The following is a 57,671-nucleotide window of genomic DNA, read 5'->3' as shown; positions in this document are numbered from 1 at the left end:
GCCATCACAAGTTCAACAGTGTCCAAGCTGTCTGCACCTAGATCGTCAATGAAGCTAGCTTCTTCCGTTACTTTACCTTCGTCAACACCAAGATGTTCGATAACGATTTTTATTACGCGCTCGGCGGTAGTAGTCATAGCTGTTTCCTTAGATAATCCGACAGTTTAAGTAATAGTCTCTTCAATCCTTACCCCCACCAAGCTTAAATTTCAAGCAGAACAGAGGTCAATTTCGTGCGGTTTCCTAGCATACTTTGTCAATCTTGCAAAGGAAACCTGTCACAGGTAGTATTTTTCCGATTTCAGACAAGAGCATACGCACTTAGATCATGGCCATTCCACCATTCACATGCAGTGTCTGGCCCGTGACGTAGCCAGCCTCATCGGAAGCAAGATATAAAACAGCAGCAGAGATATCTCGTGGGTCCCCCAATTTACCCGCAGGTACGCCAATGAGTAGAGCTTCTTTCTGTGCGTCGGGAAGAGCATCGGTCATGGCTGTTTCAATAAATCCAGGCGCAACACAATTTACTGTAATTCCCCGACTGGCGACTTCCTGCGCCAAGGATTTCGACATACCAATCATGCCCGCTTTCGAAGCAGCGTAATTCATTTGCCCCGGATTGCCCGTGACGCCAACAATCGATGTAATTCCGATAATGCGGCCGGTGCGCCGTTTCATCATGCCCCGAAGGCTAGTTTTAGAGAGCAAAAACGCGGCTTTAAGATTAACATCCATCACCAGATCCCAATCTTCCTCTTTCATCCGCATGGCAAGGCCATCACGGGTCAGACCAGCATTATTTACAAGGATATCTACCTGGCCCATGGCCGCATCCGCGTCCTTGATCAAGTTGCCAACAGCCTCCATATCAGAAAGATTGCACGGCAACACATGGACCCGGTCCCCAAGCTCTGTGGCAACCGCCTTCAAGGCGTCTTCTCGTGTGCCTGATAAAGCGACTGTTGCTCCGGCAGCATGAAGATCTTTGGCGATTATAGCACCTAGTCCACCAGATGCCCCTGTTACAAGCGCGCATTTGCCTGTTAGATCAAACATATTTTACTCCAATTTCACAACTATCAAATCTTCAAAGGGTTGCCAAAAATGCTTCTATATCCGCAGGAGATTGAACGGCTGTTCCCGTCAACTCGCGGTTAATTCTACGTACCATGCCTGTCAGAATCTTGCCAGCGCCCAACTCAACAAGCTCTTCCACACCCTGCTCGCCCATGTACAGAACACTCTCGCGCCAGCGAACACGACCTGTAACCTGATCGACCAGCAATTGGCGGATCGTGTCCGGATCACTTACTTCTGCAGCCGTAACGTTAGCAACCAACGGCACACGAGGTGGCGCAATGGTGACTTCTGCCAGCTTTTCAGCCATCACATCTGCTGCCGGCTGCATCAATGGGCAATGAAATGGGGCGCTTACAGGTAAGAGCATCCCTCGCTTCGCGCCTTTTTCCTTGGCAATCTCAATGGCTTTTTCCACGGCACCTTTGTGGCCGCTCAGGACAACCTGTCCATCTGCGTTATCATTTGCGGTAACGCAAATCTCTCCATCAACTGCAGATTTTTCTGCCTCCGCAACGACTTCCTCAACCGGCCCGATGTTCAAGCCAAGCAAGGCGGCCATCGCCCCCACTCCAACCGGCACAGCTTGCTGCATGGCCACCCCTCTGGCTTTCAATAATATCGCCGCGTCGGAAATGGTCAGGGCGCCGGCCGCTGTCAACGCAGAATATTCTCCCAAAGAATGCCCGCCTACAAATTTTGCGGTTGTCCCTAGATCCATATTTCCTTCTTTTTCAAGGACCCGAACAACAGCGAGGCTGACAGCCATTAGTGCGGGCTGAGCATTTTCGGTTAATGTCAGCTCCTCAATCGGCCCTTCAAACATTAGCTGTGTCAGGTTTTGTCCAAGGGAATCATTGACTTCCTCGAAAACTTCGCGAGCAGCAGGGAAACTTTCCGCCAGCTCTTTTCCCATGCCAACAGATTGACTGCCTTGGCCTGGAAATACAAATGCACGTATCATATATAAGGTCCGATCTTGTTAGTTACTGAGGCACATTCATATTGCGGAAAAAATTCCTGTCAAGCCTACTTGCATATGACCGCAATGTCTGTATAGTCCGCGGCCTCAATACTCCTTGCCGACGGAGGTCGGCTAAGTTTGGTAGGTTATGGGCAACCGTAACTCCAGACATCTAGAAGCCGTAAGGAGCTTATATTAATGCCTCTATATGAGACAGTTATAATTGCGCGTCAGGATATCTCCACGCAACAAGTGGAAACTCTGACGGAACAAATGTCCGAATTCGTCACTGAAGGCGGCGGAACCGTTGCTAAAGTTGAGCATTGGGGACTTCGTAATCTTGCCTACAAAATCAAGAAAAACCGTAAAGGGCATTATGTTCTGTTGAACATTGATTCACCTGTTGCCGCAGTTAAGGAAATGGAGCGCAATCTTCTTCTCCATGAAGATATTTTGCGCCATATGACGTTGCGGGTTGAAGAATTAAACGAAAATGATTCTGTTATGCTGCAATCACGTAGTGCCCGTCCAGGTGGTCGCCGTGATCGTGAGGAACAGAATAACGACGCACCAAAAGCAGCTGCTACTGAAGAAAAAGTTGTCGCTGCAGCCGAAGAAAAAGTTGTCGCTGCAGCCGAAGAAACAGTGACTGAAGAAGTCGCAACCGTTGAAGGAGACGCATAATGGCTGACGAACAACGCCGCCCGTTTTTCCGTCGCCGGAAGACCTGTCCGTTTTCAGGCGATGGCGCACCGAAAATCGATTACAAAGACGTAAAGCTTCTGCAACGTTTCGTATCCGAACGTGGTAAAATTATGCCAAGTCGCATTACCGCTGTTTCCGCTAAGAAACAACGCGAACTTGCGAAAGCAATTAAACGTGCAAGAAACCTCGCGCTCCTGCCGTTTATTGTAGTATAGAAAGCTAAAAGCAGCGGCGACGCTACTTTTAGAATACAGCTTATGGTCAAGGAACTGGTCGTAGCCATCTCGTTGGGTATTTTAAGTACCCTGCTTCTGTCAATTTCCATCATTGGAAATGATGGTGGCGCAAACTACGGATCGGCCTTTCAATCATTGGCTTTATGGACCCTGTCTCTAGTCCCTTTGTTTATTTCGGGATTAGGGTTTGGAATTATGAGTGCAACGGCTTCGGTCATCACCGGTGCCATCGTTGCCTCTCTTGTTCTGAGTCCTGTATTTGGTTTGACATATGCCATCCTATGCGGCGCGCCGGTGCTTGTCATTGTTCGGCAAGCGTTACTGTGGCGGGGAACGGAAGAAGAGAAATTCTGGTACCCGACAGAGTATTTGTTAATCTCGTGGGTGGGTATATGTGTCGGTCTAACAATCGCGGCGATGGTCGTGGTGAATATGAACGACGAGTTGCAACAAGGCCTGATCACAGGATTTGATCAGATGTTGGTGCAACTAAAGGAATTGAAGGGTGTCAGCCCTACGTTGACCGCTGAAGAATTTGTTGCAATGATGCCGCAATTTCTGGGCCCAATGTGGGGATTGTTTGTTTTGTTAAGCGGATCTCTGGCCCAAGGGCTACTGGTTCGATTTGGAAAGAACAAACGCCCGACACCTAAACTGACGAAAATGGAGTTGCCGGTATGGTCAGCTCTGGTGTTCATCGCGGCCGTTGTGTTAAGTATCTTTCTTGACGGTATCTGGCCGATTTTGAGCGCCATTGTAATCGCATTGGAGATTGCTTTTTTCCTACAGGGAATGGCCGTTATTCATGTGGTTTCGAAAAGATGGAACGGTCGGCCCATCCTACTTGGGGCGATTTATATGGTGTTGATTATTATGTTGTGGCCATTTCTTTTGGTTACAATATTAGGATTGATGGAAAATTGGATCGGGTTCAGGCGCCGTTTTGCCGTCACCACCCACCAGGAGGAAGACTGATGGAAGTAGTATTATTAGAACGAGTTGAAAGACTTGGACAAATGGGTGACGTTGTCACCGTAAAGAACGGCTACGCTCGGAATTTTCTGTTGCCGCAGAACAAAGCTCTGCGTGCCAACAAAGATAACTTGGCGATTTTCGAAACGCAACGGGCCCAGCTCGAGGCGGACAATCTCCAGCAGAGTCAAGAAGCCAGCAAAGTTGGTGAAAAACTCGATGGTGAAACTGTCATTCTGATCCGTGCTGCCAGTGAATCTCAGCAGCTTTATGGTTCAGTTAGCACACAAGATATTGCCAAGGCTGTAACATCTGCTGGCTTTACGGTCGATCGCAAACAGATTGTCATGAACAAGGTTCTTAAAACTCTTGGCCTGCATGATATCAAAGTGCGTTTGCATCCAGAAGTAAATGTTACAGTTGTCGTAAACATCGCCCGCTCTGCCGAAGAAGCGAAAATTCAGGCCCGTGGCGAGTCTGTCGAAGATGCAGCTGAAGCCGCCCTTGATGGTCGCGATGAAGCAATCGCTGATGTCTTTGAATCAACAGCAGAAGTTGATCTGGATGATCTTCAGATAACTAATGCGGATGCAGAGACCGAAACAGACACAAGCGAAGGCGAAGAAAAAGCCTAATCATCCTCTTGGTGATAGCAACGGAACAGTAGGCGGGGTCCAATCGGGCGCCGCCTATTTCTTTTTTTGTGTTTCAGAAATATGCTCGATATTAACAGGCTGTGGATAAAAATTTTCCACAGCTAATCAAGTCAATAAAATCAGATTATGAATGAACATAATACCGCCTTGTGATAGGATCCCGCTATGGAAACGGTATTAGTCAGTGAAGAGCGATCAGAAGACGGATCAGATGGGTCCCTCGCCTATCGTTCCGCCCCTCATAACATTGAAGCAGAACAGGATCTTATTGGCGCTATCCTTGTCAATAACGAGGCGGCGGCCAAAGTTACTGGCTTCTTGACGCCCGAACATTTCTCCGAAGATGTGCACAGACGTATTTATGATGCCGCGACAATTTTGATCGAACGGGGTGAAATTGCTGACCCCGTCACTTTAAAATCCTATTTCGATAACGATTCTGCTTTGGCAGATATTGGAGGCTCGCAATATCTGGCGCGCCTTGCCGCCTCCGCAACAACGATAATCAATGCCGAAAATTACGGCCGGTTGATTTATGATCTGGCCATGCGCCGGGAACTCATCCTGTTGGGCGAAGATATCGTCAATACGGCATATGATTCCGATCTTGAAGAAACGTCACAGTCGCAAATCGAAGAAGCCGAGAAAAAACTCTTTTCCTTGGCAGAGAATGGCGCGCATGAAGGCTCTTTATTGCCGGTGAAGATTGCCGTTGGAGAAGCTTTAAAATCGATTGAGGAAGCTTTCCACCGGGATGGTAATCTTGTCGGCGTGACCACCGGTTTGAAAGATATGGATGGTAAACTCGGCGGCCTGCATAGTTCCGACCTTCTCATTCTGGCGGGTCGGCCCTCAATGGGCAAAACATCACTGGCAACAAATATTGCCTACAACGCAGCAAAAGCACATCACCGGACAGGCGGCAAGGAAGGCGCCGCTGTCGGTTTCTTCTCGCTTGAGATGGCGGCGGAACAACTTGTCGGTCGTATTCTTGCAGAAGCCACGGAAATAAGTTCAGAAAAACTCCGTCGCGGCGATTTAAGCGATGACGAATTTGCGAATAAACTGGTTCCACAAAGTGCATTATTGTCCGAACTACCGCTTTACATAGATGATACGCCTGCCCTGTCCATCGCCGCCATGCGAACGCGCGCGCGGCGACTGAAACGAAGCCATGGATTGGGATTAATTGTTGTCGATTACCTTCAGTTGATGAAGGGTTCAGGACGGCGCAGTGAAAACCGGGTCCAGGAAATCTCGGAAGTTACACAGGGCTTGAAAGCCATCGCCAAGGAGTTGAATATACCTGTTATTGCTTTGTCACAGCTTAGCCGGCAAGTAGAAAATCGGGACGATAAAAGGCCTCAGCTCTCAGATTTACGTGAATCTGGCTCTATCGAGCAGGATTCAGATGTGGTGATGTTCGTCTACCGGGAATCATATTACGAAGAGCGCAAAGAGCCCTCTGAGGGCACGCCGGAGCATGCCGAGTGGCAGGAAAAAATGGGCCGTCTGCATAACATGGCAGAAGTGATCATTGGCAAGCAGCGGCACGGTCCGATCGGAATTATCAAATTGCACTTCAAACCGGAATTCACCCGGTTTGGCGATTATATCTCCGATGATTATTTACCTGAGCACCATTAGGAAGCGGCCGCGTTTATGGATCCTAGACTTGCCGGCGCCCATTTGACTATAGATCTGGGTGCTCTTCAGGAAAATTACCGCATACTGCAAAATGAGACAGCGCCGGCGCGATGCGGTGCGTCTGTGAAAGCCAATGCGTATGGCCTGGGTATCGAGAAAGTCGCCCCTGCCCTGGCGGAAGTAGGATGTACTGAATTTTTTGTTGCCTTGCCGGGAGAAGGCCTCACGCTACGCAATTGTTTGCCAGAGGCGACAATCTACGTTCTCTCCGGATTGATGGTGAACGCGGAACCAGCTTACCTGGAACATCATCTATTTCCGGTTCTCAATACGCTGGATGAACTGCGAAGTTGGTCAGATTATGCCCGTGATCACGGGCCTTTAAGGGCGGCAATTCATCTCGATACAGGAATAACAAGGCTGGGATTCTTGGAACAAGAGATCCATGATCTTGCGGCGGAGCCATCGCTACTCGATAATCTGAAAATTGATTATGTCATGAGTCATCTGGCCTGCGCCGATGATCCGGATCATCCCCTTAACAAACAACAGCTGGATTGCCTGCATTACTTTAAAACATTGTTGCCGGCAGCTTTGCAAGATACGCCTGTTTCCTTCGCCAATTCCGCCGGCATTTTTCTGGGCCCCGACTTTCATTTCGATCTGGCGCGGCCCGGCATTGCCTTATTTGGCGGCAATCCAACAGGCCGCGCGCCAAACCCGATGCGGGAAGTCGTTCAATTACAGGGGAAAATCCTGCAAGTTCAGGACGTTGACAGTCAATTTCACGTTGGCTATGGTGCGACATACCGGACAGAAGATGTGAGCCGGATTGCCACGGTTTCAGTAGGCTATGCGGATGGTTATATACGAGCACTTGGCAATAAAGCAGAATGTGCGATAAAGAACAATAAAGTACCGGTCATAGGGCGCGTCTCGATGGACATAATTACAATCGACGTCAGTAACATCCCACAACATGAATGTGTCGCTGGAAGTTTTGTTGATCTGATTGGTGGCGCGGTGCCATTGGATGAAGTAGCGGCACATGCCAATACAATTCCATATGAAATACTTACCTCTCTCGGGAATAGATACTCTCGGGAATATTTGGAACCGGCGGACAAGTAATATGGAATGGAATTTTTTTGCGGCGATCGGCCGTGTCTTCATCTCCTTTATGGCAGCCGTTGGCCGGATTACGAAATTTACAGCCATTAGCCTGCGGCATTGTATCGTCCCACCTTTTTATCTGTCGCTGTTTTTGCGGCAGCTTATGAACATCGGTTATTATTCCCTGCCGGTCGTCGGGATGACAGCCCTGTTCACAGGTATGGTTCTGGCGTTGCAAATTTACGATGGCTCTTCGCGTTTTAATGCGGAAAGCGCCGTCCCGACGATTGTTGTTATTGGGTTGACCCGGGAACTGTCGCCGGTCCTCAGCGGTCTAATGGTCGCCGGGCGCGTTGGCGCCGCGATTGCCGCGGAAATCGGCACCATGCGTGTGACAGAGCAAATTGATGCCTTGTCTACCTTATCGACAAACCCGTTTAAATACCTTGTGACCCCGCGCATTCTGGCTGCGGTGATTACGTTGCCCTTCCTGGTTTTGCTGGGCGATATCATTGGCGTTGCCGGTGGCTTCCTGGTCGCAACAGAGTCTCTGGGCTTCAATCCCGGTAACTATCTGACAAACACCTTCGAATTCCTGCAGGTTCGCGACGTTGTTTCCGGTTTGATCAAAGCGGCTGTCTTTGGATTTATTGTCGCATTGATGGGGTGCTATCACGGATTTAATTCGGTTGGTGGCGCACAAGGCGTTGGTAAGGCGACAACCAATGCCGTGGTCTCTTCTTTCGTTCTGATCCTGATAAGTGATTACTTCCTCACCGTAATGCTCACCATTCAACCATGACTGCAACGCCAAAAATCGAGTTAAGAAAAGTATGCAAGGCCTTCGGCAGTAAAGTTATTCTGGCGGACCTCGACCTGAGCATCAAGGAAGGCGAATCCCTGGTGGTCATCGGCGGTTCGGGAACGGGCAAATCAGTGATGCTGAAATGCATTCTCGGGCTGCTGGAGCCGGATAGCGGCGATATTCTCATTGATGGAAAATCGGTAATCGGCTTGTCGTCCAAGGCGCGAGAAAAAGTGCTTTTGAAAACAGGCATGCTCTTTCAATATGCCGCTTTGTTTGACAGCCTGCCGGTCTGGGAAAATGTAGCCTTTGGACTGCTTCAAGCCCACGGTATGCCGCGGAAAGAAGCCAAAAAAATAGCCATAGAGAAACTCAGCCTTGTGGGTCTGGGCCCGGATATGGCGGATCGAAATCCCTCGGAAATGTCCGTTGGTATGCAAAAGCGCGTTGGCCTCGCCCGGGCCATTGCCGCGGATCCAGAAATCATTTTTTTCGATGAACCTACCACAGGCCTCGACCCTATTATGGGCGATGTCATTGACAGCCTGATCCGTGACTGTACCCGACGTCTCGGCGCAACAACGCTGACCATATCCCACGATATGGATAGTGCGCAGGTTATTGGCGACACAATCGCGTTGCTCTATAAAGGAAACGTCGTCTGGTCCGGACCCGCAGATACCATCAATACTTGCGGCAACCCCTATGTTGAACAGTTTGTTCGGGGTGACATTGACGGACCCATAAAACTGGAAATCTTGAAACCATAACCTGCGACGGACATATTTTTGGTTTCGGCCAAAACCACGATTAACTGGAATGAACCATGGCGCGAACTGCCGAACAATTCACCTGCCAATCCTGCGGCGAAGTACATCGCAAATGGCAAGGCCGTTGTGATGCCTGCGGGGAGTGGAATTCGCTATTAGAAGGCTTGACCGAGGCAGCCGTACCCAGCGGCCTGTCGACGGGAAAAGGCCAGAAAATCGAATTTACCGCCCTCGATACCGACACCAGCGACCATACCCGGACATTCAGTGAACTTAGTGAACTCGACCGGGTTCTGGGCGGCGGATTTGTCTCCGGTTCGTCCATCTTGATTGGTGGTGATCCGGGTATTGGTAAATCAACACTGCTGTTGCAAGCAGTTGGGCACATGGCTCTAAAGGGCCAACCCTGCACCTATATTTCCGGCGAAGAAGCCACCCAACAGATATCCATGCGAGCAAGACGGCTAGGGCTTTCAGATGCGCCGGTGCAGCTGGCATCGGCCAACTCGCTCCGGGATATCATTACCAGCCTTGAAAAATCACCGACGCCGAAATTGCTGGTCATTGATTCTATCCAAACCGTGTTCGCGGACAATTTGTCCAGTGCCCCGGGTACGGTCGCGCAAGTCCGGGCCTGCGCCCAGGAACTGATCCGCTACGCCCGCAAATCCGGTTGCAGTGTCATCCTAGTCGGGCATGTCACCAAAGACGGCCAGATCGCTGGCCCTCGGGTTCTGGAGCATATGGTGGATACGGTCCTGTATTTTGAAGGGGATCGTGGCCATCAGTTCAGGATCTTGCGCGCTGTTAAGAATCGCTTTGGGGCCACTGACGAAATTGGTGTGTTCGAAATGACAGATGCAGGCCTGCAAGAAGTTGCCAATCCCTCTTCGCTTTTCTTGAGCAATCCAGACAAGGCCATTAGCGGTGCGTCGGTCTTCGCGGGTATGGAAGGCACGCGCCCCCTGCTTGTGGAAATTCAGGGGCTGGTGGCAACCACCCCACAAGCAACCCCGCGCCGGGCCGTTGTTGGCTGGGATTCCAATCGGTTAGCAATGATTCTTGCGGTGCTGGATGCGCGGTGTGGACTGTCTTTTACCGGAAGTGAAGTCTATCTCAATGTGGCGGGCGGGCTGCGAGTGAACGAACCCGCGGCTGATCTGGCCGTTGTTGCGGCCTTGGTTTCCTCGATTTCTGATATCCCTGTTCCCGAAAGCAGCTTGTTTTTTGGTGAAATCGGACTCTCCGGTGAAATTAGGGCTGTCGGTCAGGCCGATGCTCGGTTAAAAGAGGCGGCGAAACTCGGATTTACAACAGCCATTATTCCTGCTGGCAGCAAGATCAAAGATACGTCCATGAAAATTATTGAAGTGGAACATCTGCGGGAAATTGTTAGTCTGTTTACACAATCGCAACCCGTGACCCAAGTTGTTTAAAGGGGTATAGAGAGCTTTATGGAAGACTTCCCCATACAAAGTGCCGATGCGATTATCCTCGTGATACTCCTGATTTCGGCAATTTTTGGCTTTGTGCGCGGCTTTGTGAAAGAAACCCTGGCCATCGCAGGCTGGGTTGGCGCCACTTTTATCACGCTTTATGCTTTCCCGCTGCTCCAACCCATTGCCCGTGAATTTATCGTCAATCTGTTGATCGCGGATATCCTCACCGGTGCCGTTGTGTTTGTCCTGTCTCTGGTGATCTTGTCCTATTTCAGCCACGCCATATCGGAAAAGGTGAAAGCCTCCAGTCTCGGCGCTCTCGATCGCTCGCTTGGAATATTTTTTGGCATCGCCCGCGGCTTCCTGTTGCTGGGCATCGCCTGGCTGATCTTTGTTCAGTTTATCCCCGAAGATGACCGGCCCGAATGGGTGTTGAATGCCAAGATGCTGCCTATTGTGTCAGCCAGCGGTTCGTTTGTTGCCAGATTGTTGCCCCCGGACATGCAGGAAAATCTGAATATCACGCGGGCTTCAGATCAGGACACTCTTAAAAACCTCAAAGAAAAATATGATGAATTGCCTGATGCGGTAAAAGACGGCATAAAGACCAACGTCGATGATGCGACAAAAATCATCGACAAAGGCTATGATGATCGATCGCGACAACAGATGGAAAATCTTACCAAAAGTACGCAGGAAAATCCCAAATGACGGACAGCCATATAGTTGACGATCTGTGCAATCCCTTCGACGATGACAAACTTCATGAAGAATGTGGTGTTTTTGGGATTTATGGCCACGGAGAGGCAGCCGCCCTCGCCGCACTTGGTTTGCATGCACTTCAACACCGCGGACAAGAAGCCGCCGGCATCGTCAGCCTTGACGGGCGACATTTCCATAGCCACAAAGCCATGGGCAAGGTCGGTGACAATTTCTCATCCGAAGAGGTGATCGGCGGCCTGAAAGGCGAAGCAGCCCTTGGCCATAACCGATACGCCACGACCGGCGGCTCTGTCCTACGGAATATCCAGCCAATTTTTGCCGATCTGGCCAATGGCGGACTTGCCGTCGCCCATAACGGCAACCTGACCAACGCATCAACGCTTCGTAAGCAACTGGTGACAGAAGGCAGCATTTTCCAGTCAACCACCGATACGGAAGTCATTATCCATCTGGTTGCTAACAGTAAGAAAATAAAGATCGTCGATTGCATGATCGATGCCATGTCCAAGATTATCGGAGCCTATTCTCTGGTCTCCCTGACCAGCAAGAAGATGGTCGGCATTCGTGACCCCTTTGGTGTCCGCCCACTGGTTTTGGGTAAATTGGATAATGCCTATATCCTGACATCGGAAAGCTGTGCGCTCGATATCATTGGTGCGGATTTTATCCGGGATGTGGAGCCCGGCGAGGTGATTGTTGTCGATAAAAACGGATTAACCTCCCTCTTCCCCTTTTCGACACCGCCAAAACGCTTCTGTATTTTCGAACATATCTATTTTGCCCGCCCGGACAGCGTCGTCGAGAAACGATCTGTCTATGATGTCCGTAAAGATATCGGCCAGCAGCTAGCTGTCGAGTATCCGGTGGATGCGGATCTGGTTATCCCGGTTCCTGATTCTGGAACGCCGGCGGCCATCGGCTATGCCGAACAAAGCGGCATCCAGTTCGATTTGGGAATTATTCGAAACCATTATGTCGGTCGAACTTTTATCGAACCAACAGATCAGATTCGTCATTTGGGCGTTAAGCTCAAGCTCAACGCAAACCGGGCCCTGATCAAAGGCAAGCGAGTTATTCTGGTCGATGATTCCATTGTTCGCGGCACCACTTCAACCAAGATAGTGCAAATGATGCGCGAAGCCGGCGCGACCGAAGTGCATATGCGCATCGCCAGCCCGCCAACAACCAATTCCTGCTTCTATGGCGTGGATACACCCAGCCGTAATAAGTTGCTGGCCGCCCAATATGACATTGAAGAAATGTGCAAGTTTATTGGCGCCGACAGCCTCAACTTTGTCTCCATAAATGGCCTGTATGTAGCGATGGGTGAGCTTGAACGCAATTCCGAACAGCCGCAATATTGCGACGCTTGCTTTACCGGCGACTATCCAATAGAGCTGGTCGACCAGGAAAGTGGGATGGCGGCAGAGCTTACGCTTCTGTCCGAGCATTCTTGAAATCGGCACCATTTAACCAGTTAATCCTCGTAGATAACGGAATAGAGTATGTCCGCTAAATTAAAAGATAAAGTTGCACTGATTACCGGTGCATCCCGCGGTATTGGAGCCGCCGTCGCCACGCGCTTCGCCGCAGAAGGTGCGCATGTCATTCTCGTCGCTCGTTCCGTCGGCGGATTGGAAGAAGTGGACGATGCTATTCAGGCCGTTGGCGGTAGCGCCACTCTTGTGCCATTGGATTTGCTCGACACCGCGGCCATCGATGGTCTTGCCGCCCCGCTGCTTGAGCGTTGGGGCAAGCTGGACATTCTGATTGGCAATGCGGGCATGCTCGGAAAGCTTATGCCCATACAACAATATGTCCCGGCCCTGTGGGAGGATGTTTTTAAATTAAATGTTCATGCCAATTGGCGATTAATCCGCGCACTTGATCCGCTGTTGCGGCAAAGTGATGCAGGTCGCGCCCTGTTTGTCACCGCCAGCGCGGCAAAAGAGCATAAACAATTCTGGAGTGCTTATTCTGCCAGCAAAGCGGCCCTAGAAGCTCTGGTCGAAACCTACGCCGCTGAAACTGCGAAAACAAAATTGCGGGTTAATCTCATTGACCCTGGACCGACCCGCAGCAAGTTACGATTGATGGCCTATCCCGGTGAAGACGACAGCGTCTTACCGGCAGCGGAAGATCATGCGGATCTCTTTTTGCAGACGATCTTGCAAGGACAGGATGTCCATGGAACGCGCATAGAAGCCTAGCCTCAGGTCTCATTGATTGGCCCGGAGTTATGAAGTGTAGTCGCTCAGGTCTTCTGGTGCATGAAGCAGTGTGCCGTCATACTTCGGAAGATCGTCCTCGATGTGAAGCCAGGGTAGTTTGTTCTCATAATTTACGTGGAATTCAGGCTTGAATTCCAATGGGTTTTCCATAGAGGCTGCATAAAGATGCATTCCTCCTGCATAGTGATCTGCTTCGAATCCAATGGGAGACCCACAATCCTTGCAGAAATGCCGAAAGACGCCTTGTGAACTTTCCAACGTTCTCGGCGCATTTCCTAACCACTTGAAATTTTTGATCGGCACGCCAAGCCATGCGACCACCGGTGAGGCGCAATTACGGCGACAGTCGTCGCAATGACAGTAGCAGGCCCAAGTTACCTCGCCTGCATACTCCCACTTCGTTTTTTTGCATAGACAATGGCCGCGTGTTGTCATTTGTTCTTCCAGTTTTCTTAGCGAGTGAGCAACACGTCGGATTGAGGTTTCGAATTCCCTGTATCTGAGTTAATTACATTTTAAGTTCACAGACTGGCGTGAATTGGACTGATTACCTCTCGAATGCGACACAGCCGGAACATGAATATTGGGTTTGGATACGTCGCTCGCTACAGCATCAGAAATTGATCGCTTTGCGCACAGAGCAGTCGTTAAATCCTACTGAATGAATGGTGGCTGAGCCTAGTCTTTATCCACATAAGGATTTTTACCGGTTCGGGTATAGAGCCGGATCGGAACTGCAGGCCACTCGAAATCTTGCCGCATGCCATTAACCAGATAGCGGATATAAGATTCCGGCAGCTCACCGCGTGACGACATAAAGAGCGAGAAGGTCGGCGGTCGTGCTTTAACTTGCGTTATATACCGAACTTTCAGTCGGCGGCCTTTGGCCATTGGCGGTGGATGCTGTTCCAGCATAATCTCAAGCCAACGGTTCAACCGTGAGGTTGGTACCCGCTTGTTCCAGAGCCCATAAACTTCGAGTACCGTCGGCAACAGTTTCTCCACACCGCGCCCGGTCAGGGCCGAAAGGGTCACGACGGGGATTCCCTTGACTTGTGGCAGGGATATAGACAGACGGTCGCGGATCAGCTTCATGGTACCCGGACGGTCCTTGACTGTGTCCCACTTATTGACTGCCAGAACCAGAGCCCGGCCCTCCTCGATCACGTGGGAGGCAATGGTCAGATCCTGTTTCTCAAAGGTCTCTTCCGCATCGATCAGCAGGACCACAATCTCCGCCATCTTGATCACCCGCAAGCTGTCGGCAACTGAAAGTTTTTCCAGTTTCTTCTGAACCCGGGCGCGCCGTCGCAGCCCCGCAGTATCGACAAGCTTGATAGGCTGGCCTTCAAATTCCCATTCGACGGCAATCGCATCCCGCGTCACACCTGCTTCCGGGCCGGTCAACATGCGATCTTCGCCAATCAGATGATTGACCAAGGTGGATTTACCGGCGTTTGGACGGCCAACAATCGCCAGCTGCAAGGGACGCGTTTCTTCACCGTCCGGATTGTCGTCATCGGTTTTTTCAAAAGGCAGCAGGGCATCAAACAGCTCACCCATGCCTTCGCCATGTTCTGCCGACAGAGAAATTGGCTCACCAAGACCCAGACCAAAACTTTCGTACAGGCCCGTCGCACCGCTTTTGCCTTCGCATTTATTGGCCAGCAGAATGACCGGTATTTTTATCTTGCGCAACCAATTGGCGAAATGCTTATCGAGCGGCGTGACACCAGCCCGGGCGTCGATCAACATCAACGCAACATCCGCTTCGTCCAGAGCAATTTCTGTCTGCCGGCGCATCCGCCCTTCCAGACTGTCATCGAAGCTTTCCTCGAGGCCAGCCGTATCAACGATTTTGAATTTAAGCGAGCCGATACGCGCATCGCCTTCACGGCGGTCGCGGGTGACCCCCGGCGTGTCATCGACAAGCGCCAGCTTCTTGCCCACCAATCGGTTGAACAGGGTCGATTTTCCGACATTCGGGCGGCCAATTATTGCTACAGTAAACGACATTTTTTTTAGCGTAGTGCCACGAGTTCGGCATCATCCGTTAATACATAAATAGTGCCCCCGGCAACAACCGGCGGGATGCTTGCTTTATCAGAAAGCTCGATCTGCCCCAGGATTTTTCCATCATACGGCGAGACCGCCACGGCTATACCGTAGTTGGACACTAAAATCAAACGATCACTGGCAAGAATGGGTCCAGACCAGATAATCAGGTCCTTTTTATCTTCCGGGTCATCATATTTGCCCAACGGGCTCACCCAGCGGATCAATCCATTGCGGCGCGACAAACAAACAAGCTCACCATCCGTGGACACTACGAACAAAAAGTCACCGGCAATCCAGGGTGTTTGCAGCGTCGAAATCTCCTGATCCCACAACCGATTCCCGGTGCGCAAATCCACGGCAATCATTCGGCCTGAATAACTGGCTGCATAGACGACGCCGCGATCAATGACAGGAAACGCATTGATATCCGTCAGCGACGTCAGCGAACTGTATGTCTGTCGCCGCACCAACCGTTCATTCCATGCCTGCTGGCCATTGCCAGCCCGCAAGGCAAAAACCTCGCCACTGGCAAAGGGTACCACAACCGTACCATTGCTATAGGCAGGACTAGCCGCCCCGAGCAGACCGGTGGTTTCGACACCACCTTCAAAATCCCAGTTAATTTCGCCTGTCTCCGCATCCAGCGCATACATGCGACTATCAAAAGTCAGGACAAAAACTTGCCCTTCAGCAATGGTTGGCGCCGCCCGGAGGGGCACGCCCAGATTAGTGTCCCAAATTCTTTCACCGGTTTCCGGATCAAGCGCGACCACATCCCCAAAGGACGTCGTCGCGAAAACTCGGCCATATTCAAAGGAAACACCCCCGCCGATATTGCCTTCGTCTTCGTCTTCCGGGGTCAGGTCAGTCGTCCAGATCTCATCGCCATTTTCTACTTCAAAGGCACGAACACTGGCTTCTGAATCCATGGTGAAAACCCGACCATTGGCGATCACCGGAGAAGAAAACATTCGGTTTTCGTCATCCGAGCCCTCACCGATCGACACCCGCCAGGCCTCTTCCAAATCCTCTCCCAACGCGAGATGATGCATCGCATGAGACGGAATGCCGCCAGCTTGTGGCCAGTTCACATTCTCAAAGGGTGCTGGCAATCGGACTTCCAAATCTGCAAGCCCGGCATCCGCTTCCAACTTTTGTTCCAGCGCCAATATGGAAATGCGATCTCCCGGTAACGGCGGCGGTCCATCGTTTTCAAAAATCGAGCACCCAGCCAGACTTATGGCCAAAATCCCGAGAGACAGCTTATTTATCACAGACGTCTTGATCATATGTTTATTGAAACTCATCTGTAACCAGTACTCAGACCAATTATAAAACTGTTATTCGCCGCTAAGGGCCGCTAGAAGCTGCTCTACACGTGTCTTAACATCCGGGGGTGCGGACGCGTCATTTTTGAGCTGTGTCAGCATCTCCACCGCTTTCGTTTTCTCCCCATCCTGAAGAAAGGACAGAGCAATAAGTTCGTTGGCGGACGCACTCCAGATAGAACCGGCCTCTGCAATCGTCGCGACTTTCGTGCGGACTTCTTCCGTTGTGCCGTTATCCAGCAGGTAATATCCGGCCAGCAAATCCGCCAACGAGGAAAATTCCTTATCAACAGAACTATCCGCGGCCAGCTGATTGTATATCTCCAGCGCTTCACTGCCGTTGCCGGATTCAACCAGAGCACTTGCTTCACGCAATTGGGCCAGTGCCCGATATCCAGCATTCCCTTCCTCTGCCAAGGTAGCGAAAGAGGCGGCCCCTTCGTCCAGTTTGTTTTCGGCGACCAACGCAGCGGCAGCTTGGAAGGCCGCACCCTGACTCGCTGACTGGCTGAGAGTATAGTTTTGCCATCCCACATAGGAGGCTGTCCCGACCACGATCAGGACCGCCGCTCCAATAACGTAATTGCCGTACCTTTTCCACAGCGCCAGCGATTTATCTTTGCGGACGTCTTCATCCACTTCACTAAAAATATCGGCCACACAAAACTCCAATGCATCTCAGATTTCGATGCCAAATTAAACTGCTCCGTCTGCTTAAGCAAATGATGTCTTATCATTTTGGCTAAAAACAGGCAGAGATTTCACATATTTCGCCTCTTTTAACTTACCCGGACACTGATTACATCTTAAAATGCAAAATAACGGTAATTCCCGGAAAGGAAAAAAATGTCCGAAGGACAGATTTTACAACTCGTCGCCCTCGTGATGGTGCTCGGCCTGGTCCTCCCGGGCTTTATATATTACTCAAAACGCCTGACAAAAGGGGCGGTTTTACGAAATATTGCCATTTGGCTGGCCTTGATCTTCGCTGCCGCCGTTTTATACCGGGTATTCGGTTAGGGTTTCCACCCCAGCTCCTTGCTTTGGGGACTTTATGCGTGTTCTTTCGAACGTCGCGACCAGCTCGTTACGACCATTGATCCATTGCGGCTGCTGGCAGACATAGTTCGGGCAAGATCAACGGCGTTGATCCCGCAATTTAGTACCTAAAAATTTCGCGACAAATTTCGTCCTAGGCATCCCGCCTGGGCGTCACCAAGATTTTATACGGATTATCGACTATTTATATTTGCCGGATTATCGGCTTGTCGATCCATGTCAATCTTTACGATGGTACTTAATAAAAATTAGCCGGGCCAGGATACCCTAATTATTCGCAAGGCGCTTATTATAGATGAGCGTCCTTTAAAATTCGTCCTCATTACCGGCGGCGCGTTCCGTGAAATCCCTTCACATGGAGGCGCCAATAACATCGTTATGCATCCGGGGAAATCATTCTTTTCTGAATCCCTTTTGACCTCTCTTATATAGCACATCTGAATTGAATATGCAAGACCTCTAATGTCTAAAAGCATCTTTTTCGTGCCTTGATGTCGCCCAAAACCTTTACCATTATTTCACGATTAGACGCTAAGATGTTCCAATATAAAGCGTTCTGTGTTTTTGGACCGGAGTTAGAGTACATGGCCAATACGTCATTAGATAAAGAAAAGCAGGCTATCGTGAAAAATCTCATCGATACTTGTGGTCTTCAGCGGGCCCTTCACGCGGCCACGCAATTCGGATGGCACGACATTGCCTCAGAAATCAGTGAGGAAATCGATCGCAAGAAACATGACAGGCGCCAGACACCTACTCACCACTGAACCCCGTCCTACGGTGTGGCGTAATTCAGCAACTCGCTAATGAAACGCCCGGGTAATATTGCGAACAACCCAGCCATGGCCACCCCGATCAAGGTTCCCATCATAAAGGCTGCATGCCGCCGAACATTCCCTTTGCGAATATTCCAGATTGCCATGAACAGACAGAATAGAACCCAGACGCTCAGTCCGTGAATCCAACTGAAGCTTCCTTCTTCCAGACTACGCATCCAGAAACTGGGGATGGTCACGATCAACATGAGAACAACCCAGCCACGTCCCAGGGACTTATGAGTGGCATCCCCTTTGGGATTTCGCAGCAACTGCAAGATACCAAGTCCCAAGGCCAGCAGCGCGGCAATCAAATGAGCCCAAGTGAGATAAAGGGCGGCGTAATCTGTCATCGTGTTTCCGACGTCTCGTTAAGTGGACCTTCACCTTACCTTTGAATAGTAAACGACTAGTCTACCTGCAGCGGTAAGTTTGGATCTTCCGACCATTCCATCAAGGATCCATCGTAGAGAGACAGATTTTCATATCCCAGAAGGCGCAGGGCAACAAAAGTGGTGCTGGCGGCAATGCCACCGCCGCAATAAGTAATCACCTGATCGGTTTTTGAGATCCCGCGATCCTCCAGGATCTGCGTGATCTCGTCCAGTGACCTGAAAGCGCCACTCTCCGGCTGCATCATGGCGGCTGCTGGTAAGCTGAGGCTTCCCGGAATACGGCCTGGCCGCCCGAAAGGTTGTCCCCGGCCCGCATGCTGCCCCGCTGACAGAGCATTAAGAGCGATGACATCATCGCTGTCCATACTGGCAATGACATCCGCTTTGCTCGCGACCCAATCAAGATGAGGCGTTGCCGTAAAGGTCGTTGGCTTAAAACTCTCTTCGCCAGATGCGACCGGTCGGTCAGCGGCCAACCATTTATCGAAGGTGCTGTTCAACAACCGGACATTGGCGCCAGCGACCGCCAACACCCACCAGCAGCGATGCACGGCGAAGGAGATGTGGTTGCCATAGAGGACAATGGTATCGTTATCGCGAATTCCCAGCGCCTCCAATCGCCGCCAGATAACTTCCGGGTTTGGCAAAGCAAACGGAAAAGGGCCCTCCGGATCCGAGAGGTCCTCGACCATATGCAAATAAGCGGCACCAGGGATATGGGACATAAGATACTCGGGATACAGGGAAACGTAATCTGAGGGCCCTGGAGGCTGCGGGACAATAGTCACGCGCGTATCAATGATGCGAACCGTAGGGTCCCCCATATGGGCTTCGAGCCAATCTGGTTCAACAAGAATACTGGCCATGCCCTTCGCGCCGTTCACAGGTAGGTATACAGAAGTCCGAGACTGCCGAGGATCAAAGTGGCAAAAGTCATATACATTCCGGCTTGCCGAAACACGAATTTTTCTTTTGGATTACTGATACCGAAGGCATGAAGACAGCGTCCAACAAGTAACAAGCCACCAAGCCCCATAATCACATATATGCCGACTGCGCGCATTTCCAGAAACGTCAGAAGCAGTAATGTTAAAGGCACATATTCGATGAAATTGGCATGGGCCCGTTGAGCCCGCTGTAACTCGACATTGCCGCCATCCCCGACAGCAACCTTCGCTTTGCGTCGTTTCAAGATTGTTCGAACGCTCAAATAAACAAAGATCAACGCGAGAAGCGCGGCGAATATGGGCGTTACAATGACATGCATGTTCTTATTCCTCTAATTTCTGATGAAGCCCTAAACACATAAAATCGACAAGGTCTCTTGGCCTTGCTCTTTTAGAAAAGCAGAAATCTCCGGTTCATAATTTGGGTTCATAATCAACACAAGCTCGTCTCCTTGCGCCGTAGATACAAAATATTCAGCGCTAACAATTGGGAGATGTGATGAGGGTAAAAATTTCCCTTGTTTCCTTGGATTAATGTCCACAACAAAGGGAATTTGGGATATTAAATCTGGCATAAACCGCAGAAGGTGATGACAGAAGAGAACACCCTTAGTCGCACCTCCCCAGATGATCACCTTCCGATTTCTAGCGCGATCCCTAATTTCCTCAATAAGAGGCAAAAATCTGTCAAACAGAAAACCAAAATCAACGTCTTCCCATTTGTCACCCATGTAGTTCTCAGTCGACAGATTATTTAAGTTAGAGAGTACATATTGGTATTGATTATTAAACAAACGGCCAGAAGAGGAGGCTTTGGTAAAGAGATTACTCAAAGATTGCTGGTCAAAATAATTTACGTGTTCATAGGTAATATCGAAAAACGCTTGGTTGGCAACGATCCAATCAAAATCTGGTACTTCAATATAGATATCAGTGTCGCCAAAAATTTCGGATAGCGTCGAGACAAATGACTGTGGTTTCTGAATATGCTCAAGAACGTGCCGGAGAACAACTATATCAGCCTCAATATTATCTTCCGCATTTAAGAAACGTTTTTCTATTTTTGGATGTTGTCCTTCGTATGCGGCATCATATCCGCGAAGATCAAACCAATTTCCTTTTTCCGCGAGTTCGATAAAACTTCCTTTGCCGCATCCCACTTCAACAAGTTTTGCACCTTTTGAGTAAGTATTTTTTAGAATTTCAAAAACACTCTGCATATGATCCGAAAACGCGGCCGAGACGGCTTGATCATTTTGGTAATTGTCGTCATATGAAATCAAATTTTCATCAAACAGCGCATTAACGATAAGGCGCGACGTCATGTTTCTCTTCAAACCCATCAGTCCAAATGCTTCTTTGCCATCGGCCGTATCAAGCGGCGAATTTGGAATAATCGGAATTTCAAAGCTATGAGCCATTCTCTTTTTTCTCTATGCCTTCAGTTAGAACAAGCAGTTTTTTAACAAAACGTTAATGACGGTTATTCCCATTCAATGGTTCCGGGTGGTTTCGAGGTAGTGTCATAGACGACACGATTGATGCCGATCACTTCGTTAATAATACGCGTCGAGACACGACCCAGAAATTCATGAGTGAACGGATAATAATCTGCGGTCATGCCATCGGTGGACGTCACCGCCCTGAGCGCGCAGACGAAATCATAAGTCCGGTTATCCCCCATGACACCCACCGTGCGCACGGGCAGCAAAACAGCAAAGGCCTGCCAGATTTCATCATAGAGACCGGCTTTACGAATTTCGTCGAGATATATCACATCCGCTTTGCGCAGAATTTCCAGTCGTTCCCGGCTGATGGCCCCGGGCACCCGGATCGCTAGACCCGGCCCAGGAAACGGATGACGGTCCACCAATTCAGACGCCATGCCTAATTCGCGGCCGAGGTCCCTCACCTCATCTTTAAACAACTCACGGAGCGGCTCCACCAATTCCAGGTTCATGTGATCGGGCAAGCCCCCCACATTATGATGAGATTTGATGGTCACGCTGGGTCCACCGGCAAAAGAGACACTTTCAATCACGTCCGGGTACAAGGTGCCTTGCGCCAGAAACTCGGCGCCACCGACCTTACTCGCTTCGGCATCGAAGACTTCGATAAAGATCCGGCCAATAATCTTGCGCTTGGTTTCCGGATCGTCGACGCCGTCCAGCTCACCGAGGAACTGCTCCGATGCATCCGCATGTATAAGCGGTATATTGTATTTATCGCGGAAGACACGAACGACCTGCTCAGATTCGCCGGTCCGCATGAGGCCGTTGTCCACATACACGCAGGTGAGCTGATCTCCAATGGCTTCATGGATCAGGACAGCAACAACAGAGCTATCGACGCCGCCGGAAAGGCCGCAAATTACTTTACCATCGCCAACCTGCTTGCGAATCGCCGCAATGGCTTGATCCTTAAATGCCGCCATGGTCCAGTCACCCTTGAGGCCGCAGACCTTATGCACAAAATTTGACAACAGCGCCGCCCCGCGCGGCGTATGTACGACTTCGGGATGAAACTGAACCCCATAAAAATGCCGGCTTTCATCCGCAATCCCTGCGAACGGCGCCCCGTCGGAGGTAATAACGACAGAGAACCCGTCCGGGATATCAACGACGCGGTCGCCATGGCTCATCCAGACTTCGTCGCGGGCGCCCTTTTCCCAGACACCGTCAAATAGATCACATTCATCGACGATATCAATGGGCGCACGGCCGAATTCCCGGTGATCGGGGGCCTCCACTTTGCCGCCCAGCTGCTCGCACATGGTTTGTTGCCCATAACAGATTCCCAAAACCGGGACACCCATGGTAAAAACCTCATCCGGTGCCCGCGGCGTTTCATCACCGATAACGGATGCTGGCCCTCCGGATAAGATAATCCCGCTCGGATCAAATTCCTTGAGCTTTTCTGCTGCTGAATTGAAAGGAATGATTTCGCTATAAACCCCAGCTTCTCGGACGCGACGCGCGATCAGCTGAGTGACCTGACTGCCAAAGTCAATGATCAGAATACTGTTTTTCATCGACGGGTTTTAGACATTCTGAAACGGTCTGTCTAGCCTGTTTGTGGTGCCAACGGGCATAAACTACAACGGGCGCCCTGAAGCGCCCGCATGTTCGTCCTCCTGAGGCCCTTGAAGGAGATCAGGATCTGGCTTTATATTCTTCTACAGCGCGCTTCAGCATCGTGTATTCCGCACATCCAAAAAAGCAGATGCTATCTAGCTTGGCGAGATGCTTTTCCGCCATATCCAGATTATTTGTCTGCAAATAGGCTTCACCGATATACTCGTTGGCACCGAGATGCTCTGGATTGATGTCGAGGGCCATATTGTAATTTTTAAACGCCTCGTCGTAATTCTTCATTTTCCGATTGGCATAACCCAAATAGTTGTAGGCATCAGCATTTTTCGGATCAGCGGCCGTCACTTTCGTAAAGGAGGCGATGGCAACCGCCCATTGCTGCTGATCGATAGCAGCCTTGCCAGCTATAAATTCAGGGCTATCGGGAACGGCGGCTTCCGTGGGGCTACTACTCCCTGCCGCATACACTATTTGAGCGGTGAGGACATGAGCCGCAACCAATGTAAAAAGTGCAATTGTTAGTTTCCGGAATGCCATAATACGAACCCCTTTTTCATATTTATTTCGTCTTTAAAAGACTCATACGATTTGGTTGACTAATCAGACCATACCCGACGTCAAAATAAAAGTTACATTTGTTCACGAGCCGGTGAGCAGACAATAGTATTTGTTTATGTTGGAATCGTGACAGAGAATTGCAAGACAAGAATCACCAAAACAAAAATCCACCCAATATGATGTAGTAAAATCACCTTTCGCAACACCGCTCGAACCGGAGCAATACCGCCAGTGAAACTTACTTGAGAGGCCTGCCGCAACGCTTCCCGTCCAAAGGTCGCCGAGAAAACCAAAAAAAGAACAATAATCCCAACATTCAAAAGTGAAAATATATCGTATTTACGAAGGTAACATTGGTAAAGAGACAGAAAAAATCCTGCGTTGACTAAAATCGCCATAATAGTGGGCCCGCGGTAAGAATTAAAACGCTGGATATCCTCCAAAATACGGTGGGTACTCTTATCGTTGACGCGTGGATTATTTACATCTCGAATTAATCCGAAAGCGGGTCGTTCTACAAAACTTAGTAAGAGCAACATCCCATTTGCAATACCGAACACGGCAGAAACCAGCCCAAAAACATACTGATCCATCGAGTTTTCCCATTTAGATAAAATTTTAGGAAAATTACTCGTATTTCGTGCTTTTTTCAAGAACTGCTGTAAAAAATCCGTCGGAACCGAAATCAAGCGGTGTTAACGACAAGAATTCTCCTGCGTATGTACCGCCAAGTCCCGCTTCCGCCCAGAGTTGCGAAACCGGCACAGATTTGTATTCAGGATGCTGTTGAAGAAATGCTTCAACCTGTTTTTCGTTTTCTGCGCTAAAAATCGAACAGGTTGCATAAATCAGTCGGCCACCAGGGGCAACAAGTGTACTCGCCCTCGATAGGATATCCTGTTGAATCACTGTTAGTTCGTCCAGGCGCTCCGTCGTTAAATTCCATTTCTGATCCGGCTGGCGCCGCCAGGTTCCAGAGCCGGAACAAGGCGCATCGACAAACACCCGGGGTATCTGCGCAATCAATGGTTCCAGTAGCTCCACGTCATTGTCGCTTCCGGAAATAACCAGCGGCTCAATGATATCTGTGGTTGCGCGACGGCTACGGCTTTTGATATCTCGCATCCGTCGGGCATTGATATCGAAGGCGTGAATTTTTCCCTGGCTTTGCATGAGGGCTGCCAACGCGAGACTTTTGCCGCCTCCGCCGGCGCAAAAGTCGACGACCTGCATTCCAGGGTGAACATCAGCCAAACGCGCTGAAATCTGGGCAGCTTCATCCTGCATTTCCGCTAGACCCTGATCAAGCAACTGATGACGGCTGATATTACCGCGAGAGTTAAGGATCAACCCATCCGGCGAAATCGTTGTTGGTGTTACCTCAATATCATCCACCGCCAGCAGCCTTTGTGCTTCATCGCGATCTGTTTTCAAACTATTGACCCGCAAGGTAACCGGTGCCCGTTGCTGATACGATGCCATCAACGAACTTGCATTTTCAGGATACTGCGCCTGTAACAGATCAGAAATCCACTCTGGAAAGTTCGCGGCGGCATGAGGCGGCATCGATGACATATCCAGAGACGTAGCCGAACCTAAGGCTTGCTGTTCACCGCTACTGAGTTCCGCAAGACCATGAGATCCACCAAAATAATCGCTTGCGAGAGTGCTAACATCAATATCGTCAAATAAAACAAGAGATAGAAGTCCGGCGGACCGGCTTCCCAATTCAAGCGCTAAACTCTCTGCGCACCAGTCCAGCTCTCCTTTGTGGCGCAAACAACGGTAGACAAATTCGCTCACCCACCGCCGGTCTTTTGACCCTGCATAACGTCGGGCCCGGAAATAAGCAGTGACATGTTGGTCAGCTGGGGTTGAGGCAGCCTCGATGAAACCGAGCAGCTCAACAGCTGCGGCGAACCGCGCGGAAGGGGTCATAATATTTTATCCGTTTTGACGATAATTAGGAGCTTCGCGGGTAATTGAGACATCATGAACATGGCTTTCCCGCAAGCCAGCATTGGTAATCCGTACGAAGGAGGCATTCTTCTGCAAGCTGATGATATCTGGTGAGCCCGTATAGCCCATTGCAGCTTTGAGGCCGCCGATCAATTGATGAATGACTGCGTTTGCCGGACCACGATGGGGCACCCGCCCCTCAATTCCTTCCGGAACCAGCTTCAAATTATCAGAGACTTCCTCCTGAAAATATCGATCTGCGGATCCGCGCGCCATGGCACCAAGAGATCCCATGCCGCGATACGATTTAAATGATCGTCCTTGATACAAAAAGACTTCACCGGGGCTTTCATCGGTTCCGGCCAGCAAAGAACCGATCATCGCACAGCCCGCACCGCCCGCTAGCGCTTTCGCCAAATCACCGGAGGTTTTGATCCCACCGTCAGCGATCACTGGAATACCGCTTGCCTGCGCTGCTTCGGCAGCATCCATAATGGCCGTCAGCTGTGGTGTCCCTACTCCAGCAACGATCCGCGTCGTGCAAATTGAACCAGGGCCTATACCGATTTTGACCGCATCCACACCAGCATCAATGAGCGCCTGTGTCCCAGAGCCAGTTGATACGTTGCCGCCAATCACCTGTGTCGAATTGCTAAGTTTCTTGATACGGCTAACGGCTTCTAACACTCGGCTAGAATGCCCGTGGGCGGTATCAACAACCAGCACATCAACTTCCGCATCAATCAGCGCTTCCGCACGGGCAATACCGTCATCCCCTATTCCCACGGCCGCTGCAACTCGCAGCCGCCCTTGCACGTCTTTAGATGCATCAGGATAGAGTGTGGATCGCTCAATGTCTTTTACGGTAATCAGGCCAATACAACGATACTGATCATCAACCACCAAAAGTTTCTCGATACGGTGCTGATGTAAATATCGCTTTGCTTCTTCTTGCGTGGCGCCTTCCGTGACAGTGACAAGATTTTCATACGTCATGAGTTCGGAAACTAACTGACGAGTGTCCGTTGCAAAGCGCACGTCACGGTTGGTAAGAATACCAACCAGTTTTCTTGTGTCCGGCTCAGTCACGGGAATACCGGAAATCTTATGCATCTGCATTAAATGCAAAGCTTCTGACAGGGTGTCTTTTGGGCCGATCGTGACCGGATTGACGACCATGCCGGCTTCAAACTTTTTGACCCGCCGTACCTCATCTGCTTGTTCCATCAGGTCGAGGTTTTTATGAATCACGCCGATCCCGCCTGATTGCGCCATGGCAATGGCCATTGGTGCTTCAGTGACCGTGTCCATGGCACTAGATATAAGAGGAATGCCCAACTCAATTTCTTTGGTCAGGTTTGTCGTCGTAACCACTTGGGTCGGGAGGATTTCAGAGGCTGCTGGTTGCAGCAATACGTCGTCGAAAGTAAAGGCTTCACGAATGTTCATGGCAACTCCTTGGGAATTGCCGCGCAATCATATACTTAACTTTCGAAATTCATAGACCCTATTACGGCAACAAGTACTTTTTTTTATCGAGCTCAAATTTACCGTGCACAATGGCACTTTTCTGCCAAACTCGAACAAAAATTTACGTGTAATAGAATATTCTTCAGACTGTTTATCCGGTTACTCCGGTTCGTTCTGGTTTTTTCCCCGAAAACCGGTGGCCACCACATAGGCTTCTCGCGAATCCGGACGGCTTGCTTCCGGCTTGGCATGATAGACAGACGTAAAATTCTTTTTCATCCGGTTCAGCAATTCATTCTCCGTTCCGCCTTTGAGAACCTTGGCGACAAATACGCCGCCGGGCGCTAGAACTTCGATAGCAAATTGCAAAGCGAGATCACACATGAAAACAATTCGAAGGTGGTCTGTCTGCCGATGACCGGTCGTCGGCGCTGCCATATCGGATATGACTGCATTCACCGGACCGCCAAGCATTTTTTTTACTTTGGTATCTGCGCCATCTTCGGTAAAATCCAACTCCATAATCTCGGCCCCTTGCATCGCTTCCATCCCGAGAATATCGACAGCCAATACTTGACCTTTACCTTTAAGCGCTCCAACCCGATCTACAGCGACTTGTGTCCACCCTCCTGGCGCAGCGCCCAGATCAACCACTGAATCACCAGATTTAAGCAACCTATAGCGATCGTCAATCTGCATCAGCTTGAAAGCCGCACGCGATCTTAAGCCCCGTGTTCTGGCTTCCGCCACATAAGGGTCGTTAAGCTGCCGCTCCAACCAGAGTGTTGAGGAATTTTTCCGTCCTCGAGCAGATTTGACCTTGGTATGCAATAGCCGCCCGGTCAGACCTGTTGAATTCTGGGTAACGCCTGTTTTTTTTCGTCCACCTTTACTCATGACGTGACTTCCTGTGATACGCGCGGCTCATCATCTGCAATACGCATCATTCCATGCAAGAGCCCCTCGCGGAGTCCGCGATCTGCCACCCGCAATTTTTTGACCGGCCAAACATCATGCATGGCCTCGACGATCGCGCAGCCGGAAACAACGAGATCCGCACGTTCATGGCCAATACAGGGTTCCGATACCCGCGCTTCATAATCGCTTTGCGCCAGGCGTTTGCAGACATCCCTCATGGATTTAGCGTTGAGCCAGGAACCATCCACTTTTCGGCGATTGTATCGTGGCAAACCCAAATGTACTCCTGCTAGCGTCGTGACGGTTCCTGATGTTCCCAACATTTGCACAGTGCCACCCTTAATATTCGCCGCGATGTCGTGCTCATTTTCAAAATTGTCTATATGCTCGGCAACGTCTGAAATCATATTAGCGTAGGCATTTTCAGAAATGGATCGGCCACCATGGCGCTCCGTCAGTGTCACCACGCCATACGGAATTGACATCCAGCCAAGCACTTCACTTTGCCGTTTTTCAGTCAAACTGAGCCAGATAAGTTCCGTGCTACCGCCACCAATATCAAAGACCAGCGCATTTTTATTGCTAAAATCCAGCAATGGCGCACATCCATCAGCGGCCAACGCAGCTTCTTCGCCCGTCGTTATAATATCAAGTTCGATCCCGCACTCGTCTTTAACGCGCGCCAGAAACGCCTCACTATTCAAGGCTTTGCGGCAAACTTCCGTGGCGACGCACCGCATTCTGGTCACGCCACACCGTCGCATCTTGTCGGAACATATTTTTAGCGCTTCAAGGGTTCTCTCTACGGCGTCCTCGGAAAGCATTCCGGTAAGGCTCACGCCTTCGCCTAGTCGAACGATCCGTGAGAAACTATCGATGACACGAAAACTGCTCCCTTGAGGCTTTGCAACCAAAAGACGGCAGTTGTTGGTTCCTAAATCGACCGCGCCATAAACATGGTGCCATCGTCCAGTCCCATTTCTATGTCTACTTCGATACCGTCTCTGCTCGCCCTTCCCCCGTCGCGGGTTATTTCGTGTTGTCACCCAGGACATACCTCCAGGTCAATTTTGCAGGCTTTCAAGCCATTGCCCTAAGACTAACAGCTTTCTGGGGATTGGTTCACATATATTTTCGCCGATCTGCGTTTTCTGTATCATTGACAAGCGATCCGGGAGTTGCTAGTGAAGCCGCCTACCCGCCCAATATGGGCTCAGCTATCTTCGCGGATGGGGAATCGTCTAATGGTAGGACAACGGACTCTGACTCCGTCAATCCTGGTTCGAGTCCAGGTTCCCCAGCCAAATTTTATCTAAATATTTCAAATACTGTAACGGAGAAAGCTTGGGTTTGGATAAAAAAACTGAAAGCACGAGTATAACTGCGGGCTTCAGCTCTCTTTAGAAAAAAATGATCTGATTGCTCATCCGCATCGTATAAACTTTCAAACAAATTGTTTTTTGGGTTATGAGAGTTACTCCCATGCTGAATATTCTGAGGCTAACACCGGTACTTTTGCTAACAATTATCGGGGGGCTGAATTCTGAAGAAGCTCGTGGAGACATCGTCAGTAAAGACGATCCGACCATTCTCTATGGGGACAAACTGGAATTTGCGGTTCTCAGAAATGGTGAATCCGTTGGCAGTCATCTTGTAACCTTCAGAAAAATTAGTGCCGATCTAGAAGTGACATCCAAGTTCAACCTGGAACTTTCACTGTTGGGTATATCTATTTATAGGTACCAATATAGCAGCGTCGGGAACTGGTCCGGTGGTATGCTCATTTCATTAAAAGTCGATGTGAATGACGACGGATCGAAAACGCAGAATTTTGCGGCACGCGAAGACAAGAATTTTTGGCTGAATGGCGCCAAATTGGCCGGCGCGGAAAACGATACCCTCTTCCCAACCAACCATTGGAACGTCGATGTTTTGCAACAAGATAAGGTCCTGAACACTATTACCGGAGAAGTAAACCGGACAAAAATCCGCAATGAAGGACAAGAGGTCATCGCCGTCAAAGGTGGCGAAGTAAAAGCAAACAGATACCTCTACACCGGTGATCTTAATGCGACGGTCTGGTATGATCGTGAAGGCCGATGGGTAAAGCTTAAATTCAAGGGTCAGGACAATTCGGATATCGAGTATTATTGTTTAACTTGCAGCAGGGTATCGGACCAAATGGATGACCAGTAAGATTGTTTGGATTGTCGGTGCCAGTAGCGGTATCGGCAAAGAGCTTGCCCGTCAATATGCTCAAAAAGGGGTTACCGTGCTGGCAAGTGCCCGGCGATTGAATAAACTTGAAGAACTAACAAACGAGTTTCCAAATCAAATTTCGGCCGTGCAACTAGATGTTACCGATACCGACAGTATACAGAACGCGACAGAAAGAGTTTTCAATTGCGATAATATGCCGGATACCATTATTTTGAATGCCGGTATTTATCAACCTATGTCTCACACACATTTTGTCGCTCAGAATGCCGAGGAGGCGATGATGGTAAATTATCTAGGCGTTGTCAGAATGATCGAGCCTATCCTTCCCAGGTTAGTGAACGCAAATAGAGGTAAAATTGTCGTGGTGGGCTCCGTCGCCGGGTATAATGGTTTACCATTATCTTTGGCCTATGGCCCTACGAAAGCAGCGCTGATAAATCTATGCGAAGCGTTATACATTGAGCTGATCGGCTCCGGAGTTAGCGTACAATTAGTCAGTCCAGGGTTTGTTAAAACGCCACTGACAGAAAAAAATAAGTTTCCGATGCCATTTCTATTAGATGTCTCGGATGCAGCGGAACGAATTCTAAAAGGCATCGATAAAGGCAAATTTGAAATCGTACTTCCGCGAAGGTTTGCCTATCTCTTGAAGATAATTAGAATGCTACCTTATACTGTTTCTCTTCCGTTGTTGAGAAAGCTAACCGGATCATGAGCAATATTGATATTCAGGAAACCTGCCAGCGTTATGTAAGGTTTTTTGAGAATTTGACGCCTAAATCAATTGAAGAATTAGACGATCTGACGGTGATCAACCTTTATTTTGAAGATCCGTTTAATAAGCTGAATAGTAGGGTGGATGTAAAACGAATGTTTGCAGACATGTTTACACAAATGTCTGATCCTGAATTTGAAGTACTTTCGGTAAGCTGGAATGAAGCCGGTGATACGGCTATATTAAAATGGCGGTTTACGGGTCAAGCAAATCGTATAGGAGAAATAGACTTTACAGGGATGTCAGAAGTATCCTTTAACACAGAGGGTTTGATAGAGTCTCATATTGATTACTGGGATGCCGCAACCTTCTTTTATGAAAAGATCCCGTTGTTGGGAAGCATGATCAGGCTGATAAAACGTTCTATGCACCTTTCTTGAAAAACAATGTGACAGTCCCAATTTCTATACCCCAACGGGTTACTTTGGCTTTATTAATGATCACGTCATCGGCCTGACGGTACAACCAATCATCAAATTTCACGCGCCAAAGGCTGTCTTCTACTTTTAAATCCATGCTGTATTTCCAGTTCAGGGCATTACCATAGGATACTCCCTTGGCGACACCGATAATATCGTCGGCGGTGCCCTCAAAGTTATGGTCGTCTTTTCTGACAATGCTCCAGACCCGACGCGATATTTCACCATCATCATAGATGAAATTTTCATCGAGCGTCAGGGTATCGCCTTCTACTGTGCCTTCGATGCTGACTTTGAACTGTCGACGTAGATCACCAAATCGGTCTTCAAAAATACCCCATGCCGTCGTGCGCCCATCAAAATATGTAAACAAGTTCAATTTTTGATCGGCATTTTCGAATTGTTCTGGCTTCATTGTTCCGCAACTGCTCAATAGAATGACTAATGTTATTGCCAGTAAAATTCTCACGGGTTTTCTCCTTAAACTGGAGAATTTATATCTTCTCGTCGCTCCAGTCGGTTTCTAATGGCCCTGTGCCTTACTGCATTGAGTGGAAAGCCCCACATCATGCCAAGAGCACTTAGTTTAAGTACGATGGGAACGACACTGTAGATCACCACCAGCAAAGTTAAATTCATGCTGCCGATATCATCACCATCAACTGGAGGTGTTTCCGCCGTCCCAAGTACCAGATATGCGATACCAACACCCAGGCCAAGAGATAGCTTAGTAGCCATGCTCCAGAGTGAGAAAAGAAAGGAAGAGCGGTCCGCTTTGTTAAGGAAATTATCCCAATCTGCAACATCTGTTTGAATAGCTGGCGGAATTGCAAGCTCTGCCCCAAGAGAAGCTCCGGTGACAAAGCAAATAAATCCAAATAACACGAAACACTGAGGTGCCAGGAATGGAACAAACGCAAAAGCCCCGCAGGCTAGGATCATGGCAACACCCCACGCCCGATGTTTACCGAGTGCCCGGCAAAGATAGAGCCAGAATGGCATGCCAACAATTGCGGAAACAAAGTAAATAAATAGAAGATACGTACTTGAACTACTGTCGAGCTTAAGCCCATACTTGACGAACAGCGGAAAACAAGCCGCGGCGACACCTATGGAGAGTCCGTTCACGAACCAAGCTATTATCAACCGTAGAAATAAGTGATTTTTCGCCAAATTAGCGATTAAGGCTAGTTTTCCTTGTTGTAGACCTGATTTAAGTTTTGAAGGCAAAAGAAGCAAAAACGGTAGGCTGCATAACCCGATCAAAAGGATAAAAGTGGCGCTTTTGTCCAATTGCTCAGAAACCGATAAATCCGCTAGTGTAAATAAGTAGCCTCCCAGAACCAGAACACCGGCTATACCAAAAAATTCTCGTGAAATGTTAAAACGGACCCGATTGTTATATTCGCCGGTGAGATCGACGACCCAGGCAAGATAGGGTATCTGAATAACGGTCCAGCCAAATAACATTAACCCATACCAAACGAAGAGATACAGGCTGTCAGCGGACGCCGGGGGTGTAAAAAGCTTGTATAATGCATAGCCTGCGATGAGTGCGCCAATAATTACCTGAAATTTGCGGCCATGGGATGAGATTTGTTGAATCCACTCGGACAACCATCCTATGATCGGATCGCTGACTACATCTGTCAGTCTGGCCAGTAGCAGGATAAACCCGGTTTGTGCCAGCCCGATACCAATATTGTCGGCGTAAAATGCCGGTATCATTACAATGGCTGGTATGAGCGGCATTGCCATAACCGCCCCCGGAAGCGCATAGAATATTAACATAAGATCTGTCTAAATTCAGCTGAGTTCGAACATGACGACATCTATAGTTTCCTGACGAAATCCCGCCTCACAGTATTTCAAATAGAACTCCCACATCTTTTTGAAGCGATCATCATATCCCAGTGCCATAATTTGCGGCCAATTGCGTTGAAACTCCTGATCCCAGAGGTAAAGTGTTTTTGCGTAATCTTGACCAAACTGATGGCTTATCTTGGCTTGAAACCCGTTTCTAGACGCGGAAGCGATAAAGGCAGATTTTGACGGAAGGACACCACCAGGAAAGATATATTTCTGGATAAAGTCACTGGTCGATAAGTAATTCTGAAATCGATCTTCAGCAATCGTAATGGTTTGGATGGCGACTTTACCGCCATTCTTTAGATTACGCTTCAAGGCCTGAAAATATGAATCCCAGTTTTCCCGACCGACGGCTTCAAACATTTCAATTGACACAATGGCGTCATATTGTCCGGAATGATCCCGATAGTCCTGAAGCTGGACGTCGACCCGACCCGCTAAATTCTGATTTTGTAGACGATTGACCGTATAATCAAGTTGTTCCTTGGAAAGCGTTAACCCATCCAGTTTGCAGTCAAAATTTGAAGTGGCATATTCCGCAAAGCCACCCCAACCGCAGCCGATTTCCAGGACTTTATCTCCTGATTTCAAGCCGGAAACATTGGCAATATTACGATATTTATTCTGCTGTGCTTCCTGCAGGCTTTGATCTTTATGTTCGAACAATGCCGCTGAATAAGTCATCGAGATGTCAAGCCATTGATCGTAGAAATCGTTGCCCAGATCGTAATGATGGGCAATATTGCGGCGGCTACCCTTTATTGTATTTCGCGTTCTTAAATGAGCAAGCAAATGCTTTGCGTGTCTGATCACCCTGCTGACAAAATTATTATCGAGATACTTCTCATTTACCGATGCCAGCTCCAGCAGACTTCGTAGATCCGGGGTCGACCAACCTCCGTCCATGTAAGTTTCACCCAAGCCGATGTCATTATGCTTTATTATCCGCTTGATGACGGCCGTATCGTGCAGATTAAAATAAGCCGACAATGAGTTGTCCTTTTGCTGGCCAAATTCCACGACTTTGCCGCTCGGCAATCCTACAGTAAGATGGCCGATTTCGATTTTTCGAAGAATATGAAAAAGGGCTTTTAGCCAAGGGTCCGAAAGAGTTGTCGGCAAATCAGAAACTGGCTGTTGCCTTGGCGCTAAAATCGGTGACGGGCCCAAACTGTCTGACATCTATTTCTCCTGGGTATTCTGAACTGTTACTTTTTTTGGGCGGGCAACAATTTTGAGGCCCTTTATCCACAACTTTAAAGCTTCCCAGTGAATGCCAATAATGACTTTCAAACCGTTGAACGGAAATTTTAGGAGCGCAGTGGCAAGACTTTTTGAGGTTAAAGAGTATCGCGACCCCATAAATGAGGCGTTCAAAATTGGTTCATCCAAATGAAATTGACGAATGGCGAGTGAGACGTCTTGCGACGGAGGCAGGACAGTAAATTTGTATCTACAATCCATCGGCATAAACGGTGAGACATAAAATTCTTTATCGCAACTGTGTTTCAAGAATTTCTCATTCGTCCGATTGTTTATTTCGAAGACGTAGCTGTGACGTTCACCAAAAGTATTGCTGACTTCATAGACTATAGCCACTAGATGATTAGACTGACTATAACAGTAGTAGGTAGTTATTGGATTAAAAGCGTATCCGAATATTCTGGGCAAGCATAACATGCTTATTCTGCTAACCTCAGCCTCTACACCTTCCGATTTCAGTTTGTTCAGTACATATTCTTTGATATCAGGCGGATTATTTTCCCCATAATCTTTGTGATGAAAAGAGATTAGATTTGGTTTGTCGATAGAGAAAAAGGCAATATTTTTCTCGAGTTTACCAAGCTCATCAAGATCTATCAGAAAATAAAACATCTTGTAGTTCAATAGATGATCGACAGGTTTGAATCTTCGGTGGCTGACGACACCTTGATAAAGCGCACTATTCAACATTTTCTAAGCAACATCTGTAAGTTTATCATCTACCCAGTCTTCTGGTAACGCAATTCTAGACAACTTGGGATCAAATTTCCAAGGGCGACGCCGCCCGCCGAGGGCTTCAGCCACCGCCAATCCTGACTGAATTCCGTCTTCATGAAAACCATAGCCGAAATAGCTGCCACAAAACCAAAGATTATTTTTTCCTTGCAGGTTCCAGAGCATATGCTGCGCCGCGATAGCTGCTGAATCAAATAATGGATGTTCATATGGAAAGCTTCTGATGATCGACCCTGGCGCTAATGGTTGAGAAGGATTGAGGGTTACCAGAAAATTTTTGTCGGAAATAAAATTCTGCAACTTATTCATCCAGTATGTAACTGAAAGTTGCTGTTTATCTTGAACTTCCGATCGGCTGTTGAGATAATTCCAGCTAGCCCAAGCGCGTTTGCGTTTGGGCATAAGACTTTCATCTGTATGTAACACAGCTAGGTTGCGTTCATAGGGAAACGATCCCAGCAATTTTTGCTGCAATTGACTTGGATTGGAAATCATCGATAAAGCCTGATCCGCGTGAGTAGCGACCACAACCTCATCGAAGCGTTGTACAGTACCATTTCTGATTTCTACTAGCACGCCGCCATTTTCATTGTGAATAGCAACAACCGCCGTATTCAGTTTAACCTTATCCCCTAGAATGTCGGCAATAAGGTCTACATAAATCCGGCTGCCGCCGGTAACTGTGCGCCACTCTGGTCTATCTTTCACCTGCAATAAACCATGATTTTTACAAAATCGGATGAATGCCGCAGCAGGATAATTCAGCATGTCATTTGCCGGTGTTGACCAAATGGCGGCGCCCATAGGAAGTAAATGATTTTCAACAAAGGGTTTACTGTAACTTCCATTTTCCAAGAATTCACCGAGAGTCAGGGATTGGATAATTTCTTTTTCCAGAAGCTTGGGTGCCTCCTTGTAGAACCGACGAATATCTAGAAGCATTTGCCAGAAAAAGGGGTTAACCATATTGGATTTCTGCGCGAACAGACCCTTCATTGACGTGCCAGAATACTCCATTTTCCCGTCGTCTATTGAGACACTGAAGGACATTTCGGTGGGCTCGGTCGCGACACCCAAATGGTCAAAAAAAGCAACAAGATTGGGGTAGTTTTTGGTGTTATAAACAATGAAACCGGTATCAATATCATGGCTATCCGCTGTTACGGTATTACTATGACCACCGAGACGGTCATCTTTTTCAAACAAGGTGACGTCATGTGATTTTGATAGTAACCAAGCAGACGAGAGACCCGCTATGCCACTTCCGATAACCGCAATTTTTTTCATACTGGTATCCATTGGAATTAGAATATTAAGTGTTTCTACGACGTTTCAATGTAAATAGATCACTGGTTTATTGGATAAAAATCAATTTTAATTTTTGTGATCCGTTTTCTTTTTGTCACCGTATACATCTACAACTATGGTAATGGGGATGAGAAATTGGGATTTAATCTTCAAATGGCAATAGGCGACGATGTGAGCCGTGGTGTGACGGCAAAAGCGTCGGAGCCAACTGACTTGACGCAGGACCTCATGGCGATTGCAGCCTCGCAGGACCAAGGCGCCTATCGACGGCTATTTCATGAGATTACGCCCCGATTAAAGTCCTTTTTAATGGGCCAGGGAACAGTTGAACCTGTTGCGGAAGAAATCCTCCAAGAAACGATGCTCAAGGTCTGGCAAAAAGCCCGACAATTTGATGGTAGCAAAGCCTCCGCATCCACCTGGATTTATACGATCGCGCGAAATGCAAAAATCGATCGATTTCGTAAAGAAGCACGGCCGATGCCTGATCCGAATGATCCCAGCTACATACAAGACCCCCCAGAAACCGGAGAACAGTCGGTCGCAAAAAAACAGGAGAGCAATCATATCAGGGAAGCCATCGCAACCTTACCGTCTGATCAATTGAGAATTATCACCATGTCTTTCTATGAAGAAAAATCACATGCTGAAATATCAGAGGAGCTTGAATTGCCCTTGGGAACGGTTAAATCAAGAATTCGATTGGCTTTTGGAAAAATACGCAACGAGTTGAAGGATATGGCATGATGAATATTCAGCATCATATTGGCGATGATACTTTAATGGCCTATGTAAATGGAACTTTGGCAGATACGATCTCTGTCGTGGTTGCGACACATCTAGCCGTCTGCCCGAAATGCCGTAAAAATGTTGCCCTGATGGAGGATATTGCGGCTTTATATTTGGTCGAATCCGAACCCGCTAAATATGTCGCCACCGATCCAAAGGTACCAGCGATCCAGCAATTTGATCAAGAGGCCAGTCCGATCGATTCAGATAAGTATCAAACTGACAAAGGGGTTCCAAGCCCCCTGGCGGATAGAATGCAGGTCCATCTTGAAGATATACCCTGGAAAAAGCTTGTGCCGGGAATAAGTCATTATCCCTTGTCCGTCGCTGATGGTAATCGAAAGAACGGTGTATTGAGGTTGTTGAAAATTGCTCCCGGCACACCGATGCCAGAACATAGCCATTCTGGCCAGGAAGTTACAATGATCCTGCGGGGTTCCTATATCGATAGTTTGGGTCGGTTCCAGTCCGGCGATATTGCCGATTTGGATGACCAGATCACGCACCAACCTGTCGCGGATACCGATAAAGACTGCATCTGCCTAATTGCGACGGACGCCCCTTTGAAATTCTCGGGCTTCTTCAGCCGCTTACTGCAGCCATTGGTTGGCATATAATGGCCAATTTGACGGTGTTGTCGAATTACCTCATTACTCATTCCATTTTGCCCCATTGAAGGAATTCAGAACCTTATAAGCCGTTGAAATACAACAACCCAAAATTTGATTGTCATCGGAATTTTGTATAAAAAAAGTTAACGTGGCAACATTCAAATAATCAATATGTGAATCAGTATTCTGAACGAGAAAATTGCTAAGACGCAGTATTCTAGTGTTTCTGAATCTCCATTCTCAGCCAATGCTGTTGCCTTTCATAACACTTTTCCATCCCCTGAAGTGTCAACCGAACCAGATCTCGTTTTATTCAAGGATCTCCTCCAATTTGAAGCCTGGCGCATATGGCATTTAACAAGCCATCAGTTATGTTTGGAAACAAACCGGTAGTATGGTGCAATTTTGTGCCTTATGAGGCCTCTGAGCACCACATCAATAGACCTCAATATTAGTGCATTTGGCATTTTCTTTCAGAAGGCGCTGGGTCAGGCATCTTTTTTCTATTGACGTGGTCCATTTTTACGGTCCAACGTCGGTATTTATGGGCTCGCAGCCAAGTTTTAAGCTATTGATTTATTTCGATAAATTGGAATTTTGGTTCGAGTCCAGGTTCCCCAGCCAGTTTCTTTATTAATTCGAATGCTTATATTGTTTCGAGTTCGTTGAACCAGAAATACGCTATGCGAGTGGTTTCATACGATGTGTTGAAATGCCGGAACCGTGTTATCTTGCGAAAAAAGTAATCCCGTTTTGTTAAGACCCATTCAATGTTTCTTTGACAAACCCATTTTTAATGTTTTATGCAGGCGCAAAAAAACGGTCGCCACGAATGGCGACCGCTCATTTTACTGACAAAAAAGCACCAGATAATCAATTTCTGAGGGATAAAGATAATTCATTTGGGGCCAATTTCTTGACCCCAAATGAAAGGCTTACTGCCAGGACTTGATCAACTCATCATAGGAGATGGTTTGAGGTTTTTCGTCCTCGTTCGCAAGTTTCGCTTTCGGAGAGCCAGGCTGATCCAACCAGTAAGATGCATCCCGTTCTTCATTCATGACCGGGCCAGTCTCACCTTGAACACCAGCACGCTCTAGACGGATCAGAACTTTTTCCTGATCAGCACATAGGGCGTCCAACGCTTCTTGAGGTGTTTTAGCACCAGACATCGCGTCGCCGATATTCTGCCACCAAAGCTGTGCCAGCTTGGGATAGTCAGGAACATTGGTTCCGGTTGGCGACCACTGAACGCGCGCTGGCGAACGGTAGAATTCAACCAAACCACCGAGTTTGTCGGCACGTTCCGTGAAAGATTCATGATTGATCGTCGATTCACGAATGAATGTTAGACCAGCATGCGATTTTTCCACATCAACCGTTTTCGAGGTCACAAACTGACCGTACAACCAAGCTGCCTTGGCACGATCAACCGGTGTGGATTTCATGATCGTCCAAGATCCTACATCCTGATACCCAATCTTGGTACCTTTGGTCCAATATGCACCATGCGGTGATGGAGCCATCCGCCATTTCGGCGTACCGTCCTCGTTCATCACGGGTAGATCGGGAAGCACTGTTGCGGCCGTAAACGCCGTGTACCAGAACATCTGTTGTGCAACATTACCTTGCGCCGGAATAGGTCCAGCTTCGGAGAATGTCATGCCTGCAGCTGCCGGTGGCGAATACTTCTTGAGCCAATCTATCGCCTTTGTCACAGCATATACAGCTGCCGGGCTATTGGTAGCACCACCGCGAGCCATACACGACCCAACCGGCTGAGACTTCTCATTGACACGGATACCCCATTCATCGACAGGAAGGCCATTTGGTTCACCGACATCGCCCATACCAGCCATGGACATCCAGGCATCAGTGTAACGCCAGCCTAGTGAAGGATCTTTTTTACCGTAATCCATGTTGCCATACACTTCGCCTTTAACACCAAGGCGGCTCAGGTCACGTCCCGTAAAGAATTCAGCGATATCTTCATAAGCGGACCAGTTTACGGGAACGCCTAAATCATAACCATATTTGGCCTTGAAATCTGCTTTATTGATTTCATCGTTGAACCAGTCATACCGGAACCAATACAGGTTCGCGAATTGTTGGTCCGGCAGTTGATAAAGTTGGCCGTCTGGACCAGTGGTAAATTGGAGGCCGATGAAATCGTCCAGATCCATTCCCGGATTTGTGACGTCAGCGCCTTCGCCTGCCATCCATTCGGTCAGATTGCGTGCTTGCTGGTACCGCCAATGGGTGCCGATCAAATCGGAATCATTAATATAGGCGTCATAGATATTTTCGCCCGACTGCATCTGCGTCTGTAGCTTTTCAACTACAGGTCCCTCTCCAATCAAGTCATGACTGACCTTGATTCCCGTAATTTCTTCGAATGCTTTGGCCAGCACTTCGGATTCATAAATATGCGTATCAATGCCTTCGGAGGCAATATTGATCTGCATACCGGCAAACGGTTTCGAGGCATCTACAAACCATTGCATCTCTGCTTCCTGTTCGGCACGAGTCAATGCCGATCGTTTGATGGTGTTGTCAAGAAACCCCTTTGCAGCCTCCATGTCCGCAATCGCTGGTGCTGAAAACAGGCTAAATGCCATTCCCAGTACCATTGTAGATTTTAAGTACACTTTCATGTGTATTTCTCCATTATAAGAACGAAATTATTGAGTGCATCAGAAGATCGTTCACATCTTTCAAATACACGTTTTTCTGAGTTACACCCATCGGAAAACCGCGACGGCATAGATCAGACAGACAATCAGCGCGTAAGGTTGTGATGCGCTGACCAAGCCAAGCCACGCCAAATTGATAAAGGCGGAGCCTAGCAGCGTGATGAATAAACGATCACCCCGCGTCGTTTCTATCCTGAGGACGCCGATACGCGGCGTCTCGGGAAATTTGATTGCAAGAACCGTAAAGACGATTAGCAAGGAGGCTATCACGCAGAAGAAGATTGCAGTTGGTACCGTCCAGGCCATCCATTCCATTGGAAAATCCTCCCTTAAACCCGGCCCAGGGCGAAGCCCTTGGCGATGTAATTACGAACAAAATAGATCACTAACGCGCCGGGGATGATGGTCAAAACTCCGGCCGCAGCTAGAACACCCCAATCCAAACCAGCAGCAGATGCGGTCCGCGTCATAGCTGCCGCAATCGGTTTGGCATCGACACTTGTCAGCGTCCGGCTCAACAGCAGTTCAACCCAGCTGAACATGAACAGGAAGAAAGCAGCGACGCCAATCCCCGAGGCAATTAATGGCATGAAGATGCGGATAAAGAACCGAGGGAAAGAATAGCCGTCAATATATGCAGTTTCATCGATTTCCTTCGGCACACCACGCATAAAACCTTCTAAGATCCACACAGCAAGGGGAACATTAAACAGACAATGCGCTAATGCGACGGCGATATGCTTGTCGAACAAGCCGACTGAACTGTAAAGCTGAAAAAAGGGCAATGCGAAAACAGCAGGCGGCGCCATTCTGTTGGTCAGCAGCCAAAAGAAAAGATGCTTATCTCCGAGGAACGAATACCGACTAAAAGCATATGCTGCTGGTAATGCCACAACCAACGAGATAGCCATGTTCATGGCAACATAAGCCATCGAGTTAAGATAAGTCGTATACCAAGACGGATCCGTGAGGATCGTACTATAATTGCTGAAAGTCAGATCGTTTGGCCATAAGGAAAAGCTGCTTAATATCTCGTTATTAGACTGCAAACTCATATTTACTAGCCAGTAGATCGGTAGCAACAAGAACAGCAGATAAAATCCCATAACAAAAGCTTTGCCTTTTATCTTGGGTAAAGCCCTTGCTTTGCTCTTGGAAGCCGTGTTTGTGAGAGCCGTCATTAGTGCGTACCCCTTTTGTCGAGGTTTGTCATTACTGTATAGAAAACATATGAAACTAGTAAGATCACCAAATAATAGATAATCGAAAATGCCGCGGCAGGACCCAAGTCGAACTGCCCTAGGGCCATCTTGACCAGGTCAATCGATAGGAACGTAGTTGAGTTTCCGGGCCCCCCGCCTGTAACAACAAAGGGCTCTGTGTAAATCATGAAGCTATCCATGAACCGCAGCAAGATCGCAATCATCAGAACACCCGTTATCTTGGGCAACTCGATAAAGCGGAATACGTTCCAGCGGCTGGCTTGGTCAATCTTGGCTGCTTGGTAAAAAGCATCTGGAATTGACTGAAGGCCGGCATACGCAAGTAATGCAACCAATGAGGTCCAGTGCCAAACATCCATCAAGACGACAGTTATCCACGCCGCATAGAAATCTTGGGTATAGTTATAATCAATTCCGATAGCGTCGAGAGTGTAGCCCAACAGGCCTATATCCACCCGTCCAAAAATCTGCCAAATCGTTCCGACCACGTTCCAAGGGATGAGGAGCGGGAGCGACATTAAGACCAGGCAAAATGACGCCCAAAAACCCTTTTTCGGCATGTTCAAGGCAACAAAGATGCCAAGGGGAATTTCGATCGCCAATATAATTGCAGAAAAGGCAATCTGGCGCCCCAAAGCGGCCCACATGCGTTCAGATGAAATCATTTCTTTGAACCAATCGAGACCGGCCCAAAAGAATTGATTGTTCCCGAACGTGTCCTGAACAGAGTAATTCACAACAGTCATCAACGGAATAACAGCAGAAAACGCTACCAACAGAAGTACTGGCAAGATGAGAAACCAAGCTTTTTGATTATCCGTTTTATTCATGGCTGGTTCCTTTCGAAATAACGAAACGCGAACATGTCATGTCTCCCTATCATCGCGAGTTCCTGGAATCGTGATAGTGTCATATCAAGCCACCAAGGGCGGAACGCGCCAGCTATCAGAGTAAACATTTATGCCTGCCGTATCGAAGACGACACGGTTCATATCCGGCGAAATATTCTCGCCTTCAGCGGCAACGACATTGATCTCTATTCCGTGGAAATCGGCGCGCACGATCTTGTGACGACCGACATCCTCAACACGCTTGATCGTCACTGGCAAACCCTCATCACCTGACGCAAGCGATGTGAACTCAGGGCGTACGCCAAGCTCAACTTTACCCGACAGTGATCCAAATCCTTTGCCAAGCGGAACTTCATTCCCCGCTAGAACGGCGGTGTCGCCCGCCACTTCCGCGTCCAATACGTTCATCCCGGGCGAACCGATAAAGTAACCGACAAATGTATGTTCGGGTGTTTCAAACAGTTGCTGCGGTGTGCCCATCTGAACAACGCGACCATCATACATCACAACCACTTTATCCGCGAACGTCAGCGCTTCGGTTTGATCGTGGGTCACGTAAATCATTGTGTGGCCAAATTCATGATGCAATGATTTGAGTTGGGTTCGCAGCTCCCATTTCATGTGGGGATCAATAACAGTCAGAGGTTCGTCAAACAGCAGGGCATTTACATCTTCGCGCACCATTCCGCGGCCCAGAGAAATCTTTTGCTTGACGTCTGCAGTAAGGCCTCGCGCCTTGTGGTCCAGCATATTTTCCATGCCAATCATATGTGCAATTTGCTGGACGCGGTCGCGAATATAAGACGCATCTGCGCCACGGTTGCGGAGCGGAAAGGCCAAATTATCGTGAACGGTCATCGTATCGTAAACGACCGGAAACTGGAAAACCTGTGCAATATTACGTTGCGCGGTGGGAGACATTGTAACGTCGCGGTCATTGAACAGAATGCGGCCTTTGCTGGGATGAAGCAGACCAGAAATAATATTCAATAGCGTTGACTTACCGCACCCCGAAGATCCCAATAGGGCGTAGGCTTCACCGTCAAGCCAATCATGGTTCAATTCTTTCAGCGCGTAGTCATCTTCACTAATGGGGTTTGGCAGATACGAATGCGCCAAATTATCTAGGGTAATTTTTGCCATTTTTATATTCCCTTACGCCGCGGTCGCATATGACGCGGATGCAACCGATGCCCCGTCTTCCGCAAAAATATACACATGCTTGGGATCAAGATAGACGCTTAGAGATGCGCCAATCTCCAGATCTTTCACGCCAGGAATAAGGCCAACCCAATTGTCGCCATGATAATCCAAATGGATGAATGTCTCAGAACCCGTAATCTCTGTCACATGCAACTTGGTTGTAAACTCCAATGCGCTCGGCCCTTGTCTTTCAAGTTCTAGATGGTTGGGACGGAATCCAGCGAGGTAGTCACCGTTCTCTATCTCGGTAAATGCTCCGGACGACGCTGCTGCTTGCCCGTCGCCAAAAACGATTTTATCCCCAGATTTTCTGACTTTGAGAAAATTCATTGGCGGATCTGAGAACACGCGCGCAGTGGCGGCGTTTATGGGTTGCCTATAGACGATTGGCGTCTTTCCAAATTGGGTGATACGACCTTCCCACATCGTCGCGACGTTGCCGCCTAGCAGCAGTGCTTCTTCAGGTTCTGTTGTCGCATAAACAAAGATCGAACCCGCTTCTTCGAAAATCTTGGGTATCTCGGCACGCAACTCTTCACGCAATTTGTAATCAAGGTTGGCCAACGGTTCGTCCAGAAGAACTAAGCCCGCGTCTTTGACAAGCGCCCGCGCGAGCGCGCATCGTTGTTGCTGGCCGCCCGAAAGTTCGAGTGGTTTTCGGTCAAGCATCGGTGATAGCTTCATCAGGTCAGCGGCCTTTTTGACAGCATCGTCAATCTGGGCTGCGGTTTGGCCCAAAAGACGCATCGGACTTGCGATATTCTCATAAACTGTCATCGACGGATAATTGATAAACTGCTGGTAGACCATGGCAATGCCCCGATCTTGAACGCGAACACCTGTCACATCCTTATCATTCCAAATCACTTTGCCGGTATTGGGAACATCAAGGCCTGCCATAAGCCGCATCAATGACGTCTTGCCCGATGATGTGGGACCAAGCAGAACGTTCATTGTCCCCGTTTGCAGCTCCAAATCGGTCGCGTAGATTTGTGTTTGACCCTTCACAATCTTCGACACGCCTTCTAGAACAAGCGCCATGTCCCTCTCCCTTTTCGCAGCTAGACTGCGCGTTACGTCAGCTTATTGGCATATGTTCCCGCCAACCAACCGTTTTCTTTGCTTTGGGCCATCATCCCGCCGATAGATCGACGCAAGTCTTTTTCGGAATACGCGTCACAAGCGCCGTCGAAAGCGCCCAATCCATCATTGCCACCACTGATGATAAAAAACTCAACTACGTTTTGAAATTAGTACTGATCCAATAGAGCTCCACGCATCTATTGTTTGCCACACCTTCCCAGATTAAGTCCCCATATAAACGAACACAAAGCACCATGTAAAAGCAAGGGTTAATTTTCGTTTTTCTTCGTTTTTCTTCGTTTACATTCATTTATCTGAATTTATTCAAGCTATTTTTGTGGCCAGGCAGCTTTTAAAATCGATTGTTTGGGTTGAAGCTCTTGACCTATGATGGACCAGCGTTGTCACATTAGATTTACTTCAAGCGTGGAATGGCGATTATACAGTTGAATGATGGTAGTCCAAATCCGGGAACAAAAATTGTAGCGGTATGCATTGACCGTGAAAACTGATTGGCGATAGTTTATGAATTTCCAATATATGATCCAAAAAGGGAGATCGTACAACTATCCCTGCTTAATAGCACTGAATGTCCCTACGATTTTCAACGTCGGCATATAGAGCCCACGTCACGCCATGAGCTATGCATGAAACCAATCCGCTGAAACACACAGCCGGCCAGGCTAATTAGGAGCGCTACGGGGCCTCTGAGCTCCGTATTTATAGACCCAATGCTACTAGACTTTGATTTCAGAAGACGCAGACCAAACGCAGATTTCGAGTTATCGCCATTAACGTGATTCACTTTCGTAGTCGAAAGCAGGTATTTATGGGTTCGCCGACTATTTTTTTTAACCTAGTTATTTATTTGGCCAATTTTCTATATTATTTCGAACTAATGTTCCTCGTCCAAATTGTTTTATTTGTATGTTTTTAAATGTTCTTAGTGCGGGCATCTTCATCAAGAACAAGCGCACCCGTTTTATCGGCGGGTTTGTCCGACACGACTGAGGCGGCTTCCCATATCGACGAGATCTGGATTTAGGTTTTCGTTCTTCGCCTGTCGAAGAGGCTCAGCCTCAGCAATATCGGAGACGGGTTTGAGAATTTCAACTTCTGGAACCGCGGCCGCCGGCAAGTCAATACGCGACGGCATGATTGGTTTTTTAAAACTTAGAAGAGCGGGAAGTTCTTTCGGAAGAAATGACCAAGCTAGAAAAGAAAGGATTATCGAGAAAGGGGTCAAAATCAGACTAAGCATTGCCCAGGTAATGATCGCTGCAGAAAGGTCCGTAATGGTATCAGAGCCTGACAGCTGGGAGTATAAAATGACCAAGGTAATCGCCGCTTGGGGAAGGTACAAACCCACCCACAACACATCGATCACTCGTTTCTCCTGGTAGCGCAACAAAAGCAGCTCAACCAAGGGCGACGTAATCCACGTTATTCCAGCAAAGAAAACGGCGAGAATAATGAAAATGCGAAGGCAATCCAAAACGATCTGATTGGTTGGTGTCTCGAATATAAAGACGTTTACGCAGACAATAGCGCCTGCAAACACGGCTGCAATTGCGAAAGGCATCAAAGCTTCAATTCGTTGCGCTTTGCTTGACTGGCGAATTATCCGTCCCAATTGGCTCAATATCTGCCCAGCTTTTTCTTTTAAGAAATCCATTGCCTCACTTTCGGTCCACCGAAAACACACGCATAAAAGAAACCGATGGTCCTACGATGCTTTTCGAAAGGCGGTCATACGCTAGCCAATTACAGATGACAACATCCTTCGTGAACAAGGCATGATAATACCTCGGAAAAGCCACAAATACTTATTCTACGCGATGACTCAATTCGTCAATTACCTGCGTCATTTCCCGCACTTCCTGGGAAAGATTACGCAAATCTTCTGCGTCCGCCAGCAGGGTTTTCTCTCCCTTGGAAAGATCTGTCCTATCGATCAGCATATCAAGGGCCGCAAGATTTGCTGCATTAGCACGATCGCCAACAGTTGCTTGGTCCGGACTTCTAACTGCCAGAATTTCCGTTTTCAGATCGCTAACGATAGACGCCTGTTCAACCTGTCGCATGGAGAAGCTCCTCAATCACTTTTCCCAGCATTTGGGACAATAGTTAAGTGTAGGATCTTGCGGTAAATTATTGATTAACGTCATGGCAGACACAGATCTTGAAATATCATGCGGTAACAACTTCTTATTAATTATTTTACGTCATCATAAAAAGTCAACAATCGGAGCTTGGCTTATCCGGCCAGCGCAAGCAGAAAACTTGGAGTTGTCATGCCAGATCTTCACAATATGAACAGACGTGCCTATCGACGAGTTCTCGTCTCAAATTCTACAACAATCTCTCATGACGGAGATCAATATCAGGCAAAGGTTCTTAATATTTCGGCCGGTGGCGCGGGGATCAGCCTCGATGTTCGCTTAGAAGATCAAACCAGGATTTCTGTTAATGTCGAAAACTTCGGCGTTATTCCGGCGCGCGTCGTACGTCAACTGCGTGATGGCGTCGGTGTAAAGTTCGAATTGTCGGAAGAAAAAGAACAGGCGTTTATCAAGCAAGTGACTAAAATCGTTACACAAAAGCGTACGGAGGCAGCAGTCGCCAGTTTGTAGGTTAGTGTTTGCACTAGCCTCCTTGACGGCCCGCATTGAGCATTGTGCGGGCATCTTTATGAAACAATTCCGCAAGCTCCAGCTCTTCTTTAAGTTTAAAAATAGATTTTTGTAGATCTTCAGATTTCAGCCCACCATCAATAGCATAATCCACTAATTGTGTGGCACCAGCTTTCGCAGCCAAGTGAAACCCCATCCGGACATAGGCTTCCTTGCGATTCTCAACCCATGTTTCAAGAGAATCAACCTGCTCTTGCGTAATCGTAAACATTATTTCTATTCCTCGAATACTTAACGCTACCGACAATTGTCAGAACGCGATCTTCAACTAACTGTTAACCTTGTTTCTCTATGATCACTACACTGAGTAATTATTACCAAAGTATCTGATTAATTCGTTAACCTAGTCTTACTTCTATAATTTCGACTGGAAAACGATGGAGAGACAAGAAATGACGTCGATGACGCCACAGGACATAATGGACATGCTGGCCGAGCACGCGAAATGGCTGCAAAATCCGAAGAAGGGTGCCAAAGCACATTTCAAGCATGAAGACTTTACGGGCGCCAATTTTGAGGGCGCAAAAATGCAAAAATCCTGTTTGTCCGGCTGCAAACTGTCTCGCTCCATTTTCAGAAACGCCAATCTTATTTCCGCCGACTTATACGCGGCTGATCTTACAAAAGCTGATTTGACCAACAGCTTGCTTATACGCGCAGATTTACGCGGAGCCGAACTTAGGGGGGCAAGACTGAACGGCGCCAATTTGCAAGAAGCCGATTTCAGAGGCGGCTCACTCATCCTATCTGGCGGTGAAACAATAACATTTCCTTCTTCGGACCTGAGCGATTCAGAAATGACTGGTGTGATCGCGGAAAAAGCCAATTTGAATGGCGCCAACCTTTCCGGAGCGACACTCAGCAACGCCAATTTTTCCTACTCTCAGCTTCGAGGCGCTGATCTCAGCAACTCGGTTCTAACAAATGCTGGCCTGATGGGCTCCGATATGTCCGGATGCAATCTAGAAAATTCAGATTTGACTGGTGCGAATTTGAGTAATGTCGATTTAAGTGGTGCCAACGTAGACGGATGCAATTTTGAAAATACAGACCTGACCGGCGCAAATATTGAAAATGTGGATTTCTCCAAATCCAGCGCTGCAGAGGTACCGTCACCCGAAAAAATTGACGCAACCCCTCTTCCCCCTAACTTGCAGTCCTTGTTGAAAGTACATTTCCTATGGGTTGAAACAAACGGCCTTAAAGGCGAACGTGCCGATTTATCCGGTATGGATCTCTCAAATATGGACTTGAGTGGAAGCGCATTAAGTGGTGCGACAATTCGCGGTGCAAATCTGACGGGAGCGAATTTAAGTGACACCCAAACTGTAATGACTGACATGTCACAATGCCTTATGGAAAATGTTAATTTGTCCGGTGCCGTTATGGAAGGTGTCAATCTTTCCCGCTCGAACCTGACAAACGCAATTCTGACAGGAGCCAAGCTAACAGCAGTTGATCTCAAAGGCCCCCGCGGTGAAGCGTTGGATAAAAAATGGCCCGCCAATCTATCAGCTGCAATTTTGTCGGGAGCGACGCTAATCGCGACAGACCTGAGCGATGCAAACCTCATAGACGCGAACTTCGTTGGTGCAGATATTTCCGAAGCTATTTTCGACAATGCGGATATGGAAGACGCTAAGTTTGATCAAAAGGTCAGCGCCTAGTTTGCCCGCAAGGTTCCCTCAATATCCTTCAGGCCGCCGCATTATCCTCTAAAATCATCTCTGCCGCCTTTTCGGCGATCATGATCACCGGGGAATTGGTATTCCCAGACGTAATCGTCGGCATGATGGATGCATCGACCACCCGGAGTCCTTTCAACCCACGGACGCGCAATCTTTTATCGACAACGGCCATATTGTCATCTCCCATTTTGCACGTTCCAACGGGATGAAAAATTGTCGTCGCAATATTCCCGGCTTCACGGATTAATTCTTCGTCAGACTGAATATGGACACCCGGCAGAATCTCCTCCGGTTGATACTTTTGTACAGCTGAAGCAGCCAACAGTTTCCGTGTCATTTGAATTGATTTGGCAGCCACCTGCTGGTCCACAGAGGTAGAAAGGTAGTTTGGCTGGATAGAGGGTTGCTCAGCCATTTCCGATGACGTGATATGGATACTGCCGCGACTTTCAGGACGAAGGTTGCAAACTGAAGCGGTAACAGCTGGATAAGAGTGCAACGGTTCCCCCAGTTTATCGGTACTGAGCGGTTGAACATGATATTCGAGGTCAGGCGTTTCCATCCGAGGATCGCTTTTTGCGAAGATCCCGAGTTGGCTTGGTGCCATAGACAAGGGGCCGGATCGAAACATCAAATACTCCAATCCCATTTTAGCTTTTCCAATCAAACTATTAGCTTGTTGATTCAGGGTTTGAGCATTGCTGACCCGATAAACTGTGCGAATTTGCAGATGATCCTGGAGGTTTTCTCCAACTCCTGACAATGCATGACGGGCTTCAATGCCAAAATTTGCCAGCACTTCCGGTCTTCCAATCCCAGATAACTCAAGGATTTTTGGCGAATTAACCGCCCCTGCGGCGAGCAACACCTCACAGCTAGCTTTTGCTTGCGACTGCATACCGTTATGCGTGAAGGCGACCCCTGTCACCTCCTTTCCTTCTAAAATAAGCGACTCAGTTTCTGCTTTGGTCAGAACATGCAGGTTTGGACGTTGACGAACGGGCTTCAAAAAGGCTTTTGCCGTACTCCATCGGACGCCTTTTCGCTGGTTTACTTCAAAATATCCAGACCCTTCATTCGTACCTTTATTAAAATCGTCGGTTTTTGGAATTCCAATTTCCTCTGCCGCATCTCGAAACGCATCCAGTATTTCCCATGATAGCCGTTGTTCTTCGACGCGCCATTCACCGCCACTTCCATGCAAGTCTGTGGCACCGGAATGATGATCTTCCGAGCGCACAAAATACGGCAAGACTTCATCCCAACTCCAACCGTCATTACCCAGTTGTCGCCATTGATCATAATCTCGCGCCTGTCCGCGCATATAAATCATGCCGTTGATGGAGGAACAGCCTCCTAAAACCTTACCTCGCGGATAGCTTAGCTGACGACCATTCAGGCCCGCATCTGCCTCGGTTTTCATCATCCAGTCTGTACGAGGATTTCCCATGCAGAACAAATACCCAATGGGAATATGGATCCAGGGGTACGTATCGTTATCACCAGCTTCTAGTAGGAGAACTTTATGAGCTGGGTTGGCAGAAAGCCGATTGGCAAGTACACAGCCGGCAGAACCCGCCCCAACAATAATATAATCAAATAGCCCTAGATCTTGTCGGTCTATTGTTCCCATAGATTGATTCCACTTTATTGAATTAGTCTAGCAGATTTCGTGGTTCAATATGCGGTAGAGATTTAGTTGAGACAAGTGCCCCGTCGTGAAAAGGCCCTTAGAGCCACTAATTTATCTTTCGATCACCAAGCCCTAGGTCAGCCTCATAAACATGGACAAAATAACCGGCCATAGGATTTCTTGATAAATATTCCTTCAGATAATCCCGACAAGCATCGCTGGCATCATGAATAATATACTGCCACAATGGTTCCATTGGGCCGGTTTTCGTATCCATATGGGGCACGCTGATTGATCCAGCCCAGTTTACATCAAATCCATTGAGATAATTTTCAGCATAATGACGAAAAACATCGGCTTCATCGATATTTACTCCCGCTTTATGCTCGAAGCACAGACGTAGATCCATAATGATTTTCCTATTTTTAAATTGCCAGCCGTTTCAAAGGACTTACTTTAAATAGATATAGGAGAGAATGCGGCAAAAGTCTCAATTTTGCGTAACGAATTGAGAGATGGTATCCCCTAGGAGAATCGAACTCCTCTTTCCAGGATGAAAACCTGGCGTCCTAACCGATAGACGAAGGGGACACAAGATGCCGCTGGAGGCAGGATTTACCGATCTTCTCATGATATATCAAGTAAAAAATCCGTTCATTTGGATTTTTTTGATTTTTCGGTCGCTTCGCCCAATTTTTTAGGAAAGCCGAACGGCATCTTCGATCATCAATTGCGCCGTTGTTGAGCCTCGCCAGGTGTTTTTTCGTAAATGCCCTGCAATATGAAAACTAGCCCCTTGATGGGCAAGTAGCGTGTCCCCAAGAGGCGTTTCTAGAGATCTAAAACTAATACCCGTCAGACGCCCCTGTCCTCCTCTGCCGGTCATGATACAGCGCACGTGGTTTTCACCAACGATACTGGCCTGAACCAACCGGACATTGGTCACTGCGAATCTTGGTTCCGGATTGCCCGCACCGTAAGGGCCCGCCTGTTCCAGTAAAGTAATAAGATCTGTCGTTGCCCCTTCTACAGACAAAGCGCCGTCCAAGCCCAAGCTTGCGGACTTGGAGGCTTCCGTAACATCACTGGATAATCGTTTTATTAAAAATTCCCGGAAGGCATCAATTTTTTTACGGCTAATTGTCAAACCGGCAGCCATGGCATGCCCGCCCCCCGCGACAATCAGCTCTGAATGACGGGCAGCACCTATAGCGGCCCCCATATCAACGCCTGCTATGGACCTTCCAGATCCCTTACCTTCGTTCGTATTGAGGGCGATAACTACGGCTGGCCGTTGATAGGCGTCTTTGATCCTACTCGCAACAATTCCAATTACACCCGGATGCCAACCTTCTCCAGCGACGACAATAATCGAATCATCCTTAAGTCCGTTTTTCTCCACCAAATCCATTGCTTCGATTTGGACTTGGGCTTCAATAGATTTTCGTTCTTGATTGTAGCCATCTAGGTAACGAGCCAAAGTTCGACATTGGTCCGGGTCATCACTGGATAACAGTTGCGGGCCATATTCCGGTTTACCGACACGTCCCCCGGCATTTACTCGTGGCCCCAACAGAAAGCCCGCGTGGTAGGTTCCCGGTGTCTCATCCAAGCCGGAAACATCCGCAAGCGCGGCCAGTCCGGGATTACCGCGGCGAGCCATTACTTTTAGTCCTTGCGCCACGAACGCACGATTGAGCCCTTTTAGTGGAACAACGTCACAAACAGTACCTAAAGCCACCAGATCCAGCCAATAGCGTGGATCTGGCTCAGGGCGCTCGTTCGTGTACCAATCTGCCTTCCGCAAGACACGGTTAATTGCGACAACCAGCAGGAAAGTCACTCCTACTGCGGCCAAATACGTATACTCTTGGCTTTCATCATGTCGTTTTGGGTTCACCACAGCAATGGCATCCGGCAAGCGTGTTTCAGCCTGATGATGATCGACAACAATAACCTCAAGTCCAATCGCTTTGGCATGAGCCAATACCTCAAAGGAGACGATGCCACAGTCAACTGTGACAACGAGCTGTATCCCCTTCTCCTTCAGGCTATTCATGGCTTCTACATTCGGTCCATAGCCTTCCTTGATACGGTCTGGAATATAAATTTCAAGCGGACGATATAGGGCGTTGAAGAAACGCTTTAATAAACCAGAAGACGTCGCACCATCCACGTCATAGTCTCCGAAAACGGCAACCTTTTCATTCGACTGGATCGCAGCTGCAATCCGCGAGGCTGCAATATCCATGTCACAAAATACCGAGGGATCCGGAAGCATTTGTCGCAATGTCGGCGACAAATACTGTTCAGCGTCTTCCAGCGAGACATCACGTCCCGCCATGACTCGTCCGACAATCTCGGGGACATCAAGCCGTTGCGCAATCGCCAGGCCAAGTCTTTCGTTTTCCGATCGAAGGCGCCACCGCCTGTCTTTCAGCGATTTGTCAATGTTCAGAAAGGCAGGCGTATCCGTCATTTCGAAAAGATACTAGCGAACAGCATGATCACCGTGAATATTCCGAACTGTTCCAGAATAAGAACGCATAACCAATGTTTCGGTATAAACCCGATCTCCCCGTTGGCGAACACCTCGCAACATGGATCCGTCTGTTACGCCAGTTGCGGCGAAGATCACATTCCCCGCTGCTAGCTCGACCAAATTATAAGTCCGGTGAAGATCTTCAATGCCCCATTTGGCTGCCCGAGCCCGCTCATCATCATTCCGAAAAACGAGACGTCCCTGCATTTGACCGCCAATGCACCGAAGTGCGGCTGCCGCGAGGACACCTTCCGGCGCACCGCCCGTTCCAACATACATATCAATTCCAGTATCCGGATTAGCTGTCGCCATGACACCGGCAACGTCGCCATCGGAGATCAATTGGATGCGCGCGCCAGTTTTACGAATATCTGCAATAATTTCGCCATGCCGCGGACGGTCAAGAACACAGGCCATAGTCTGATTAACCGGCACGCCCTTAGCTTCTGCAATTGCCCGTAAATTATCACCAGCCGATTTGTCCAGATCGATAACACCTTCTGGATATCCACCGCCTACGGCTATTTTCTCCATATAGGTATCTGGAGCGTTCAGGAAGTTTCCAGATTCAGCAAATGCAATAACGGCCAATGCATTTGGACCCCCTTTGGCGGTCAATGTAGTGCCTTCCAAAGGATCCAGTGCAATATCAATTTTCGGGCCTTTTCCGGTCCCGACTTTTTCACCAATATACAGCATCGGCGCCTCATCGCGTTCACCCTCGCCAATGACGATAGTGCCATCAATATCCAGCTTATTGAGGGCTGAACGCATGGCGTCTACGGCCGCCTGATCTGCAGCTTTTTCATCACCCATGCCAACAAGATTACATGCTGCCCTTGCCGCAGCTTCCGTCACGCGCACAACTTCCAGCGTTAAATTTCTATCTGATGATGGTCCTTTAGTCATTTTTTCTCTTTCATAACATTAAGATTGTATCTCGATATCGAAATACAAAATTTAAAGCGATACAATTCTGATCATGCGCGGTGTAGCTACACTATGCGCAAAATTTTCTATTTTAGACAAGGCTCGGGCAACTGCTGCCTCCTGTGCCTCATGGGTAACGAGTACAACAGAAACCGCTTCACTTTCAGATCGGCCACGTTGCAGCAAGCTTTCAATGGAAATATCTTCATCTCTAAAAACCGCAGAAACATCGGCAATGACACCGGGTCTATCATATACGGTCAGGCATACATAGTAACAGCCAACATGGTTCTCAATCGAAGCCGTAGGCAGTGGCGTCATTTCCTTAATTGGAACGCCGAATGTCGGACAGCGCCGATCCATGGCAATATCGACGATATCCGCAACGACAGCAGATGCAGTTGGCCCCTCGCCGGCACCGCGCCCAACATACACCGTGCTATCGACAAAATCACCGTCGGCAACCACAGCATTAAAAACATTGGAAACGTTTGCAATTGCCGTATCCGTACAAACCATGCACGGATGCACACGTTGCTCAATACCCTCAGCCGTTCGTCGTGAAACACCGAGAAGTTTTATGCGATAGCCAAACTCCTCCGCTGCGGCAATATCTGCTGCTGTCACATTTCGAATTCCTTCAATATAAACACTATTGAAATCAACCGGTGTACCAAAAGCAAGACTCGTCAGAATTGCTAGTTTATGCGCGGTATCGACACCATCAACATCAAAACTGGGATCTGCTTCCGCATAGCCGAGCTTCTGTGCATCTTGAAGGATGCTGCCGAACTCACCGCCCGTCTCTTCCATTTCAGTTAAAATGTAATTGCAGGTGCCATTCAGGATACCATAAACCCGACTGATGGCATTTCCAGCCAGCCCTTCGCGCAATGCTTTAACAATGGGGATACCGCCGGCTACGGCAGCCTCATAAGCCAGAGAGACATTATGTTTCTCTGCAAGTTCCGCAAGTTCCGTTCCGTGGATTGCCAAAAGGGCCTTATTAGCAGTTACAACATGTTTTTCCATAGATAGGGCGGTAACACAAAGATCCTTGGCCACACCTTCACTTCCACCGATCAACTCCAAAACTACATCGACATCGGGATCTTTCGCCAAGTCCACCGCGTTGTCATACCAGGTCAAACCTTCAAGTGACACGCCACGATCCTTGTTTTGATTTCGACCAGAAACGGCAGTGATTTCCAGCGTTGTCCCTGTCCTTGCTCGAAGCAATTCACTATGGGTATTGATAATTTTCAGGACCCCTGCACCGACAGTTCCAAGGCCCGCTACACCGATTTTAACTTTATTCGTCACGTTCATGATGCCTTACGTTGGGCCAGAAGAGCTTCCGCATTGGCCATAAATTTCTTTACATTACGGCTCGCTTGCCGAATACGCTGTTCGTTCTCTACCATTGCCACGCGAACGAAACCATCTCCATGCTCCCCAAAACCAAGACCAGGGGCGACGGCGACTTGTGCCTCTTGCAACAATAATTTAGAAAATTCCAAACTCCCCAGTTCTTTGAAAGGCTCAGGAATGGGTGCCCAAGCAAACATGGTTGCATTTGGTGACGGAATATCCCAGCCCGCCGCGGCGAAACCGGAAATGAGAATATCCCGCCTCTGACGATACAAATCGCGGGCTTCTTCTACGCAATCTTGAGGACCATTCAAAGCAGCCGTTGCAGCCACCTGAATTGGCGTAAAGGCACCATAATCCAGATAGGATTTAATCCGCGCAAGCGCCGCCACAAGGCGTTTATTTCCCGTTGCGAAACCCATCCGCCAGCCCGGCATGGAGTAGGTTTTACTCAATGACGTAAACTCAACGGCAATATCGCGCGCGCCATCGACCTGCAAGATTGACGGTGGCTTAACATCGCCAAAATAAATTTCCGCATAAGCAAGATCTGACAAAATATACATGCCGTGTTTTTTCGCAAAGGCGACGACTTCGACATAGAAATCGAGATCCACTGTGATCGCAGTTGGATTAGACGGAAAATTGAGGATCAGGCAGGTTGGTGACGGGATACAATGCTTCACCGCCCGTTCAAGGGCTGCAAAGAAATCAATCCCGGGGCCCACTTCAAAATGTCGGACCACGGCACCCGCAATAATAAATCCATAGGGATGAATCGGGTAACTCGGGTTCGGTGATAAAATGACATCGCCGGGTGTCGTAATCGCCATGGCAAGGTTTGCCAGACCTTCTTTTGATCCCAAAGTTGCGATTGTTTCCGTCTCGGGGTCGATTTCCACATCAAAACGGCGTTTATAGTAAGCCGCGTTTGCGCGTCGCAATCCTGGGATGCCGCGACTGGTGGAATATCGATGCGTCCGTCCGTCCTGCACTGTTTCAATGAGTTTATCGACAATATGTTGTGGAGTTGGCGAATCAGGATTTCCCATTCCCAGATCGATGATGTCCTCACCTGCTGCGCGCGCCTCTGCCTTCATCCGATTAACTTCTTCGAAGACATAAGGTGGCAAGCGTTTTATGCGGTGGAATTCTGGATCCATCAGCCTCGTCCTATTTCGTTCTAAGCCCTTATAGTTTGACTCAGTTTCCTGAGCCAGATCCTTTTCCAAGCTTTCCTACGCGGGTATTTAATCGATGTTGGGTTAATTTAGAAGAAAGATTTCAACTCGCCGGTTTTTTGCTTCTTCACTCGGCATAGCCTCCAAAGATAGAGGAGCTGCGTCACTAACCGATTCAATGATCAAATCATCTCCTGCGATACCTAGATCAAGAAATGTCTGAGCAACTGCCGTCGCCCGTCGTTGGGACGCGTTTAAATTTACAATCATATGCTCATCTAACGGTAATTCCCGGGTTCTGCTGGAGGCATGTCCTACGACTTTAAGTACTCCCCCTGACCGTTGCTGGGTATCCGCAATTTTCTTGAGTTTCTGTTTGTCATTGCGCCCGATCCGATTGGAGCCTTGCTGAAAGAATATAATTTCAACCGGCGTGGTGCCATCAGTGGCGGCATAATTGGTAATTGTCCGCCCACCATCATCAACTGGGTTTTGCAATGCAACAGCTGAAGAGCCAGAAGAAGATTGGTCGGAGGTTGAGGTATTATCAAACCCAGAATTATCTATTCCGACAACAGATGTCGCTGATGACGCCGCCAATTGTTCTTCATAAACTCGTTCGACGCCTTGGCTACTCACAACCGTTGTTGC

At 48.4% G+C, this 57,671-nt stretch carries 61 protein-coding genes and 2 tRNA genes (1 of these 63 running past the window's edge); 22 read left to right on the top strand and 41 right to left on the bottom strand.

From position 1 onward, the window contains the following. The 3 genes from V7723_RS04195 to fabD all read right to left on the bottom strand — a co-directional run. Window positions 1-137, bottom strand: partial view of an acyl carrier protein gene (locus tag V7723_RS04195; RefSeq protein WP_251932777.1) — the 5' portion only. Its footprint begins 94 nt before the window's first position; only the first 137 of its 231 coding nucleotides appear in the window; its start codon is at window positions 135-137; the stop codon falls past the left edge of the window. Window positions 138-321: 184 nt separating this feature from the next. After that, window positions 322-1,059 carry a 3-oxoacyl-[acyl-carrier-protein] reductase gene (fabG, locus tag V7723_RS04190; RefSeq protein WP_335683180.1) on the bottom strand — a complete coding sequence of 246 codons (738 nt, stop codon included), beginning with the start codon at window positions 1,057-1,059 and terminating at the stop codon, window positions 322-324. Window positions 1,060-1,090: 31 nt separating this feature from the next. After that, a complete protein-coding gene (gene fabD, locus V7723_RS04185) occupies window positions 1,091-2,044 on the bottom strand; it encodes an ACP S-malonyltransferase (RefSeq protein WP_335683179.1) in 954 nt (317 codons plus the stop codon). A 198-nt stretch (window positions 2,045-2,242) separates the two neighbouring features. On the opposite strand from fabD, the gene rpsF reads away from it, so the two are divergent. The 12 genes from rpsF to V7723_RS04125 all read left to right on the top strand — a co-directional run bounded on the left by rpsF (window position 2,243) and on the right by V7723_RS04125 (window position 13,320). Continuing rightward, window positions 2,243-2,728 (top strand): 30S ribosomal protein S6, encoded by a 486-nt coding sequence (rpsF, locus tag V7723_RS04180; protein WP_335683178.1) that lies wholly within the window; start codon window positions 2,243-2,245, stop codon window positions 2,726-2,728. After that, window positions 2,728-2,964, top strand: a complete 237-nt coding sequence (gene rpsR, locus V7723_RS04175; protein WP_335683177.1) for a 30S ribosomal protein S18 — start codon at window positions 2,728-2,730, stop codon at window positions 2,962-2,964. The genes rpsF and rpsR overlap by 1 nt, the downstream gene beginning before the upstream one ends. A 42-nt stretch (window positions 2,965-3,006) precedes the next feature. Next, the gene (locus tag V7723_RS04170) at window positions 3,007-3,960 is read left to right on the top strand and encodes a DUF2232 domain-containing protein (protein ID WP_335683176.1); all 954 of its coding nucleotides are present in this window, start codon (window positions 3,007-3,009) and stop codon (window positions 3,958-3,960) included. Next, the gene (gene rplI, locus V7723_RS04165; protein ID WP_335683175.1) at window positions 3,960-4,592 is read left to right on the top strand and encodes a 50S ribosomal protein L9; all 633 of its coding nucleotides are present in this window, start codon (window positions 3,960-3,962) and stop codon (window positions 4,590-4,592) included. The genes V7723_RS04170 and rplI overlap by 1 nt, the downstream gene beginning before the upstream one ends. Window positions 4,593-4,778: 186 nt before the next feature. Further along, window positions 4,779-6,260, top strand: coding sequence for a replicative DNA helicase (locus tag V7723_RS04160; RefSeq protein WP_335683174.1), 1,482 nt, complete (start codon window positions 4,779-4,781; stop codon window positions 6,258-6,260). A gap of 15 nt (window positions 6,261-6,275) precedes the next feature. Continuing rightward, complete coding sequence (gene alr / locus V7723_RS04155) at window positions 6,276-7,391, top strand: alanine racemase (RefSeq protein ID WP_335683173.1); 1,116 nt, start codon at window positions 6,276-6,278, stop codon at window positions 7,389-7,391. A 1-nt stretch (window position 7,392) separates the two neighbouring features. Then, complete coding sequence (locus V7723_RS04150; protein WP_335683172.1) at window positions 7,393-8,175, top strand: MlaE family ABC transporter permease; 783 nt, start codon at window positions 7,393-7,395, stop codon at window positions 8,173-8,175. Then, window positions 8,172-8,948 (top strand): ABC transporter ATP-binding protein, encoded by a 777-nt coding sequence (locus V7723_RS04145; protein ID WP_335683171.1) that lies wholly within the window; start codon window positions 8,172-8,174, stop codon window positions 8,946-8,948. The genes V7723_RS04150 and V7723_RS04145 overlap by 4 nt, the downstream gene beginning before the upstream one ends. Window positions 8,949-9,004: 56 nt before the next feature. Further along, the gene (radA, locus tag V7723_RS04140) at window positions 9,005-10,384 is read left to right on the top strand and encodes a DNA repair protein RadA (RefSeq protein ID WP_335683170.1); all 1,380 of its coding nucleotides are present in this window, start codon (window positions 9,005-9,007) and stop codon (window positions 10,382-10,384) included. A gap of 18 nt (window positions 10,385-10,402) precedes the next feature. Beyond that, window positions 10,403-11,098: a CvpA family protein gene (locus V7723_RS04135; protein ID WP_335683169.1), complete on the top strand. Its 696-nt coding sequence runs from the start codon at window positions 10,403-10,405 to the stop codon at window positions 11,096-11,098. After that, on the top strand, window positions 11,095-12,567 hold the full coding sequence (purF, locus tag V7723_RS04130; RefSeq protein WP_335683168.1) for an amidophosphoribosyltransferase: 1,473 nt from the start codon (window positions 11,095-11,097) through the stop codon (window positions 12,565-12,567). The genes V7723_RS04135 and purF overlap by 4 nt, the downstream gene beginning before the upstream one ends. A gap of 48 nt (window positions 12,568-12,615) precedes the next feature. Further along, window positions 12,616-13,320, top strand: coding sequence for an SDR family NAD(P)-dependent oxidoreductase (locus tag V7723_RS04125; protein ID WP_335683167.1), 705 nt, complete (start codon window positions 12,616-12,618; stop codon window positions 13,318-13,320). Window positions 13,321-13,347: 27 nt separating this feature from the next. Here the strand turns inward: V7723_RS04125 and V7723_RS04120 are convergent, their stop codons facing one another. From V7723_RS04120 to V7723_RS04105, 4 genes are all read right to left on the bottom strand, one after another. After that, entirely contained in the window at window positions 13,348-13,776 is a 429-nt protein-coding gene (locus tag V7723_RS04120) for a GFA family protein (protein WP_335683166.1), read from the bottom strand. Between the two features lie 243 nt (window positions 13,777-14,019). Beyond that, window positions 14,020-15,357, bottom strand: a complete 1,338-nt coding sequence (gene der / locus V7723_RS04115; protein WP_335683165.1) for a ribosome biogenesis GTPase Der — start codon at window positions 15,355-15,357, stop codon at window positions 14,020-14,022. A gap of 5 nt (window positions 15,358-15,362) precedes the next feature. Next, entirely contained in the window at window positions 15,363-16,706 is a 1,344-nt protein-coding gene (locus tag V7723_RS04110) for an outer membrane protein assembly factor BamB family protein (protein ID WP_335683164.1), read from the bottom strand. Between the two features lie 33 nt (window positions 16,707-16,739). Continuing rightward, window positions 16,740-17,387 (bottom strand): tetratricopeptide repeat protein, encoded by a 648-nt coding sequence (locus tag V7723_RS04105; RefSeq protein ID WP_335683163.1) that lies wholly within the window; start codon window positions 17,385-17,387, stop codon window positions 16,740-16,742. 186 nt (window positions 17,388-17,573) lie between these two features. On the opposite strand from V7723_RS04105, the gene V7723_RS04100 reads away from it, so the two are divergent. Beyond that, entirely contained in the window at window positions 17,574-17,747 is a 174-nt protein-coding gene (locus V7723_RS04100; protein ID WP_335683162.1) for a hypothetical protein, read from the top strand. Window positions 17,748-18,370: 623 nt separating this feature from the next. Further along, window positions 18,371-18,553, top strand: a complete 183-nt coding sequence (locus tag V7723_RS04095) for a hypothetical protein (protein WP_335683161.1) — start codon at window positions 18,371-18,373, stop codon at window positions 18,551-18,553. Between the two features lie 8 nt (window positions 18,554-18,561). On the opposite strand, the gene V7723_RS04090 is transcribed toward V7723_RS04095, so the two are convergent. The 11 genes from V7723_RS04090 to V7723_RS04040 form a co-directional block, all read right to left on the bottom strand. Next, window positions 18,562-18,954: a DUF2306 domain-containing protein gene (locus V7723_RS04090; protein ID WP_335683160.1), complete on the bottom strand. Its 393-nt coding sequence runs from the start codon at window positions 18,952-18,954 to the stop codon at window positions 18,562-18,564. 56 nt (window positions 18,955-19,010) lie between these two features. Next, entirely contained in the window at window positions 19,011-19,862 is an 852-nt protein-coding gene (locus V7723_RS04085) for a sulfurtransferase (protein ID WP_335683159.1), read from the bottom strand. 14 nt (window positions 19,863-19,876) lie between these two features. Next, entirely contained in the window at window positions 19,877-20,263 is a 387-nt protein-coding gene (locus V7723_RS04080; protein ID WP_335683158.1) for an MAPEG family protein, read from the bottom strand. Between the two features lie 30 nt (window positions 20,264-20,293). After that, window positions 20,294-21,364 carry a class I SAM-dependent methyltransferase gene (locus tag V7723_RS04075; RefSeq protein WP_335683157.1) on the bottom strand — a complete coding sequence of 357 codons (1,071 nt, stop codon included), beginning with the start codon at window positions 21,362-21,364 and terminating at the stop codon, window positions 20,294-20,296. Between the two features lie 62 nt (window positions 21,365-21,426). Next, the gene (gene guaA, locus V7723_RS04070; RefSeq protein WP_335683156.1) at window positions 21,427-22,974 is read right to left on the bottom strand and encodes a glutamine-hydrolyzing GMP synthase; all 1,548 of its coding nucleotides are present in this window, start codon (window positions 22,972-22,974) and stop codon (window positions 21,427-21,429) included. A gap of 121 nt (window positions 22,975-23,095) precedes the next feature. Continuing rightward, window positions 23,096-23,572: a tetratricopeptide repeat protein gene (locus V7723_RS04065; protein WP_335683155.1), complete on the bottom strand. Its 477-nt coding sequence runs from the start codon at window positions 23,570-23,572 to the stop codon at window positions 23,096-23,098. Window positions 23,573-23,706: 134 nt separating this feature from the next. Beyond that, window positions 23,707-24,186, bottom strand: a complete 480-nt coding sequence (locus V7723_RS04060; protein ID WP_335683154.1) for a hypothetical protein — start codon at window positions 24,184-24,186, stop codon at window positions 23,707-23,709. A 34-nt stretch (window positions 24,187-24,220) separates the two neighbouring features. After that, the gene (locus V7723_RS04055; RefSeq protein WP_335683153.1) at window positions 24,221-25,531 is read right to left on the bottom strand and encodes an RsmB/NOP family class I SAM-dependent RNA methyltransferase; all 1,311 of its coding nucleotides are present in this window, start codon (window positions 25,529-25,531) and stop codon (window positions 24,221-24,223) included. A 6-nt stretch (window positions 25,532-25,537) separates the two neighbouring features. Beyond that, window positions 25,538-27,001 (bottom strand): IMP dehydrogenase, encoded by a 1,464-nt coding sequence (guaB, locus tag V7723_RS04050; protein ID WP_335683152.1) that lies wholly within the window; start codon window positions 26,999-27,001, stop codon window positions 25,538-25,540. 180 nt (window positions 27,002-27,181) lie between these two features. Then, window positions 27,182-27,919 (bottom strand): RlmE family RNA methyltransferase, encoded by a 738-nt coding sequence (locus V7723_RS04045; RefSeq protein ID WP_335683151.1) that lies wholly within the window; start codon window positions 27,917-27,919, stop codon window positions 27,182-27,184. Then, the gene (locus tag V7723_RS04040; protein ID WP_335683150.1) at window positions 27,916-28,986 is read right to left on the bottom strand and encodes a Ppx/GppA phosphatase family protein; all 1,071 of its coding nucleotides are present in this window, start codon (window positions 28,984-28,986) and stop codon (window positions 27,916-27,918) included. Before V7723_RS04040 ends, V7723_RS04045 begins: the two co-directional genes overlap by 4 nt. A 184-nt stretch (window positions 28,987-29,170) precedes the next feature. Between V7723_RS04040 and V7723_RS04035 the strand changes: the two genes are divergently transcribed. From V7723_RS04035 to V7723_RS04020, 4 genes are all read left to right on the top strand, one after another. Next, a tRNA-Gln gene (locus V7723_RS04035) sits at window positions 29,171-29,244 on the top strand. A gap of 178 nt (window positions 29,245-29,422) precedes the next feature. Beyond that, complete coding sequence (locus tag V7723_RS04030) at window positions 29,423-30,136, top strand: DUF6134 family protein (RefSeq protein WP_335683149.1); 714 nt, start codon at window positions 29,423-29,425, stop codon at window positions 30,134-30,136. Then, window positions 30,126-30,875, top strand: a complete 750-nt coding sequence (locus tag V7723_RS04025) for an SDR family NAD(P)-dependent oxidoreductase (protein ID WP_335683148.1) — start codon at window positions 30,126-30,128, stop codon at window positions 30,873-30,875. The genes V7723_RS04030 and V7723_RS04025 overlap by 11 nt, the downstream gene beginning before the upstream one ends. Next, a complete protein-coding gene (locus V7723_RS04020) occupies window positions 30,872-31,315 on the top strand; it encodes a nuclear transport factor 2 family protein (protein ID WP_335683147.1) in 444 nt (147 codons plus the stop codon). The genes V7723_RS04025 and V7723_RS04020 overlap by 4 nt, the downstream gene beginning before the upstream one ends. Here the strand turns inward: V7723_RS04020 and V7723_RS04015 are convergent. Genes V7723_RS04015 through V7723_RS03995 form a run of 5 tightly spaced genes read right to left on the bottom strand, consistent with a single transcriptional unit; the run spans window position 31,299 to window position 36,508 of the window. Beyond that, the gene (locus tag V7723_RS04015; RefSeq protein ID WP_335683146.1) at window positions 31,299-31,823 is read right to left on the bottom strand and encodes a DUF3833 domain-containing protein; all 525 of its coding nucleotides are present in this window, start codon (window positions 31,821-31,823) and stop codon (window positions 31,299-31,301) included. The genes V7723_RS04020 and V7723_RS04015 overlap by 17 nt on opposite strands. 11 nt (window positions 31,824-31,834) lie before the next feature. Further along, window positions 31,835-33,112 carry an MFS transporter gene (locus V7723_RS04010; protein WP_443024186.1) on the bottom strand — a complete coding sequence of 426 codons (1,278 nt, stop codon included), beginning with the start codon at window positions 33,110-33,112 and terminating at the stop codon, window positions 31,835-31,837. A gap of 48 nt (window positions 33,113-33,160) precedes the next feature. Next, window positions 33,161-34,405, bottom strand: coding sequence for a cyclopropane-fatty-acyl-phospholipid synthase family protein (locus V7723_RS04005; RefSeq protein WP_335683144.1), 1,245 nt, complete (start codon window positions 34,403-34,405; stop codon window positions 33,161-33,163). Next, window positions 34,406-35,176: a DUF1365 domain-containing protein gene (locus V7723_RS04000; RefSeq protein ID WP_335683143.1), complete on the bottom strand. Its 771-nt coding sequence runs from the start codon at window positions 35,174-35,176 to the stop codon at window positions 34,406-34,408. Window positions 35,177-35,179: 3 nt separating this feature from the next. Continuing rightward, entirely contained in the window at window positions 35,180-36,508 is a 1,329-nt protein-coding gene (locus tag V7723_RS03995) for an NAD(P)/FAD-dependent oxidoreductase (protein WP_335683142.1), read from the bottom strand. Between the two features lie 174 nt (window positions 36,509-36,682). Between V7723_RS03995 and V7723_RS03990 the strand changes: the two genes are divergently transcribed. Further along, window positions 36,683-37,276 carry a sigma-70 family RNA polymerase sigma factor gene (locus V7723_RS03990; RefSeq protein WP_335683141.1) on the top strand — a complete coding sequence of 198 codons (594 nt, stop codon included), beginning with the start codon at window positions 36,683-36,685 and terminating at the stop codon, window positions 37,274-37,276. Then, window positions 37,273-37,935, top strand: coding sequence for a ChrR family anti-sigma-E factor (locus V7723_RS03985; protein WP_335683140.1), 663 nt, complete (start codon window positions 37,273-37,275; stop codon window positions 37,933-37,935). The genes V7723_RS03990 and V7723_RS03985 overlap by 4 nt, the downstream gene beginning before the upstream one ends. A gap of 929 nt (window positions 37,936-38,864) precedes the next feature. On the opposite strand, the gene V7723_RS03980 is transcribed toward V7723_RS03985, so the two are convergent. The 9 genes from V7723_RS03980 to V7723_RS03940 form a co-directional block, all read right to left on the bottom strand. After that, window positions 38,865-40,583 (bottom strand): ABC transporter substrate-binding protein, encoded by a 1,719-nt coding sequence (locus V7723_RS03980; protein ID WP_335683139.1) that lies wholly within the window; start codon window positions 40,581-40,583, stop codon window positions 38,865-38,867. Between the two features lie 81 nt (window positions 40,584-40,664). After that, window positions 40,665-40,937: a DUF2160 domain-containing protein gene (locus V7723_RS03975; protein ID WP_335683138.1), complete on the bottom strand. Its 273-nt coding sequence runs from the start codon at window positions 40,935-40,937 to the stop codon at window positions 40,665-40,667. 14 nt (window positions 40,938-40,951) lie between these two features. After that, on the bottom strand, window positions 40,952-41,803 hold the full coding sequence (locus tag V7723_RS03970; RefSeq protein WP_335683137.1) for a carbohydrate ABC transporter permease: 852 nt from the start codon (window positions 41,801-41,803) through the stop codon (window positions 40,952-40,954). Beyond that, window positions 41,803-42,675, bottom strand: a complete 873-nt coding sequence (locus V7723_RS03965) for a carbohydrate ABC transporter permease (RefSeq protein ID WP_335683136.1) — start codon at window positions 42,673-42,675, stop codon at window positions 41,803-41,805. Before V7723_RS03965 ends, V7723_RS03970 begins: the two co-directional genes overlap by 1 nt. Window positions 42,676-42,759: 84 nt before the next feature. Then, window positions 42,760-43,839: an ABC transporter ATP-binding protein gene (locus tag V7723_RS03960; protein WP_335683135.1), complete on the bottom strand. Its 1,080-nt coding sequence runs from the start codon at window positions 43,837-43,839 to the stop codon at window positions 42,760-42,762. A gap of 12 nt (window positions 43,840-43,851) precedes the next feature. After that, window positions 43,852-44,940 (bottom strand): ABC transporter ATP-binding protein, encoded by a 1,089-nt coding sequence (locus V7723_RS03955; RefSeq protein WP_335683134.1) that lies wholly within the window; start codon window positions 44,938-44,940, stop codon window positions 43,852-43,854. Window positions 44,941-44,972: 32 nt separating this feature from the next. After that, window positions 44,973-45,101 carry a hypothetical protein gene (locus V7723_RS03950; protein WP_335683133.1) on the bottom strand — a complete coding sequence of 43 codons (129 nt, stop codon included), beginning with the start codon at window positions 45,099-45,101 and terminating at the stop codon, window positions 44,973-44,975. An 863-nt stretch (window positions 45,102-45,964) separates the two neighbouring features. Next, complete coding sequence (locus V7723_RS03945) at window positions 45,965-46,657, bottom strand: hypothetical protein (protein ID WP_335683132.1); 693 nt, start codon at window positions 46,655-46,657, stop codon at window positions 45,965-45,967. 151 nt (window positions 46,658-46,808) lie between these two features. Beyond that, window positions 46,809-47,066 carry a hypothetical protein gene (locus V7723_RS03940; protein ID WP_335683131.1) on the bottom strand — a complete coding sequence of 86 codons (258 nt, stop codon included), beginning with the start codon at window positions 47,064-47,066 and terminating at the stop codon, window positions 46,809-46,811. 210 nt (window positions 47,067-47,276) lie between these two features. Between V7723_RS03940 and V7723_RS03935 the strand changes: the two genes are divergently transcribed. Beyond that, a complete protein-coding gene (locus tag V7723_RS03935) occupies window positions 47,277-47,615 on the top strand; it encodes a PilZ domain-containing protein (protein ID WP_335683130.1) in 339 nt (112 codons plus the stop codon). Window positions 47,616-47,628: 13 nt separating this feature from the next. Here V7723_RS03935 and V7723_RS03930 read toward each other — a convergent pair whose 3' ends face one another. Further along, on the bottom strand, window positions 47,629-47,886 hold the full coding sequence (locus V7723_RS03930; protein WP_335683129.1) for a hypothetical protein: 258 nt from the start codon (window positions 47,884-47,886) through the stop codon (window positions 47,629-47,631). A gap of 181 nt (window positions 47,887-48,067) precedes the next feature. Between V7723_RS03930 and V7723_RS03925 the strand changes: the two genes are divergently transcribed. Next, a complete protein-coding gene (locus V7723_RS03925) occupies window positions 48,068-49,342 on the top strand; it encodes a pentapeptide repeat-containing protein (RefSeq protein WP_335683128.1) in 1,275 nt (424 codons plus the stop codon). Between the two features lie 28 nt (window positions 49,343-49,370). Here V7723_RS03925 and V7723_RS03920 read toward each other — a convergent pair whose 3' ends face one another. From V7723_RS03920 to V7723_RS03885, 8 genes are all read right to left on the bottom strand, one after another. Beyond that, the gene (locus tag V7723_RS03920) at window positions 49,371-50,996 is read right to left on the bottom strand and encodes a GMC family oxidoreductase (protein ID WP_335683127.1); all 1,626 of its coding nucleotides are present in this window, start codon (window positions 50,994-50,996) and stop codon (window positions 49,371-49,373) included. A 106-nt stretch (window positions 50,997-51,102) separates the two neighbouring features. Then, entirely contained in the window at window positions 51,103-51,405 is a 303-nt protein-coding gene (locus V7723_RS03915; RefSeq protein ID WP_335683126.1) for a hypothetical protein, read from the bottom strand. 107 nt (window positions 51,406-51,512) lie between these two features. Then, window positions 51,513-51,587 (bottom strand) — tRNA-Glu (locus V7723_RS03910). A 106-nt stretch (window positions 51,588-51,693) separates the two neighbouring features. Beyond that, window positions 51,694-53,475, bottom strand: coding sequence for a single-stranded-DNA-specific exonuclease RecJ (gene recJ, locus V7723_RS03905; protein WP_335683125.1), 1,782 nt, complete (start codon window positions 53,473-53,475; stop codon window positions 51,694-51,696). A 12-nt stretch (window positions 53,476-53,487) separates the two neighbouring features. After that, window positions 53,488-54,447: a class II fructose-bisphosphatase gene (gene glpX / locus V7723_RS03900; protein WP_335683124.1), complete on the bottom strand. Its 960-nt coding sequence runs from the start codon at window positions 54,445-54,447 to the stop codon at window positions 53,488-53,490. Between the two features lie 51 nt (window positions 54,448-54,498). After that, complete coding sequence (locus V7723_RS03895) at window positions 54,499-55,797, bottom strand: homoserine dehydrogenase (protein ID WP_443024184.1); 1,299 nt, start codon at window positions 55,795-55,797, stop codon at window positions 54,499-54,501. After that, complete coding sequence (locus V7723_RS03890; RefSeq protein WP_335683122.1) at window positions 55,794-57,002, bottom strand: LL-diaminopimelate aminotransferase; 1,209 nt, start codon at window positions 57,000-57,002, stop codon at window positions 55,794-55,796. The genes V7723_RS03895 and V7723_RS03890 overlap by 4 nt, the downstream gene beginning before the upstream one ends. Before the next feature lie 102 nt (window positions 57,003-57,104). Beyond that, the coding region (locus V7723_RS03885; RefSeq protein WP_335683121.1) for an OmpA family protein at window positions 57,105-57,671 on the bottom strand (567 nt) is incomplete at its 5' end.

This window comes from Sneathiella sp. (assembly GCF_036960985.1).
Classification (GTDB): Bacteria; Pseudomonadota; Alphaproteobacteria; order Sneathiellales; family Sneathiellaceae; genus Sneathiella.
This window is presented reverse-complemented; position numbering and strand designations above follow the sequence as displayed.

Coding starts and splice junctions, on each gene's coding strand:
- fabG (WP_335683180.1), bottom strand. CDS start 1,059: ATGTTTGATCTAACAGGCAAATGCGCGCTTGTAACAGGGGCATCTGGT.
- fabD (WP_335683179.1), bottom strand. CDS start 2,044: ATGATACGTGCATTTGTATTTCCAGGCCAAGGCAGTCAATCTGTTGGC.
- rpsF (WP_335683178.1), top strand. CDS start 2,243: ATGCCTCTATATGAGACAGTTATAATTGCGCGTCAGGATATCTCCACG.
- rpsR (WP_335683177.1), top strand. CDS start 2,728: ATGGCTGACGAACAACGCCGCCCGTTTTTCCGTCGCCGGAAGACCTGT.
- V7723_RS04170 (WP_335683176.1), top strand. CDS start 3,007: ATGGTCAAGGAACTGGTCGTAGCCATCTCGTTGGGTATTTTAAGTACC.
- rplI (WP_335683175.1), top strand. CDS start 3,960: ATGGAAGTAGTATTATTAGAACGAGTTGAAAGACTTGGACAAATGGGT.
- V7723_RS04160 (WP_335683174.1), top strand. CDS start 4,779: ATGGAAACGGTATTAGTCAGTGAAGAGCGATCAGAAGACGGATCAGAT.
- alr (WP_335683173.1), top strand. CDS start 6,276: ATGGATCCTAGACTTGCCGGCGCCCATTTGACTATAGATCTGGGTGCT.
- V7723_RS04150 (WP_335683172.1), top strand. CDS start 7,393: ATGGAATGGAATTTTTTTGCGGCGATCGGCCGTGTCTTCATCTCCTTT.
- V7723_RS04145 (WP_335683171.1), top strand. CDS start 8,172: ATGACTGCAACGCCAAAAATCGAGTTAAGAAAAGTATGCAAGGCCTTC.
- radA (WP_335683170.1), top strand. CDS start 9,005: ATGGCGCGAACTGCCGAACAATTCACCTGCCAATCCTGCGGCGAAGTA.
- V7723_RS04135 (WP_335683169.1), top strand. CDS start 10,403: ATGGAAGACTTCCCCATACAAAGTGCCGATGCGATTATCCTCGTGATA.
- purF (WP_335683168.1), top strand. CDS start 11,095: ATGACGGACAGCCATATAGTTGACGATCTGTGCAATCCCTTCGACGAT.
- V7723_RS04125 (WP_335683167.1), top strand. CDS start 12,616: ATGTCCGCTAAATTAAAAGATAAAGTTGCACTGATTACCGGTGCATCC.
- V7723_RS04120 (WP_335683166.1), bottom strand. CDS start 13,776: ATGACAACACGCGGCCATTGTCTATGCAAAAAAACGAAGTGGGAGTAT.
- der (WP_335683165.1), bottom strand. CDS start 15,357: ATGTCGTTTACTGTAGCAATAATTGGCCGCCCGAATGTCGGAAAATCG.
- V7723_RS04110 (WP_335683164.1), bottom strand. CDS start 16,706: ATGAGTTTCAATAAACATATGATCAAGACGTCTGTGATAAATAAGCTG.
- V7723_RS04100 (WP_335683162.1), top strand. CDS start 17,574: ATGTCCGAAGGACAGATTTTACAACTCGTCGCCCTCGTGATGGTGCTC.
- V7723_RS04095 (WP_335683161.1), top strand. CDS start 18,371: ATGGCCAATACGTCATTAGATAAAGAAAAGCAGGCTATCGTGAAAAAT.
- V7723_RS04090 (WP_335683160.1), bottom strand. CDS start 18,954: ATGACAGATTACGCCGCCCTTTATCTCACTTGGGCTCATTTGATTGCC.
- V7723_RS04085 (WP_335683159.1), bottom strand. CDS start 19,862: ATGGCCAGTATTCTTGTTGAACCAGATTGGCTCGAAGCCCATATGGGG.
- V7723_RS04080 (WP_335683158.1), bottom strand. CDS start 20,263: ATGCATGTCATTGTAACGCCCATATTCGCCGCGCTTCTCGCGTTGATC.
- V7723_RS04075 (WP_335683157.1), bottom strand. CDS start 21,364: ATGGCTCATAGCTTTGAAATTCCGATTATTCCAAATTCGCCGCTTGAT.
- guaA (WP_335683156.1), bottom strand. CDS start 22,974: ATGAAAAACAGTATTCTGATCATTGACTTTGGCAGTCAGGTCACTCAG.
- V7723_RS04065 (WP_335683155.1), bottom strand. CDS start 23,572: ATGGCATTCCGGAAACTAACAATTGCACTTTTTACATTGGTTGCGGCT.
- V7723_RS04060 (WP_335683154.1), bottom strand. CDS start 24,186: ATGGATCAGTATGTTTTTGGGCTGGTTTCTGCCGTGTTCGGTATTGCA.
- V7723_RS04055 (WP_335683153.1), bottom strand. CDS start 25,531: ATGACCCCTTCCGCGCGGTTCGCCGCAGCTGTTGAGCTGCTCGGTTTC.
- guaB (WP_335683152.1), bottom strand. CDS start 27,001: ATGAACATTCGTGAAGCCTTTACTTTCGACGACGTATTGCTGCAACCA.
- V7723_RS04045 (WP_335683151.1), bottom strand. CDS start 27,919: ATGAGTAAAGGTGGACGAAAAAAAACAGGCGTTACCCAGAATTCAACA.
- V7723_RS04030 (WP_335683149.1), top strand. CDS start 29,423: ATGCTGAATATTCTGAGGCTAACACCGGTACTTTTGCTAACAATTATC.
- V7723_RS04025 (WP_335683148.1), top strand. CDS start 30,126: ATGACCAGTAAGATTGTTTGGATTGTCGGTGCCAGTAGCGGTATCGGC.
- V7723_RS04020 (WP_335683147.1), top strand. CDS start 30,872: ATGAGCAATATTGATATTCAGGAAACCTGCCAGCGTTATGTAAGGTTT.
- V7723_RS04010 (WP_443024186.1), bottom strand. CDS start 33,112: ATGGCAATGCCGCTCATACCAGCCATTGTAATGATACCGGCATTTTAC.
- V7723_RS04005 (WP_335683144.1), bottom strand. CDS start 34,405: ATGTCAGACAGTTTGGGCCCGTCACCGATTTTAGCGCCAAGGCAACAG.
- V7723_RS04000 (WP_335683143.1), bottom strand. CDS start 35,176: ATGTTGAATAGTGCGCTTTATCAAGGTGTCGTCAGCCACCGAAGATTC.
- V7723_RS03995 (WP_335683142.1), bottom strand. CDS start 36,508: ATGAAAAAAATTGCGGTTATCGGAAGTGGCATAGCGGGTCTCTCGTCT.
- V7723_RS03990 (WP_335683141.1), top strand. CDS start 36,683: ATGGCAATAGGCGACGATGTGAGCCGTGGTGTGACGGCAAAAGCGTCG.
- V7723_RS03985 (WP_335683140.1), top strand. CDS start 37,273: ATGATGAATATTCAGCATCATATTGGCGATGATACTTTAATGGCCTAT.
- V7723_RS03980 (WP_335683139.1), bottom strand. CDS start 40,583: ATGAAAGTGTACTTAAAATCTACAATGGTACTGGGAATGGCATTTAGC.
- V7723_RS03975 (WP_335683138.1), bottom strand. CDS start 40,937: ATGGAATGGATGGCCTGGACGGTACCAACTGCAATCTTCTTCTGCGTG.
- V7723_RS03970 (WP_335683137.1), bottom strand. CDS start 41,803: ATGACGGCTCTCACAAACACGGCTTCCAAGAGCAAAGCAAGGGCTTTA.
- V7723_RS03965 (WP_335683136.1), bottom strand. CDS start 42,675: ATGAATAAAACGGATAATCAAAAAGCTTGGTTTCTCATCTTGCCAGTA.
- V7723_RS03960 (WP_335683135.1), bottom strand. CDS start 43,839: ATGGCAAAAATTACCCTAGATAATTTGGCGCATTCGTATCTGCCAAAC.
- V7723_RS03955 (WP_335683134.1), bottom strand. CDS start 44,940: ATGGCGCTTGTTCTAGAAGGCGTGTCGAAGATTGTGAAGGGTCAAACA.
- V7723_RS03945 (WP_335683132.1), bottom strand. CDS start 46,657: ATGGATTTCTTAAAAGAAAAAGCTGGGCAGATATTGAGCCAATTGGGA.
- V7723_RS03940 (WP_335683131.1), bottom strand. CDS start 47,066: ATGCGACAGGTTGAACAGGCGTCTATCGTTAGCGATCTGAAAACGGAA.
- V7723_RS03935 (WP_335683130.1), top strand. CDS start 47,277: ATGCCAGATCTTCACAATATGAACAGACGTGCCTATCGACGAGTTCTC.
- V7723_RS03930 (WP_335683129.1), bottom strand. CDS start 47,886: ATGTTTACGATTACGCAAGAGCAGGTTGATTCTCTTGAAACATGGGTT.
- V7723_RS03925 (WP_335683128.1), top strand. CDS start 48,068: ATGACGTCGATGACGCCACAGGACATAATGGACATGCTGGCCGAGCAC.
- V7723_RS03920 (WP_335683127.1), bottom strand. CDS start 50,996: ATGGGAACAATAGACCGACAAGATCTAGGGCTATTTGATTATATTATT.
- V7723_RS03915 (WP_335683126.1), bottom strand. CDS start 51,405: ATGGATCTACGTCTGTGCTTCGAGCATAAAGCGGGAGTAAATATCGAT.
- recJ (WP_335683125.1), bottom strand. CDS start 53,475: ATGACGGATACGCCTGCCTTTCTGAACATTGACAAATCGCTGAAAGAC.
- glpX (WP_335683124.1), bottom strand. CDS start 54,447: ATGACTAAAGGACCATCATCAGATAGAAATTTAACGCTGGAAGTTGTG.
- V7723_RS03895 (WP_443024184.1), bottom strand. CDS start 55,797: ATGAACGTGACGAATAAAGTTAAAATCGGTGTAGCGGGCCTTGGAACT.
- V7723_RS03890 (WP_335683122.1), bottom strand. CDS start 57,002: ATGGATCCAGAATTCCACCGCATAAAACGCTTGCCACCTTATGTCTTC.